The sequence below is a fragment of the Rhodobium orientis genome (assembly GCF_003258835.1).
Taxonomy (GTDB): domain Bacteria; phylum Pseudomonadota; class Alphaproteobacteria; order Rhizobiales; family Rhodobiaceae; genus Rhodobium; species Rhodobium orientis.
The window spans coordinates 54351-108894 of record NZ_NPEV01000011.1 but is presented as its reverse complement, the minus strand read 5'-3'; the positions used below and the strand labels follow the sequence as shown (position 1 = coordinate 108894).

At 65.5% G+C, this 54544-nt stretch carries 59 protein-coding genes (2 of these 59 only partly in view); 22 read left to right on the top strand and 37 right to left on the bottom strand.

Going from position 1 to position 54544, the window contains the following annotated elements; translation table 11 throughout:
- A protein-coding gene (locus tag CH339_RS07770; RefSeq protein WP_111433771.1) for an EAL domain-containing protein crosses the window boundary here: on the bottom strand, positions 1-1281 show its 5' portion. Its footprint begins 627 nt before the window's first position; 1281 of the gene's 1908 nt are visible here — the first part of the coding sequence; it begins with the start codon at positions 1279-1281; the stop codon falls past the left edge of the window.
- 421 nt (positions 1282-1702) lie between these two features.
- Between CH339_RS07770 and rpsD the strand changes: the two genes are divergently transcribed.
- Positions 1703-2320, top strand: a complete 618-nt coding sequence (gene rpsD / locus CH339_RS07765; protein WP_111433770.1) for a 30S ribosomal protein S4 — start codon at positions 1703-1705, stop codon at positions 2318-2320.
- A gap of 179 nt (positions 2321-2499) precedes the next feature.
- On the opposite strand, the gene grxD is transcribed toward rpsD, so the two are convergent.
- The 3 genes from grxD to purL all read right to left on the bottom strand — a co-directional run bounded on the left by grxD (position 2500) and on the right by purL (position 5490).
- Positions 2500-2841 (bottom strand): Grx4 family monothiol glutaredoxin, encoded by a 342-nt coding sequence (gene grxD, locus CH339_RS07760; protein ID WP_111433769.1) that lies wholly within the window; start codon positions 2839-2841, stop codon positions 2500-2502.
- A 170-nt stretch (positions 2842-3011) separates the two neighbouring features.
- Entirely contained in the window at positions 3012-3245 is a 234-nt protein-coding gene (locus CH339_RS07755; protein WP_111433768.1) for a BolA family protein, read from the bottom strand.
- Between the two features lie 46 nt (positions 3246-3291).
- A complete protein-coding gene (gene purL, locus CH339_RS07750) occupies positions 3292-5490 on the bottom strand; it encodes a phosphoribosylformylglycinamidine synthase subunit PurL (RefSeq protein WP_184443230.1) in 2199 nt (732 codons plus the stop codon).
- Between the two features lie 219 nt (positions 5491-5709).
- Between purL and CH339_RS07745 the strand changes: the two genes are divergently transcribed.
- Entirely contained in the window at positions 5710-8007 is a 2298-nt protein-coding gene (locus tag CH339_RS07745) for a mechanosensitive ion channel family protein (protein WP_146610136.1), read from the top strand.
- A gap of 12 nt (positions 8008-8019) precedes the next feature.
- On the opposite strand, the gene CH339_RS07740 is transcribed toward CH339_RS07745, so the two are convergent.
- The 3 genes from CH339_RS07740 to CH339_RS07730 form a co-directional block, all read right to left on the bottom strand.
- On the bottom strand, positions 8020-9525 hold the full coding sequence (locus CH339_RS07740; RefSeq protein WP_111433766.1) for a diguanylate cyclase domain-containing protein: 1506 nt from the start codon (positions 9523-9525) through the stop codon (positions 8020-8022).
- Positions 9526-9632: 107 nt separating this feature from the next.
- Entirely contained in the window at positions 9633-10325 is a 693-nt protein-coding gene (purQ, locus tag CH339_RS07735) for a phosphoribosylformylglycinamidine synthase subunit PurQ (RefSeq protein WP_111433765.1), read from the bottom strand.
- Between the two features lie 31 nt (positions 10326-10356).
- Positions 10357-11097: a DUF4336 domain-containing protein gene (locus CH339_RS07730; protein WP_111433764.1), complete on the bottom strand. Its 741-nt coding sequence runs from the start codon at positions 11095-11097 to the stop codon at positions 10357-10359.
- A 145-nt stretch (positions 11098-11242) separates the two neighbouring features.
- On the opposite strand from CH339_RS07730, the gene CH339_RS07725 reads away from it, so the two are divergent.
- Both CH339_RS07725 and CH339_RS07720 read left to right on the top strand, forming a co-directional pair.
- Entirely contained in the window at positions 11243-12583 is a 1341-nt protein-coding gene (locus tag CH339_RS07725; RefSeq protein ID WP_111433763.1) for a hypothetical protein, read from the top strand.
- The gene (locus tag CH339_RS07720) at positions 12580-13626 is read left to right on the top strand and encodes a DUF3592 domain-containing protein (RefSeq protein ID WP_111433762.1); all 1047 of its coding nucleotides are present in this window, start codon (positions 12580-12582) and stop codon (positions 13624-13626) included. Before CH339_RS07725 ends, CH339_RS07720 begins: the two co-directional genes overlap by 4 nt.
- 4 nt (positions 13627-13630) lie before the next feature.
- Here CH339_RS07720 and CH339_RS24630 read toward each other — a convergent pair whose 3' ends face one another.
- From CH339_RS24630 to purC, 3 genes are read right to left on the bottom strand one after another with little or no spacing between them, the layout of a single operon-like run.
- Positions 13631-13768: a phosphoribosylformylglycinamidine synthase-associated small membrane protein gene (locus CH339_RS24630; protein WP_170138442.1), complete on the bottom strand. Its 138-nt coding sequence runs from the start codon at positions 13766-13768 to the stop codon at positions 13631-13633.
- A 21-nt stretch (positions 13769-13789) separates the two neighbouring features.
- The gene (gene purS / locus CH339_RS07715; protein WP_111433761.1) at positions 13790-14029 is read right to left on the bottom strand and encodes a phosphoribosylformylglycinamidine synthase subunit PurS; all 240 of its coding nucleotides are present in this window, start codon (positions 14027-14029) and stop codon (positions 13790-13792) included.
- Between the two features lie 51 nt (positions 14030-14080).
- Positions 14081-14845: a phosphoribosylaminoimidazolesuccinocarboxamide synthase gene (purC, locus tag CH339_RS07710; protein WP_111433760.1), complete on the bottom strand. Its 765-nt coding sequence runs from the start codon at positions 14843-14845 to the stop codon at positions 14081-14083.
- A gap of 310 nt (positions 14846-15155) precedes the next feature.
- Between purC and CH339_RS07705 the strand changes: the two genes are divergently transcribed.
- From CH339_RS07705 to CH339_RS07695, 3 genes are all read left to right on the top strand, one after another.
- Positions 15156-15479, top strand: a complete 324-nt coding sequence (locus tag CH339_RS07705; protein ID WP_111433759.1) for a DUF1476 domain-containing protein — start codon at positions 15156-15158, stop codon at positions 15477-15479.
- 146 nt (positions 15480-15625) lie between these two features.
- A complete protein-coding gene (locus CH339_RS07700; RefSeq protein ID WP_111433758.1) occupies positions 15626-16402 on the top strand; it encodes an HpcH/HpaI aldolase family protein in 777 nt (258 codons plus the stop codon).
- A 136-nt stretch (positions 16403-16538) separates the two neighbouring features.
- Positions 16539-16754 (top strand): hypothetical protein, encoded by a 216-nt coding sequence (locus CH339_RS07695; RefSeq protein WP_111433757.1) that lies wholly within the window; start codon positions 16539-16541, stop codon positions 16752-16754.
- Positions 16755-16948: 194 nt separating this feature from the next.
- Here CH339_RS07695 and CH339_RS07690 read toward each other — a convergent pair whose 3' ends face one another.
- From CH339_RS07690 to CH339_RS07650, 11 genes are all read right to left on the bottom strand, one after another.
- Entirely contained in the window at positions 16949-17509 is a 561-nt protein-coding gene (locus CH339_RS07690) for an RBBP9/YdeN family alpha/beta hydrolase (protein ID WP_111433756.1), read from the bottom strand.
- A 306-nt stretch (positions 17510-17815) separates the two neighbouring features.
- Complete coding sequence (locus CH339_RS24625; RefSeq protein WP_170138441.1) at positions 17816-17989, bottom strand: hypothetical protein; 174 nt, start codon at positions 17987-17989, stop codon at positions 17816-17818.
- A 74-nt stretch (positions 17990-18063) separates the two neighbouring features.
- Positions 18064-19371: an adenylosuccinate lyase gene (purB, locus tag CH339_RS07685; protein ID WP_111433755.1), complete on the bottom strand. Its 1308-nt coding sequence runs from the start codon at positions 19369-19371 to the stop codon at positions 18064-18066.
- A 76-nt stretch (positions 19372-19447) separates the two neighbouring features.
- A complete protein-coding gene (locus tag CH339_RS07680; RefSeq protein WP_146610135.1) occupies positions 19448-20008 on the bottom strand; it encodes a hypothetical protein in 561 nt (186 codons plus the stop codon).
- A 63-nt stretch (positions 20009-20071) separates the two neighbouring features.
- Positions 20072-20965, bottom strand: coding sequence for a DUF2259 domain-containing protein (locus CH339_RS07675; protein ID WP_111433753.1), 894 nt, complete (start codon positions 20963-20965; stop codon positions 20072-20074).
- A gap of 104 nt (positions 20966-21069) precedes the next feature.
- On the bottom strand, positions 21070-22077 hold the full coding sequence (locus CH339_RS07670) for a P1 family peptidase (protein WP_111433752.1): 1008 nt from the start codon (positions 22075-22077) through the stop codon (positions 21070-21072).
- Positions 22078-22249: 172 nt separating this feature from the next.
- A complete protein-coding gene (locus tag CH339_RS24280; protein WP_146610134.1) occupies positions 22250-22795 on the bottom strand; it encodes a hypothetical protein in 546 nt (181 codons plus the stop codon).
- A gap of 83 nt (positions 22796-22878) precedes the next feature.
- Entirely contained in the window at positions 22879-24240 is a 1362-nt protein-coding gene (locus tag CH339_RS07665; protein WP_111433751.1) for a TrpB-like pyridoxal phosphate-dependent enzyme, read from the bottom strand.
- A 164-nt stretch (positions 24241-24404) separates the two neighbouring features.
- Entirely contained in the window at positions 24405-25808 is a 1404-nt protein-coding gene (locus tag CH339_RS07660; RefSeq protein ID WP_111433750.1) for a PucC family protein, read from the bottom strand.
- A gap of 278 nt (positions 25809-26086) precedes the next feature.
- Positions 26087-26323, bottom strand: a complete 237-nt coding sequence (locus CH339_RS07655; RefSeq protein ID WP_111433749.1) for a light-harvesting protein — start codon at positions 26321-26323, stop codon at positions 26087-26089.
- A 12-nt stretch (positions 26324-26335) separates the two neighbouring features.
- Positions 26336-26491 (bottom strand): light-harvesting protein, encoded by a 156-nt coding sequence (locus CH339_RS07650; protein ID WP_111433748.1) that lies wholly within the window; start codon positions 26489-26491, stop codon positions 26336-26338.
- A 483-nt stretch (positions 26492-26974) separates the two neighbouring features.
- Here CH339_RS07650 and CH339_RS07645 point away from each other — a divergent pair, with 483 nt between their 5' ends.
- The 7 genes from CH339_RS07645 to CH339_RS07615 all read left to right on the top strand — a co-directional run bounded on the left by CH339_RS07645 (position 26975) and on the right by CH339_RS07615 (position 31922).
- Positions 26975-27673 carry a hypothetical protein gene (locus CH339_RS07645; protein WP_111433747.1) on the top strand — a complete coding sequence of 233 codons (699 nt, stop codon included), beginning with the start codon at positions 26975-26977 and terminating at the stop codon, positions 27671-27673.
- A gap of 634 nt (positions 27674-28307) precedes the next feature.
- Positions 28308-29417 carry an S-(hydroxymethyl)glutathione dehydrogenase/class III alcohol dehydrogenase gene (locus CH339_RS07640; RefSeq protein WP_111433746.1) on the top strand — a complete coding sequence of 370 codons (1110 nt, stop codon included), beginning with the start codon at positions 28308-28310 and terminating at the stop codon, positions 29415-29417.
- An 81-nt stretch (positions 29418-29498) separates the two neighbouring features.
- The gene (locus CH339_RS07635; RefSeq protein ID WP_111433745.1) at positions 29499-29900 is read left to right on the top strand and encodes a hypothetical protein; all 402 of its coding nucleotides are present in this window, start codon (positions 29499-29501) and stop codon (positions 29898-29900) included.
- A 99-nt stretch (positions 29901-29999) separates the two neighbouring features.
- Positions 30000-30212: a FitA-like ribbon-helix-helix domain-containing protein gene (locus CH339_RS07630; protein ID WP_146610133.1), complete on the top strand. Its 213-nt coding sequence runs from the start codon at positions 30000-30002 to the stop codon at positions 30210-30212.
- The gene (locus tag CH339_RS07625; RefSeq protein WP_111433743.1) at positions 30209-30640 is read left to right on the top strand and encodes a type II toxin-antitoxin system VapC family toxin; all 432 of its coding nucleotides are present in this window, start codon (positions 30209-30211) and stop codon (positions 30638-30640) included. Before CH339_RS07630 ends, CH339_RS07625 begins: the two co-directional genes overlap by 4 nt.
- Positions 30641-30649: 9 nt before the next feature.
- Positions 30650-31495 carry an S-formylglutathione hydrolase gene (fghA, locus tag CH339_RS07620; protein ID WP_111433742.1) on the top strand — a complete coding sequence of 282 codons (846 nt, stop codon included), beginning with the start codon at positions 30650-30652 and terminating at the stop codon, positions 31493-31495.
- Positions 31496-31574: 79 nt separating this feature from the next.
- Complete coding sequence (locus CH339_RS07615) at positions 31575-31922, top strand: carboxymuconolactone decarboxylase family protein (protein ID WP_111433741.1); 348 nt, start codon at positions 31575-31577, stop codon at positions 31920-31922.
- 126 nt (positions 31923-32048) lie between these two features.
- Here the strand turns inward: CH339_RS07615 and CH339_RS07610 are convergent, their stop codons facing one another.
- The 6 genes from CH339_RS07610 to CH339_RS07585 form a co-directional block, all read right to left on the bottom strand.
- Positions 32049-33152 (bottom strand): branched-chain amino acid ABC transporter substrate-binding protein, encoded by a 1104-nt coding sequence (locus CH339_RS07610; protein WP_111433783.1) that lies wholly within the window; start codon positions 33150-33152, stop codon positions 32049-32051.
- Between the two features lie 147 nt (positions 33153-33299).
- Positions 33300-33662, bottom strand: a complete 363-nt coding sequence (locus CH339_RS07605) for a DUF6867 family protein (protein WP_111433740.1) — start codon at positions 33660-33662, stop codon at positions 33300-33302.
- Positions 33663-33767: 105 nt separating this feature from the next.
- Positions 33768-34499, bottom strand: coding sequence for an ABC transporter ATP-binding protein (locus CH339_RS07600; RefSeq protein WP_111433739.1), 732 nt, complete (start codon positions 34497-34499; stop codon positions 33768-33770).
- Positions 34496-35341, bottom strand: coding sequence for an ABC transporter ATP-binding protein (locus CH339_RS07595; RefSeq protein WP_111433738.1), 846 nt, complete (start codon positions 35339-35341; stop codon positions 34496-34498). Before CH339_RS07595 ends, CH339_RS07600 begins: the two co-directional genes overlap by 4 nt.
- Entirely contained in the window at positions 35341-36687 is a 1347-nt protein-coding gene (gene livM, locus CH339_RS07590) for a high-affinity branched-chain amino acid ABC transporter permease LivM (protein ID WP_111433737.1), read from the bottom strand. The genes CH339_RS07595 and livM overlap by 1 nt, the downstream gene beginning before the upstream one ends.
- Before the next feature lie 6 nt (positions 36688-36693).
- Positions 36694-37629: an ABC transporter permease subunit gene (locus tag CH339_RS07585; protein ID WP_111433736.1), complete on the bottom strand. Its 936-nt coding sequence runs from the start codon at positions 37627-37629 to the stop codon at positions 36694-36696.
- A 354-nt stretch (positions 37630-37983) separates the two neighbouring features.
- On the opposite strand from CH339_RS07585, the gene CH339_RS07580 reads away from it, so the two are divergent.
- On the top strand, positions 37984-38493 hold the full coding sequence (locus CH339_RS07580) for a flavin reductase (RefSeq protein WP_111433735.1): 510 nt from the start codon (positions 37984-37986) through the stop codon (positions 38491-38493).
- A gap of 150 nt (positions 38494-38643) precedes the next feature.
- Positions 38644-40353 (top strand): MJ1477/TM1410 family putative glycoside hydrolase, encoded by a 1710-nt coding sequence (locus CH339_RS07575; RefSeq protein ID WP_170138440.1) that lies wholly within the window; start codon positions 38644-38646, stop codon positions 40351-40353.
- 288 nt (positions 40354-40641) lie between these two features.
- Here the strand turns inward: CH339_RS07575 and CH339_RS07570 are convergent, their stop codons facing one another.
- Together CH339_RS07570 and CH339_RS07565 are read right to left on the bottom strand one after the other, a co-directional pair.
- Complete coding sequence (locus CH339_RS07570) at positions 40642-41913, bottom strand: vWA domain-containing protein (protein ID WP_111433733.1); 1272 nt, start codon at positions 41911-41913, stop codon at positions 40642-40644.
- Positions 41910-42857 (bottom strand): AAA family ATPase, encoded by a 948-nt coding sequence (locus CH339_RS07565; RefSeq protein ID WP_111433732.1) that lies wholly within the window; start codon positions 42855-42857, stop codon positions 41910-41912. Before CH339_RS07565 ends, CH339_RS07570 begins: the two co-directional genes overlap by 4 nt.
- A gap of 175 nt (positions 42858-43032) precedes the next feature.
- Between CH339_RS07565 and pcaD the strand changes: the two genes are divergently transcribed.
- The 6 genes from pcaD to cueR all read left to right on the top strand — a co-directional run bounded on the left by pcaD (position 43033) and on the right by cueR (position 46250).
- Positions 43033-43818: a 3-oxoadipate enol-lactonase gene (gene pcaD / locus CH339_RS07560; RefSeq protein WP_111433782.1), complete on the top strand. Its 786-nt coding sequence runs from the start codon at positions 43033-43035 to the stop codon at positions 43816-43818.
- A gap of 113 nt (positions 43819-43931) precedes the next feature.
- Complete coding sequence (locus tag CH339_RS07555) at positions 43932-44267, top strand: c-type cytochrome (protein ID WP_111433731.1); 336 nt, start codon at positions 43932-43934, stop codon at positions 44265-44267.
- A 90-nt stretch (positions 44268-44357) separates the two neighbouring features.
- On the top strand, positions 44358-44855 hold the full coding sequence (locus tag CH339_RS07550) for a class I SAM-dependent methyltransferase (RefSeq protein WP_111433730.1): 498 nt from the start codon (positions 44358-44360) through the stop codon (positions 44853-44855).
- The gene (locus tag CH339_RS07545; protein ID WP_111433729.1) at positions 44852-45229 is read left to right on the top strand and encodes a cyclophilin-like fold protein; all 378 of its coding nucleotides are present in this window, start codon (positions 44852-44854) and stop codon (positions 45227-45229) included. Before CH339_RS07550 ends, CH339_RS07545 begins: the two co-directional genes overlap by 4 nt.
- A 24-nt stretch (positions 45230-45253) precedes the next feature.
- Positions 45254-45748, top strand: coding sequence for a class I SAM-dependent methyltransferase (locus tag CH339_RS07540; RefSeq protein WP_111433728.1), 495 nt, complete (start codon positions 45254-45256; stop codon positions 45746-45748).
- 97 nt (positions 45749-45845) lie between these two features.
- A complete protein-coding gene (cueR, locus tag CH339_RS07535) occupies positions 45846-46250 on the top strand; it encodes a Cu(I)-responsive transcriptional regulator (RefSeq protein ID WP_111433727.1) in 405 nt (134 codons plus the stop codon).
- A gap of 34 nt (positions 46251-46284) precedes the next feature.
- On the opposite strand, the gene CH339_RS07530 is transcribed toward cueR, so the two are convergent.
- From CH339_RS07530 to CH339_RS07495, 8 genes are all read right to left on the bottom strand, one after another.
- Positions 46285-48579, bottom strand: a complete 2295-nt coding sequence (locus CH339_RS07530) for a bifunctional diguanylate cyclase/phosphodiesterase (RefSeq protein WP_146610132.1) — start codon at positions 48577-48579, stop codon at positions 46285-46287.
- 214 nt (positions 48580-48793) lie between these two features.
- A complete protein-coding gene (gene radC, locus CH339_RS07525) occupies positions 48794-49504 on the bottom strand; it encodes a RadC family protein (RefSeq protein ID WP_111433725.1) in 711 nt (236 codons plus the stop codon).
- A 21-nt stretch (positions 49505-49525) separates the two neighbouring features.
- Complete coding sequence (gene map, locus CH339_RS07520) at positions 49526-50356, bottom strand: type I methionyl aminopeptidase (RefSeq protein WP_111433724.1); 831 nt, start codon at positions 50354-50356, stop codon at positions 49526-49528.
- A gap of 136 nt (positions 50357-50492) precedes the next feature.
- On the bottom strand, positions 50493-51212 hold the full coding sequence (gene sfsA / locus CH339_RS07515; protein ID WP_111433723.1) for a DNA/RNA nuclease SfsA: 720 nt from the start codon (positions 51210-51212) through the stop codon (positions 50493-50495).
- Positions 51213-51220: 8 nt separating this feature from the next.
- Complete coding sequence (locus CH339_RS07510) at positions 51221-52015, bottom strand: ABC transporter ATP-binding protein (protein ID WP_111433722.1); 795 nt, start codon at positions 52013-52015, stop codon at positions 51221-51223.
- Entirely contained in the window at positions 52012-52890 is an 879-nt protein-coding gene (locus CH339_RS07505; RefSeq protein ID WP_111433721.1) for an ABC transporter permease, read from the bottom strand. Before CH339_RS07505 ends, CH339_RS07510 begins: the two co-directional genes overlap by 4 nt.
- A gap of 95 nt (positions 52891-52985) precedes the next feature.
- Positions 52986-53942, bottom strand: a complete 957-nt coding sequence (locus CH339_RS07500; protein WP_111433720.1) for an ABC transporter substrate-binding protein — start codon at positions 53940-53942, stop codon at positions 52986-52988.
- 203 nt (positions 53943-54145) lie between these two features.
- On the bottom strand, positions 54146-54544 hold the end of the coding sequence (locus CH339_RS07495) for a pirin family protein (protein WP_111433719.1). The gene runs 465 nt beyond the window's last position; 399 of the gene's 864 nt are visible here — the last part of the coding sequence; its start codon lies off the right edge, out of view; its stop codon occupies positions 54146-54148.

Here is a 54544-nt window from a genome sequence, read left to right as displayed (position 1 = left end):
GTCCTGGGCCTGGCGCAGGCGCTTTTCGTTGATCATCTTCAGCAGCGCGGTGTTGGTGAGGAACCCCACATAGCGGCTGCCGTCGACGATGGTGACGCCCATGGAATTGAGGACGCCGGCGAAGATGTCGAGGATCTGCTCCGGGTCGGCGTTGATGTCGGCGATCGGGCTCTTGGAGACGAACTGGCGCAGGTTGATGTCGAGGCCGGCATTGTTCAGAAGCGAAAAGCCGAAGCGGGAATAGGTGTAGGACTTCAGGCTGTTCTCGTGGATGATGCCGAGCGGCTCGCCGTTCTTGTTGATGACCGGGAAGTAGTCGAACTCCCGGTACATGCGGAACCGCGACAGCACGGTCTCCAGCGGCGTCTCGACCTCGATCGGCGGAATGCGCAGGATCTCGCCGCGCACCAGCAGATTGCGGTCGCTGTCGCTGTCGGCGCGCTGGTCGGACAGGAACGCATAGAACGGCCGGGCGCGCTGCGGGTCCGTGAACGGCCTTGCGACCAGGAAGCCTTGCAGGAAATCGCAGCTTATGTCGCGGCAGACGGCCAGTTCCCCCTTGGTCTCAACGCCCTCGGCGACGACGCGCGCGCCCATGACATGGGCAAGGTGGGTGATGGTGGAGACGAACAGGCGCTTTCTGTGGCTGGTGTCGACGCCCTGGACGAAGAACCGGTCGATCTTAACGAAATCCGGCTCGTATTCGTACATCAGGTGGTAGCCGGAGAAATCGCGGCCGAAGTCGTCGACGGCAATGCGCATGCCCTTGGCGCGGACCTTCTGGATGAACTCCTTGAAGGCCGGGCGCATGTAGCCCTTGTGGCTCTCGGCGATCTCGAAGCACAGGCACGAGGGCTCGATGCCGCGCTTGCGGGCCATGTCGAGGAGGGCGCCGCGCGGGTCGTCGGCGCCGACGATGTCGCGGCCGTCGAGATTGATGAACAGGTTGTGGTCGACGCCGGTCGGGAGCTGGATGAACTTGTCGAGCAGCTTTTCGAACAGCGCCGTCTCGAAGGCGGCGAGGAAGTCGTGCTGGTAGGCGAAGTCGAAGAGCTCGCCGATGGTCTCAAAGGCCAGCTTGTCGTGGTTCCTGAGGAGGCCTTCATAGGCGTAGACGACGCCGGAATTGATGTCGACGATCGGGTGGACGGCGTAGTCGACGATGGCAAGGATCGTCTCCAACCTGAGGGTTTCCAGGCGGGCGAGCCGTTCGGCCTCGCCCGGTGCCAAAAAGGTCTTTTCAGGAACGTCCGTGGTCCAGCCGAGGCGCAATTGTGCCATTTTCCCCCATCCCCGGTCCCGGCCGTTCCGGGATCCCGTCGGTCAATAAGCCCTTGTAAAAATTCCGGATATGCGCTGTTGATTTATACAGTGTCTATCAGGGGTCCGGTTTCGAATTGGTTGCCCCAGTATGAACATTCGATGACACTTGGCATCGGTCCCGGGGCCGGGAAGCGCCCGGCAAGGGGCCGCATCGGCCGCTGTTCCCCGTGCGGCGCCGTTTGACAGGCGTCCGCGGTTGCTGTAATCAACGCCTCGCCGAGCGGGTCCGTCAGGGCCCGTTCAGCTTTTTCACGCACCCGTGGAACCTTTGCCGCATGGCGGCTTCGGGCGAGCGCATCGCCGGGTTCCTGTCGGCCCTGGGAGACCAGGGCAGAGGAGGGCGTGTATCCTGACCCGAAACGTGATTTAAGGATCCGCGATGTCCAAGCGCCATTCCGCCAAGTACAAGATCGACCGCCGCCTTGGCGAGAACATCTGGGGCCGCCCGAAGAGCCCCGTCAACCGCCGCGAATACGGCCCCGGCCAGCACGGCCAGCGCCGCCGCGGCAAGCTCTCCGACTTCGGCGTGCAGCTGCGCGCCAAGCAGAAGCTGAAGGGCTATTACGGCAACATCTCCGAGAAGCAGTTCCGCCGCATCTACGACGAGGCGACCCGGCTGAAGGGCGATACCTCGGAGAACCTGATCGGCCTTCTGGAAAGCCGGCTCGACGCCATCGTCTACCGCGCCAAGTTCGTGCCGACGGTGTTCGCCGCGCGCCAGTTCATCAATCACGGCCACATCAAGGTCAACGGTCGCAAGGTCAACATCCCGAGCTACCGCTGCAAGCCGGGCGACACTATCGAGGTGCGCGACCGCTCCAAGCAGACGATCATGGTGCTGGAAGCCATGCAGCTCGCCGAGCGCGACGTGCCGGACTACATCGACGCCGACCACAACAAGGTCACGGCGACGTTCGTCAGCATTCCGCAGCTTGCCGACGTGCCCTATCAGGTGATGATGGAACCGAACCTCGTCATCGAGTTCTATTCGCGCTAAGCGCCGAATATATTTGCGAATTTAAAAACGGGCCGCGGTATCGCCGCGGCCCGTTTTCTGTTGCGCGCGCCATCGTCTTCGATGTGCCCGGCAGCAAAAAAGCCACGCGCTCCGGGCACGTGGCTTTTTCCGTCTTGTCCGTTTTTCCGGGCGGGCGGCCGGGATCCGTCAGGCGCGGATCAGGAGGCCTGGGTCTCGCGGACGTTGAGGCCCTTTTCCTTCATGTGGGCCTGCAGCTCGCCGGCCTGGAACATCTCGCGGACGATGTCGCAGCCGCCGACGAATTCGCCCTTCACATAGAGCTGCGGGATCGTCGGCCAGTTGGAATATTCCTTGATGCCGTTCCTGAGGTCGTCGGAGTCCAGCACGTTGATGCCCTTGTACTCGGCGCCGAGATACTCAAGGATCTGCACGACCTGACCGGAGAACCCGCATTGCGGGAAGGTCGGGGTGCCCTTCATGAACAGGACGACGTCATTGCTGTCGACCTCGTGCTTGATCCAGTCGGAAATGCCACTCATTCGATTTCTCCTCGTTGTCGCGGGTCAAGGCCGCGAAGCGTGGGGTTGGAATTCCAAGGGGTGCAATTGACCCGATGCTAGTCACATAGGGCGCGGCAGGCAAATTCCAGCCGGTCGTCCCTAGTCGTTGGCGGATTTGGCGTCGTCAGAGCCTTGAAAAAACGTCCGGCTCAATCGGGCGCGCTCGTCTGCAGGGCCAATGCGTGGAGCTGGCCGCCCATATTGCCCTGCAGCGCCTCATAGACCATCTGGTGCTGCTGGACACGGCTCTTGCCGCGGAACGCCTCGGAAACGACGACGGCGGCAAAGTGGTCGCCGTCTCCGGCGAGATCGCGAATCTCGATCCGGGCGTCGGGAAAGGCTTCCCGTATCATGTCTTCGATCGCACCCGCATCCATTGCCATGACTGTCGTTCTCCTTCTGGCGCCGTTCTTATTGTCATCGGCCGCGTTATTCGCCGGCCATATATTCCGGAAACCAATTCTCGTGGCGTTCCTTGAGTTTTGCAACGGAAATGGCGGCGCCGTCGCCAAGATCGATGTCGCTGCCGCCAACGGTGCCGAGTTCGGCGACCGGAATTCCGGCCGCCTCGGCATCGCGGATCAAGGCGATAGCGTCCGCCGCCTTGCAGGTGACGACGTAGCGCGCCTGGTCCTCGGCAAAGAGCGCGACATGGGCCGGGCCAGGGACGCTGACCGAGCAGCCGAGGCCGCCGGCCATCGCCATTTCGACGAGCGCAATGGCAAGGCCGCCGTCTGAGATGTCGTGGCAGGCCGTCAGCCGGCCGGCGCGGATCGCGGTGCGCACGAAGTCGCCGTTGCGCTTTTCCACGCCAAGATCGACCGGCGGCGGGGCGCCTTCCTCGCGGCCGTGGACGTCGCGCAGGAACACGGACTGGCCGAGATGGGTGCCGTGGCCGCCGATGAGGAGGATCGCGTCGTCCTCGTCCTTGAAGGCGAGGGTGGCCATCTTGTTGACGTCCGGCAGGAGGCCGACGCCGCCGATGGCCGGCGTCGGCAGGATCGCCTTGCCTTGGGTCTCGTTGTAGAGCGAGACGTTGCCTGAGACGACGGGGAAGGAAAGGGCCGTGCAGGCCTCGCCGATGCCCTTGATGCAGCCGACGAGCTGGCCCATCGTCTCGGGCCGCTCCGGATTACCGAAATTGAGGTTGTCGGTGACGGCGAGCGGCTCGCCGCCGACGGCTGTGATGTTGCGCCAGGCCTCGGCCACCGCCTGCTTACCGCCCTCGAAGGGGTCGGCCTCGCAATAGCGCGGGGTGACGTCGACGGACATGGCGAGGCCCTTGTCGGTGCCGGAAAGCTTGATGACGCCGGCATCGCCGCCGGGTTTCTGGACCGTGCCGCCGAGGATCAGGTGGTCGTACTGCTCCCAGACCCAGCGCCGGGACGACAGGTTCGGCGAGCCGATGAGATCGAGGAGGATACCGGCAAGGTCGTTCGGCGCAGGCACGCTCGACGGGTCGAGGGGGGCGGGTTTCGGCGTCTCCACCCACGGCCGGTCGTATTCCGGTGCCTCGTCGCCGAGCTCCTTGATCGGCAGGTCGGCCATGACGTCGCCCTGGTGCCTGACGACGAAGCGCTTGCTGTCGGTGGTCGATCCGACGACCGCGAAATCGAGGCCCCATTTGACGAAGATCGCCTCGGCTTCCTCGCGCATGTCCGGGCGCAGCACCATCAGCATGCGCTCCTGGCTTTCCGAGAGCATCATCTCATAGGCCGACATTTGCTCCTCGCGGCAGGGCACCGCGTCGAGGTCGAGATCGATGCCGAGGTCGCCCTTGGCACCCATTTCCACGGCCGAGCAGGTGAGGCCGGCCGCGCCCATGTCCTGGATCGCGATGACGGCGCCCGACGCCATCAGCTCCAGGCAGGCTTCCAGCAAGAGCTTTTCGGCGAACGGGTCGCCGACCTGGACGGTCGGGCGCTTCTCGTCGGAATTCTCGTCGAATTCGGCCGAGGCCATGGAGGCGCCGTGGATGCCGTCGCGGCCGGTCTTGGAGCCGAGATAGACCACCGGCATGCCGACGCCGGAGGCCTTGGAATAGAAGATCTTGTCCGCATCGGCGATGCCGACGGCCATGGCGTTGACGAGGTTGTTGCCGTTGTAGCGCGGGTGGAACTCGACCTCGCCGCCGACATTGGGCACGCCGAAGGAGTTGCCGTAGCCGCCGATGCCGGCAACGACGCCGGAGATCAGGTGCCGGGTCTTGGGGGTCTCGGGCGAGCCGAAGCGGATGGCATCGAGCGTCGCGACCGGCCGGGCGCCCATGGTGAAGACGTCGCGCAGGATGCCGCCGACGCCGGTGGTCGCGCCCTGGTATGGCTCGATGTAGCTCGGGTGGTTGTGGCTCTCCATCTTGAAGACCACGGCCTGACCGTCGCCGATATCGACGATGCCGGCGTTCTCGCCCGGGCCGCAGATGACGCGCTCACCCGCCGTCGGCAGGGTGCGCAGCCATTTCTTGGAGCTCTTGTAGGAGCAGTGCTCGTTCCACATCGCGGAAAAGATGCCGAGCTCGGTGATCGTCGGCTCGCGGCCGATGAGGTCGAGGATGCGCTGGTACTCGTCCGGCTTCAGGCCGTGCTCGGCGATCAGTTCGGGCGTGATGGCGGGTTCGTTGGGAATCATGGCCGTCGTCGATTGGAGGGAGAAGGACCCTTGTCGTTTACCACCGTTGCCGCCCCAAGCGCCACAGGGCCGGCGGCCGCCGGGCGGCTTTTTTCCGCGTTTGCGAAACGGAGCGGGGCCGGGGGCCGGCCGCGCTGAGAGGGCATGGGCGACAGTTCGATGCTATAACGGGCGGAATCACGACACCAGTTGCTGAGGGAAGCGGGGGGAGTCCGTCAGATGTCGTCATTGCAGCTCCTTGGGCGGCGCCCTGTGCAGCACGATTGGCCGCGCGCTGTGCGCCTTGCCGGGGCACTCGGTATCCTGGTCATCTGCCTTTTTACCGCCTTCCCGGCGCTTGCCGCGGAGGGCTCGTCCGATCTCGCCAAGGCGCTGGCGCCGGTGCTGGAAAAGGCACGCCAGAGCGGCGCCACCGTCATCGTCGTGGAGCCGAAGGCCGAGAGCGCCGCGGCGACCGCGGCAAAGGCCGAGCGGGCGGGACTGGCGACGCAATTCGAGGCGGCGCGGCGCGAAATGCAGCGCATCGTCGCCGAGACGGGCGGGCTTTCGGCAAGCATTGCGCGGACCGTGGAGCGGGCCGGTTCGACGGAGACAAGGCGATGGCTGCCGCACGCCCTTATCGTCGCGGCGATCGCCATTGCCGTCGGTGAGCTGTTGCGGCGGCTGCTCGACCGCTGGGGCCGGCGGCAGTTCCTGCGGCACTTTGCGGAGACGCCGCGCCGCCGGTCCGAACGGGTCGGCTACCTGCTCGCCCGGGCCGCCTGGATGGCCGTCGCCGTCGCCTTCTTCTTCGGTGTTGCCATCGTCATCGCCTCCTTTGCCGCAGGTGCCGACGAGGCGACGCGGGTGACGGCGGAGACCGCGGTGCTTGGCGCGACCGTCGTCCTGGTCGCCCATGTGGTCCTCTATAACCTCATCGTTCCGGACCGGCCGGCCTACCGCACGCCGCGGCTGACGGAGGCGGCGGCGCGCCGGCTCTACCGCGATGCCATGATCGCCACCGTGCTGGTCGTCGCCGCGGTTGCGTTCGGGCGCTGGGTCGCGGTGCTCGGCATCGACGCAAACGCCCTGAAGCTCGTCGTCATCGCAACCACGCTGGCCTCGGCCGTCGTCCTTTGCATCCTTGCCGTCGTCCACCGGCGCACCGTTGCCGGGGCGCTCTATCCGGCTGCGGTCGAGGGCGGTGGGGCCACGCTTCTGTCGGTGGTCGCCCGCCACTGGTACCTGATCGCCATCCTCTATATCGCGGTCGCATGGTTCGCCCGCTCGGTGCGCCTCCTGCTCGGCCTTCCGTCGGCCGACGGCCTGGTGGCGGCGCCGATCTATGCCGCGGTCGGGGCCGTCGCGCTCTATGCAGTGTTCCTGCTCATCATCGACCGCTTCCTGCCGGAGCGGCCCGAGGCCGCGCCTGCGCCGACGGAGGTCGGCGATGATGACGCTGTGCAGGACGACGCGGCCGAAATCCCGGATCTGCGCGCCGGCTTCAAGGGGTTGATCGAGCACGGCGCGATGATCCTCGTCGTGATCGGCGCCTTTGCCGTCGTCGCCGAGATCTGGGAGCTGGATTTCGTCGACGACAGCGGCTGGGGCAACCGGCTGGTGGAACTCTCCATCGCCGTCTTCGTCGCCTATCTGGTCTATCGGGCGGCGGCGATCTGGATCGACCACGAGATCGCCAAGGAGGAACCGGGAGTGGCGGCCGTCGCCGGCGAGATCGGCGGCCATGGCGGCTCGAGGCTGGCGACGCTGTTGCCGCTGTTTCGCAATTTCCTGCTGGTTTCCATCGTCGTCATTGCGGCGATGATCGTGCTGTCCGAACTCGGCGTCGACATCGGGCCGCTCTTTGCCGGCGCCGGCGTCGTCGGCCTTGCCGTCGGCTTCGGGGCGCAGACGCTGGTCCGGGACATCTTTTCCGGCGCCTTCTTCCTGATCGACGATGCGTTCCGCAAGGGCGAGTACATCGACATCGGGTCTGTGAAGGGGATCGTGGAGAAGATCTCGATCCGCTCGTTCCAGCTCCGCCACCACAACGGTCCGCTCAACACGGTGCCGTTCGGCGAGATCAAGCAGCTCACCAACTATTCCAGAGACTGGGTGCTGATGAAGCTGCCGCTCCGGGTGACCTACGACACCGACGTGGAAAAGGTCCGCAAGCTGATCAAGGAGCTCGGCCAGGAGCTCCTGAAAGACCCGGAGATCGGCCACTTCTTCCTGCAGCCGCTGAAGTCCCAGGGCGTCAACGTCATGGAGGACTCGGCAATGATCATCCGGGTCAAGTTCATGACCAAGCCGGGCGACCAGTTCCTGGTCAAGCGCAAGGTCTACTCGCGGATCCGCGAGGTTTTCGAGGAAAACGGCATCAAGTTCGCCCACCGCGAGGTGACGGTGCGGCTCGCCGACGACCGCGGCGAGGACGCCCACCCGCTGACGACGGAACAGAAGGAAGCCGTCGCCGGTGCCGTGCTACCGGCGATCGAGGGGGCCGGCAAGCCGCAAAGGCCTGCCGACGACCGGTGACGCTTTCCGGTTCTAAGCCAGACGGGTGGCGGGCGTCAGGACCTTTCGCGGACGGTTCGCCTCCTCGCGCAGTTCATCGGCGCAGACGGTGCGGCCGCGTCCGCGTTCCTTGGCCCGGTAGAGCGCCTCGTCGGCGTTGCGGATGACGGTCTTGGTGGTGCGGGCGTCGTCCGGCCACCAGGCAACGCCGATGCTGGCGCCGACGCTCGCCGTGCCACCCTCGAAGATGATGGGCTTGCAGACGCTGTCGATGAGGCTGTCGCAGAGCCACAGCACGTCGTCGCGGTCGAGCTTCTGGCGCAACAGGATGATGAACTCGTCGCCGCCGGTGCGGGCCGCCATGCCGTTGGCGCCGACGCAATCGGCGATACGCCGAGCAATGGCGATGATTACCGTGTCGCCGGCGTGGTGGCCGTAGGTGTCGTTGACGGCCTTGAAGCGATCGAGGTCGAGGCAAAGGATGGCGCAGCGGTCTTCCGCGCCCGCATCGACGATCTGCTCCAGCGCCTGGTCGAACTGCAGCCGGTTGGGCAGGCCCGTCAGGGCGTCGTGCAAGGCAAGGCGCCGGTTTTCCTCCTCGCTCGCCTGCAGGGCGCGCAAGGTGCGGGCATAACGCCAGACGATGATGAGGAGGATGAGCACGACGACGGCCATCAGGATCGTGGCGTGGGGCAGGGCGCGGTGCCAGATCGTCTTTGCGGGCGCGGCCGGCTGCCACACGGCCTCGAAGATCTGGCCGCCCTCGACGATCGGGATGGCCAGCCGGGTCCTCTCGCCCTCGATCGCGCCGAGGTCGGTGCCGGCCTCGACGATGCGGAAACCGGTCAGCCCGAGCTTTTGCTCGATCTCCGAAAACACCTTTTCGTTGAATGGCTTGAAGGTCAGCAGGATGTGCGGGTAGCCCTCGGGCAGGACGGCGTCGTCGTCCGGCACGATGGTCTGGGCGACGACCACGCCGATCATGCCATGGGCCTTGCGGAGGTCGGCGACATAGAGCGGCCGGTCGGACCGGACCGGATGGTCGACAACGAAATAGCCGTTGCCCCGCCGCTGCCGCGTCGCCATGTAGCGGGCGCGGGTGGTCTCGATGAGGTCCCGGTTGGCGGCAACGAGTTCCGCACCGGCGTCCGGGTGTACGCGCTGCTGGCGGATAACGGTGACCCGCGGCGTCCCGTCGACGGCAACGATGACCGTCGTATGGATGCCGAAATCGTCCCACAGCCAATCGGTGATCTCGTCCTCGACGAAACCGTTCATGTCGTCCGTGTCCAGCGCCTCGACGGTCTTGTCCCAATGGGAGATCTGAGACTGGTCGTGGGCGAGGAGTTCCAGTTGCCGGTGGATCTCGTTCTTGACGAGATTTTCCTCGGCCGTGCGCCGCAGGTCCTCGGCGATCGTTCCGGCCTGGTGCAGGACGAATATGTTGGAGGCCGCGAACAGCAGCACGATCAGCGCGCTGGCCGCATAGATCAGCCTTACGAGGTTGCGGTTTGGCGTTGCCGCCCCGGAAGTCGTCATTCAAGTCTCCCTGTCCGACGCAATCCTGACAGAGAGGGCTGAATTAACCGATAAATACTATGGTTTTCGCCCGGTTAATTGCGGTTTCTCGATAGTCGTATCGCGCCTCAGGCCGCAACCGCTTCCACGAGGCTGGCGAACAGCGCGCGGCCGTCGGTGCCGCCCTGATGCGGGGCGACGAGGTTCTCCGGATGGGGCATCATGCCGAGCACGTTGCCGGCCTCGTTGAGGATGCCGGCGATGTTGCGCTGGGAGCCGTTCGGGTTGGCCGCATCGGTGATGCCGCCGTCGGCGTCCGCGTAGCGAAAGACAATGCGGTTCTCGCCCTCAAGCCGGTCGAGGGTCTCCGTATCGGCGAAATAGTTGCCGTCGTGGTGGGCGACCGGGCAGCGGATGACCTGGCCGGGCTCGTAGGCGCGGGTGAACAGCGTCTCCGCGTTGTCGATCTTCAGGTTGACCTCGCGGCAGACGAAAGTGAGGCCGCGGTTGCGCATCAGGGCGCCGGGCAGCAGGCCGGCTTCGGTGAGGATCTGGAAGCCGTTGCAGACGCCGAGGACGGGCACGCCGGCATCGGCCTTGGCGATGATGTCCGGCATCACCGGCGCGCGCGCGGCGATCGCCCCGGAGCGCAGATAGTCGCCATAGGAAAAGCCGCCGGGAAGGACCACCAGGTCGACGTCGGGGACCTTGTCCTCGGCGTACCAGACCGAGACCGGCGGCGTGCCGGTGATCCAGGTCAGCGCGTCCATCATGTCGCGGTCGCGGTTGGAGCCGGGAAAGACGATGACGGCGGATTTCATGGGGCGGTCTCCGGGTTGGTCTCCGGCGCGCTCACAGCGCCCATTGGAAGGCACGGGCAAGTTCGGCGGCGCCGTTCTCGCGATACCATTTGCCGTGCGCAAGGACCACCTTTTCCGCCGGCCAGGCGAGAATCTTTTCCACCGCTATCCTGACCTCATCGCCCTGCAGCCGGAAGGTCTGGCGCAGGTCAGGCGGCACCCTGCCGTGCGGGTGGTGGATGCCGGCAAGGCGAATGAGCCAGCGCAGCCAGAAACAGGTGATGCGGTCGAGCTCGAAATTCTCGATGAGGTCGGTGAGGATGACGGTGCGTGAGGCGCGGTGGAAGAACACAGCCTCGGCCATGAAGGAGCCCGGCACCAGCACCTGCTCGATGCCGTCCCGCCAGGCGGCGGGCGCCTCTGGTCCCAGCTCGGCCTCGACCGCATTGATCCGGCCGCCGCTGTGCTCCTTGACCTTCGGCGCCACATGCACCTCCGCGGCCGGCCAGGCGGCCTTCCAGTCGGCGACCCACCAGTAGTGGATGCGGTTCGGGGCAATGAGGTAGGCGACCTCGCCGATGGCCTCGATCTCGGCCTTCAGGGCCGGCGTCAGCTCGGTCGGCGAGTGGACCCACAGCTTGTTCCCGGCAAGGCGGATGACGGTCATGCGGGTCGGGAAGGGGAGCTTCAGGCCGTAGAGCTTGAAGTCGATCTTCGGGCCGTCGACGATCCAGATATCGTCGCCGATGGCCTTCAGGGTGTTGATCGGCTCGTAGAGCTTCAGGCAGGACATGGGTCGGCGTCGTTCCTTTCGAAATACCGCAGTGCCGGAAAGAACTTGGCAACCACGTGTACAATCGGCGGCGGCAGGTTAATCCGGTGTTGCACGGGCCGGGGTAGGGTGGCGGCAAGGTCGTTCTCCCCGCGGATTTCCCAAGATGCGCCGAAGACTGTTCCGGTCCCTGCGATCGCTCTCCAACTCGCTGAACGTCGTTGGCGCCATCGTCGTCCTTGCGAGCCTCTTCATCGGCATCATGGAGACCTCCGACTGGCTGCGGCTGCCGACGGCCACCGCAACGGTTCAGGCTGTCACAGTCAAGTGCGCGATGTCCTACAAGGTCGGCAAATACGACCGCAAGAAGAGCGTCGTCGACTGCGGCGAGGTCGGCGCGATCAAGGCAAAGGCCCCGGATCTCAACTGGAAAGTCGGCAAGGTTTCTTTTGCAACGCTGGTCTACCGGCCCGGCGGCGGCAAGCTCGTCATCGACGATTTCGCGCTGACGGCGCTGCACCGCGACAGCGTTGCCGTCGGCGAGAAGCTGACGGTCTATTACCGGCCGGCGCGGCCCGACGTCGCCGTCGGCGGGCCGACCTGGAAATGGTTCCGCGGCCTTGCGGAGCTGACCGGCCTCGGCGCCCTCATCCTCGCCGGCGCCTGGCTGTTGCGGAAGGCCGCCTTCTGGTTCCTGACCGACGAGGAGAAGCTGGCGGTGGAGGCGGTGAAGAAGGCACGCTCGACAGACAGCCTCGGCTCCCGGCTCGGCAAGGCGCTGGTGGCGATGCCGCTCGCCTTCTTCGGCACGTTCGGCCTTTACGTCGGCGGGGCGCTGATGCTGGCCGCCGGCATCGGCTACGGCATCATCTCCTACGGCGAGAGCGCCTCCGTCTCGACCATGGCGACGGTGACGGGGATCCGCGAAGTCTGCGATATTTCCTACAAGAAGGGCACGTTTTCCTCGGTTGCCCGAACGGTCGACTGCGCCGATGCGGTGGCGGAAATGGCGAAGCTGCCGCAGGTTCGTTGGAAGACGACGCGGCGCACGGAGGTGGGTTTTGCCTATACGGCCGGCGACGGTGCCATGCGGACCGCCAAGAAGACGACCCGGCGCGACATCGAGAAATTTCCCGGCGTCGGCGGGCAGATCCGGGTGCAGTACCCCGAGAGCCGACCCGCTTCGGTCAGCATCGCGCCGGACGCCGGCCTGATGCGCTCGCTCTTGTGGTTCCTGGCGATCTCGACCGGCTTCTTCGTCGTCGGCCTGATCTGCCGGCCGGTCCTGAAGCGCTTTGAAAAGCGTCAGGCGGAGGCGTTCGAGGACAAGGCGACGAAAGTGTATCTGTCGCTGGCGATCACCAGGATGGCAAAGGATGCCGGCTTTGCCGACGTGCCGGAGGCGCCACGGCATGGCGATGGGGCACAACGACCCCCGCGCAATGCGGCGCCGCGCTCCCACGCGCCGGAGCCGGGCGGCGGCTTCGGGCGGAGGATGACCACATGATCCTGAACGTCCTGAGGCCGCTGATCGACGCCAGGGAGATCGAGGGCGCAGAAAGCCCGAAGAAGTCGCCTTTGGTGCGCATGCTCTCCTTCCTGATGCCGGTCCTGATCCTCGCCGATCTCATCCTTTTCTGGCGCGGCATGGTGAGCGGCGGCGTCGGCCTTGCGGTCGTCCTCTTCGTGCTGCGCTTCGTCCTCAACGCGGCCTTGAGGGACGTCGCCGAAGCGGAGCGGGATGCGGCCTCAGACCCCGAGGCGCGCACGCCTCCGGCGCCGCAACACGAGCACCCCTTCGACCGGCTGATGCACCGCTTCGGCCTTGTCGGCAAGTTCGGGCTTTCATCGGTGCTGGGTGTCGTCAGCGCGGTCTTCTTCATTGCCGGCGTCATGATCACGGTGGCGATCGTCACCAAGGGCGTGGAGGCGACGGGCCTGGCGTCCGACTGGCGATGGGCGGAAGCTGAAGTGCTCGCCAAGACGCGGCAGTGCCTGGTGAGGGGACGGAACGGCGCGCCGGACCGGCTGCTCGACGAGGCGGTCTGCGAGTTGCGGCGCGACAAGGTGGCGTCCCGGCAGGTCGTACCGGTGCTGACGATCCGATATCCGCTGGACGACGGCTCGTTCCAGGGCCTGGAGGTCCGGCAATACAAGGTGGCGCATGGCAGGGTCGCCATCGGCGACAAGTTGCCGATCGCTTACGACCCGGACAACCCGGAACGGTTCGTCAAGCGCCAGACCAACTACTGGCACGTTGCGTCTGGCTCGGTGATGGTGCCGCTGCTGCTGTTTGCCGTTGCCTATGGCGCCGGACGCTGGCGCCGGCGGCTCGTCGGCGCGCCGTCGCCGGCACGCGGCGTCGTCAAGCGCGCCCGCGATGTCCGGCAGTCCCCGCCGAAAGACGAACCACGGACGCGGCTTGCCGGCGATGCGGGGGCTATGAAAGGGCGGGCCGGCCAGGATCCGGTGGCGGCGTTCCGCGACCGCGTACGGAACGCTCCGCCGCGCAGCAGCGGTCCGGTCGAGCGGCGCAGAAGCTGGTTCTAGAACGCTAGAGCATCACCACGACGGCGATGACCGAGGCGACGATCGGGATGCCGATGAAGATCGCCGCCTTGATCGCCAGGAAGCGGATGGCGGCGCCGGCGTCCTGCGACGCGGTGCCGGCTTGCGGGGTCTCTTCGGTCATTCCGGGCCTCCCGGCTTCAGCCTAACGGATCTCGACGGCGTAGTTCTCGATCACCGTATTGGCGAGCAGCTTCTCGCACATCTCCGACAGCGCGGCCTCGGCCTTTTTCGGGTCGGTCTCGGCAAGCTCGATGTCGATCACCTTGCCCTGGCGGACCTCGTCGACGCCGGAGAAGTCGAGGGCGGCGAGCGCCTTTTCGATGGCTTTGCCCTGGGGATCGAGGACGCCGTTTTTCAGGGTGACGGTGATGCGCGCTTTCATGTCCGTTTCGCCGGCTTCATTGTTTCCTGGGAGAGCTGCTGAACGAGGCTTTTATTGAACCAAGCGGGGGCCGCCGTTCAGCGGCCGCTCGTTGTCGTTGAGGATGCCGAGGCGGCGGGCGACGTCCTGATAGGCCTCGAGCATGCCGCCAAGGTCGCGCCGGAAGCGGTCCTTGTCGAGCTTTTCCTCGGTCTCGATATCCCACAGGCGGCAGGAATCGGGGGAAATCTCGTCGGCGACGACGATCCGCATCATGTCGCCTTCCCACAGCCGGCCGCACTCGATCTTGAAGTCGACGAGGCGGATGCCGACGCCGAGGAAGAGGCCGGACAGGAAGTCGTTGACGCGGATGGCGAGCGCCATGATGTCGTCGATCTCCTGCGGGTTGGCCCAGCCGAAGGCGGTGATGTGCTCCTCGGTGACCATCGGGTCGTCGAGCTCGTCGTTCTTGTAATAGAACTCGATGATGGAGCGCGGGAGCTGCGTGCCTTCCTCGATGCCGAGGCGCTTGGACAGCGAGCCTGCGGCAACGTTCCGCACCACCACTTCCAGCGGAATGATCTCAACTTCGCGGATGAGTTGCTCGCGCATGTTGAGGCGACGCAGGAAGTGGGTCGGGATGCCCATCTCGTTCAAGTGATTGAAGACGAACTCCGAGATCCGGTTGTTGAGCACGCCCTTGCCGTCGATGATGTCATGCTTCTTCTTGTTGAAGGCGGTGGCGTCGTCCTTGAAATGCTGGATCAGCGTGCCCGGCTCCGGACCCTCATAAAGGATCTTGGCCTTGCCTTCGTATATGCGGCGGCGACGGTTCATGCGTTGTTACCAGAGTTGTCTTGGCCAGAGTTGTGTTGGATGTCCGTTCGGGCGGGCGACGGACCTTTTGCCCGGCGCGCCCTCCATTCGAGCGATACCGGCTGCTTTGGAATCGGTCGGCCCTTGCGAAACGAGGGCGGAACCTAACCGATCCTGAGGAAATGCACAATCACTGCGAATCGCCAATGGCAAAAAGCCGGGCGTTTCGGTCCTCAAGCGTTGATTTATGCGAATGTGATGGATATGCAAGAGGCATCGGCGACCGCAGTAGAACAACACGTAATAAGGCCGTTGAAGGGAGACGCCTCGGATGACGACTTTCGACAAACGCGAAGAAGCGTTCGAGAAGAAATTCGCCCATGACGAGGAATTACGCTTCCGGGCGATCGCCCGGCGGAACAAGCTGCTCGGCCTGTGGGCGGCCGAAAAGCTCGGCAAGAGTGGCGATGAGGCCGACGAATACGCTAAGGAAGTCGTCAGGGCCGATTTCGAGGAACCGGGCGAGGAAGACGTCTATCGCAAGATCCACGGCGATTTCGAGGCCGCCGGCGTCGCGCAGTCCGAGCACCAGATCCGCCGCACCATGAACGAACTCATGGTTGTCGCCATGCAGCAGATCAATTCGGAAGTCTGAATACCGCTTTTCGGCGCCCTCTGGCGGCCGTCCGGTGCCGGCCGGGCGCCGATGTCGCGCCGCGGCCGTCCCCTTTTTCCCGCCGCCCGTTCTATACTCGCGCCCCAAGGCGGGCCGATAGCCCGCATTTTTCGAAGGGTGGCACCATGACCGATATCATCTCCTCACTTGGCGAGACCCTGCGGGCGGGCGAAACGGTCATCACGGGATGGTCGTCGCTGCCGGAGCCGCTGGTGGCGGAAACCATGGCGCGAGCCGGCTACGATGCGGTCACCCTCGACATGCAGCACGGCTTCCACACCATGGAATCGGTGCATCGGGGGATCGCCGCGATCCGGCTCGCCGGCAAGCCGGCGATCGTCAGGGTGCCCGTCGGTGATTTTGCGGCGACCAGCCGGGCGCTCGATTTCGGCGCCGCGGCGGTTATCGCGCCGATGATCAATTCCTATGAGGACGCCCGAAAATTCGCCGACTTCATGAAGCTCGCCCCGGTCGGCAGCCGGAGCTGGGGGCCGCACCGGGCGATGGCGATCGCCGGCGGCTCCGACCCCGATGCCTATCTCGCCACGGCCAACCGGCAGACGCTGGCGCTTGCCATGATCGAGAGCCGGGAAGGCGTGGCGGAGCTTGAGGCCATCCTCGGCGTTGCCGGCATCGACGGCGTCTTCGTCGGCCCGTCGGACCTGTCCATCGCGCTTTCCGACGGTGCCGCGCTCGATCCGACCGGCGAGCGGGTGATGATGGTGACGGGCGAGATCGCCGAGCGGGTCCGCGACAGCGGCAAGATCGCCGGCATCTTCTGCTCCAATGTGGGCCATGCGGGCACGGCGATGGACCTCGGCTACCGGCTGATCGCGCTCGGCAGCGACGCCTCGATCCTGCGCGCCGGCAGCGAGGCATTGCTGGAAAAAATCGGCCGATAGAACTCCGCCATCTGCGGGAAAATGCTGCGACGGATCGTCCCGATGGCCGCCTCCCTTTGAGTTAGATCAAATCCAAAATCGTTTTTTTATTCAAAAGTCGTGATGACGGGGATATCCGGAGCGAACGGAGAGGGAAATGTTCAAGATCGCATTGATGTTATGGATTGTGATTGCGCCGACCCTGGCGGGCATCCTGTTCACCGCCGGCCTGGCGATCGGCAACGCCAACGAGCCGACGGACAACAGGATCATGCTTATCGGGCTGGCGATCGCCGGCTTCGTGATCGCCATTCCCGTGGCGTGGATCGTCGCCAAGAAGGTGGTCACGGCGTTCGGCCGTCGTTCGGCCTGATATCGACTATTCCCGGGGGGCTGAGATGGCAGAAGCGGTCGGCGGCGACGCCGGCCGTTTTTGGTGTTTGGTCGCTTGTTCGGTCGGGCATGCGCCACGCAGGCCTTACGGTGCATCGGCGCCGGCACCGGTTCGGGCTTGCGGCGCCTGACGGCGTTGGTCGGCTGGAAAACCCGCTTTCCGGCGCGTGATAATTATGCCCGGCGGATGCTGGACAGGAACCTGGCGAAGGTCAGCGAGCCTTCCGGCCAGGGGCCATGGCCGCTCTTGCTGTCGAGATGGCCGGCATCGCCGGCGTCGATGACAAAGGAGCCCCAGGCGTGGCCGAGTTCGTCGGCGGCCTCGAAGCTGCAGGCCGGATCGGTGCGGCTGGCGACCAGCATCGACGGGAAGGGCAGGGGATCGCGCGACAGCGGCGCCAGCGCCGGGTCGGCGGTCTCCGGCATCAGGCCGTCCTCCACATCGACAGGGGCGACGAGGAAGCCCGCAGCGACCTTTTCCGGCGAGAGCCGCGGCGCGGCGTGGACCATGGCGGCGATGCCGAGCCCGTGGGCGAGGAACACCACCGGCTTGCCGGCCGCTTCGACGGCTTCGACGATGCGCTCGACCCAGGCGGTCTTGTTGCGGCAGTTCCAGTCGTCCTGCACCACCCGGCGCGCGGTGGAGAGCTTGCGCTCCCAGCGCGACTGCCAGTGGTCGTCATCGGCATTGCCGCAATCGGGCAGGATCAGGAGGTTGGCCTCGGCGGCTTTCATGGGGATACTCGTGTGGTTTTCGTCGGGAGGGCTGATGTCGGAGCGCGTTGGATTTGCCAAGGCTGATGCACCCTGTTCCAGGGCGTGTCTCCCATGAGCGGGACCCGATGTCGGGACAACGATGCGCGCACAGACAAATAGATAGAGAACGTCGGATGACTCCGTCCTAAGAGCCGCCCTACAGGAAAAACCCCGAAAGGCGGAAAAATGCAAGGGTCGACAGGTAACCGCAGGTCCGGACACGAAAAAGCCGGCTTGCAGCCGGCTTCCTCGCTCGGAAATGTCGTAGACGGGACCCTAGGTCCCCTACTGCCCGAGCTTCGGGACCTCGACAGACAGGTTGATGTCTGCCTCCTGCTTGTCGAAGACGCCGCCATAGTAGAGCGCGCCGGCGCCAACTATGAGGACGACGAGCATTCCGGCAATGAACCAGCCGGCTCCGCTGCTGCGTTCGGTCCGAATGATTTCACGATCGGCCATTGTGTCGTTCTCCCATCTTGCAATGGGCAGACAACGCGGTGCGGCTGGAAAGGGTTCCCGGCCGCGTCGGCCGTTCAGGTGTCTCCGAACACCCGCCGGAAGATCGTGTCGACATGCTTGGTGTGGTAGCCCATGTCGAATTTTTCCTCGATCTGGGCCTCGGTGAGGGCGGCGGTGACGTCCTTGTCGGCCTTCAGCTCGGTCAGAAAATCCTTGCCCTCTTCCCAGACCTTCATGGCGTTGCGCTGGACCAGGCGATAGGCGTCCTCGCGGGAAACGCCGGCCTGGGTCAGCGCCAAAAGCACGCGCTGGGAATGGACGAGGCCGCCGAGGCGGTCGAGATTGCCTTGCATGTTCTCCGGGTAGACCACCAGCTTGTCGACGACGCCGGTGAGGCGGGAAAGCGCGAAGTCGAGGGTCACGGTGGCGTCCGGACCGATCATGCGCTCAACGGACGAGTGAGAGATGTCCCGCTCATGCCACAGGGCGACGTTCTCCATCGCCGGCATTGCATAGGCGCGGACCATGCGGGCAAGGCCGGTGAGGTTTTCCGTCAGCACCGGGTTGCGCTTGTGCGGCATGGCGCTGGAGCCCTTCTGGCCCGGCGAGAAGTACTCCTCCGCTTCCAGCACCTCGGTGCGCTGCAGGTGGCGGATCTCGGTCGCCAGCCGCTCGATGGAGGAGGCGACGACGCCGAGGACGGCAAAGAACATGGCGTGGCGGTCGCGCGGAATGACCTGGGTGGAAACCGGCTCGGCGACGAGCCCCATCTTTTCCGCCACGTGCTCCTCGACGCTCGGATCGATGTTGGCGAAGGTGCCGACGGCGCCGGAGATGGCGCAGGTGGCGACCTCGGCGCGGGCGGCCTCAAGCCTCGCGCGGCAGCGGGCGAACTCGGCATAGGCCTGGGCGAGCTTCAGGCCGAAGGTGGTCGGCTCGGCGTGGATGCCGTGGGAGCGGCCGATGGTGAGCGTGTCCTTGTGCTCCAGCGCCCGGCGCTTCAGGGCCTCAAGCAAGCCATCCATGTCTTTGAGAAGCAGGTCCGCGGCCCGCACGAGCTGGACATTGAAGCAGGTGTCGAGCACGTCGGACGACGTCATGCCCTGGTGGACGAAGCGCGCCTCGGGGCCGACGATCTCGGCAAGGTGGGTGAGGAAGGCGATGACGTCGTGCTTGACCTCGCGCTCGATGGCGTCGATGCGCTCGACATCGAAGGTGGCCGGGCCGCCCTTTTCCCAGATGATCTTCGCCGCGTCCTTGGGGATGACGCCGAGCTCGGCCTGTGCGTCGGCGGCGTGGGCCTCGATCTCGAACCAGATACGGAACTTGGTCTCGGGCGACCAGATCGACGCCATCTCGGGGCGCGAATAGCGCGGGATCATCGCGTGTCCTCAAACTGAATGGATGATGAGAAGGCTGCGGTCTAGCAGATGATCCGGACGGCGACAATGCGCCCGGCTACCGCCCTTTGCGCCGGGCAAAGACCCAGGCGGCGGCAAAGAGCACCGGCAAGCCGAAGGGCAGGATCAGCTTCAGTCCGCTGGACATGAAGATGTAGACCGCCGTCGCCCCTGTGTAGGCCATCTGCATCAGCCAGAGCCGGCCGAAATGGTCGCTGTGCCACTGGGCGTAATAGACCCGGAACTGCAGGAAGAAGAGGAAGGCGGTGACGCCGGCCGTGATCGCCATGAGCGCCACGGCGATGGCGGCCAGGCGGGCGGAGAACGGCCGGGCGCCGGCAACGGTCGCTGCCAGCACATAGGCGAGGAAGCCGCCGAGGAGCGCACCAAGGGCAAAGAGGATGAGGATCGCGCCGGTACGGGTGTTGAAGGCCGTCTCGCGCCAGTAGAGGTGGAGGGCGACGGCGACGACCACTCCGCCGGCATAGGCGGGCGCGAAGGCAAGGGCCGGAAGGAGCGCGGTACGGGCGCGCGTGAGCGCCGCACGAAGCAGGCCGGCGGGCGCGCCGCCGGACTTCGTCGCGGGTGCCGTATCCGCATCCCGTCGGTCCATCGCCATGTCCATCGTCTTTGGTCTTACTCTAAAGAGGTTGCCGTTCCGTATCCGGCGAAGACAATAGGGTCAGCGCTGCTCGGCGCCGCGGCGAAGGCGCAGGGCCGGAGCCGTCGGCACGTCGGTGACGGTATCGGTCGGCGCCGCAGCGGGCTCGGGTGCCGGTGCGGCGTCGTCGGGCGCGGCCTCTGCCGGTTCGGAACTAAGGCCGGCGGTCGGGTTGGCGTCGAAGGCGGTGCCGATGGCGATGAAGCGCCGGTCGAGGCCTTCAAAGCCGTAGCGGTAGATGGAGACGATGACGATGAGGGCCGGGCCCTCGCCGCTGCGCGGCAGCACGACCACGTCGGAAATGCCGTAATGGATCGGGCATTTGCGCGAGCGCGGGATTTCGGTGTCCTCTTCCAGGATGCGCACCGGCTGGCCGGCGGCGTCTTCCAGCACCAGGACGAAGCCCTTGGTCGGCTCGTCGATGGTGGCGCAGCCCTCCGCCGGCAGGGCGAATTCGGTCAATCTCAGCCGGACACTGCCGAGCCCCGCGCCGTCGTCGGAATCCGGCACCGTCAGCGGCACGAAGCGGGCGGCGGCCTCGGCCGTTTCCGACGGGTCGGCGAGCACGTGGTTGCCCTTGGTGCCGACGTTCAGCCGCCAGAGGAACGGTTCGGCGCGCAGACGCGAGGCCTCGCGCACCTTTTCCAGGTCGGTGCCGGCGCGGCGCACGAGCTGCTGGATGGGCGTTCCCTTCACCCAGACGTCCTTTTCCACGTCGATGAGGAAGATATCGGAATAGGGAAAGCCGGTGCCGTCCTCGACGCCGTATTGCTCGAAGCCGAAATACTTGCCGTCCGGCGAAAAGCCGAAAATGTGCCGCTTGGCGGCATCCGCCGCCCGGGCCGCAGGCGCAATCGTGCCGAGCGCGGCGAGAAGCATCGCGCAGACAACGATCGCGTAGCGGGAACGGCTCATGCGGTTTCCATCACCTGTCTTCGTTAGCGGGTCAAGTTCCGGGGCGGCGGGTCAAGCACCGGCGCCTGATCCGCCACCAAACATCCCGGCGTGGCGAAACTGGGTCAAGCCTTGCCGAAGCGGGACTGCCAGGTCGGCAGCGTATCGCCGGGCCCGGCCGTTGCTGCATGGACGCCGCGGGCGATTGCCCGGGCGAGCGTTGCTGCGGCCGCAGCGCCGAGCAGGATGGAATCGCCGACCGGGTCGGCGAGCGGCCTCTTGCCGGTGGAGGCGGCAAAGACGAGGTCGCCGTCGAGCGGCGTGTGGGCCGGCCAGAGGGCGCGGGCGATGCCGTCATGGGCGGCGGTGGCGAGGCGCTTGGCCTCGGCCTTGGTCAGGATCGCGTCGGTGGCAACGACGGCGATGGTCGTGCTGGTGCCGGGCTTTGCGCCCGATTTGGTGCGGATGGCGCGGGCGGTCTCCGGGGTCGGCCGCGGCCAGCCGAGGCCGCCGAATTCGCCGTCCTCCTCGAAGGCAGCGGCCCAGAAGTGGCCGGTGTCGCCGATTGTCGCCGAGCCGAGGGCGTTGACGGCAACGAGCGCGCCGACCGTATGGCCGGAGGCGAGCACCGTGGAGGCCGAGCCGAGGCCGCCCTTCAGGGTCGCCGTCGTCGCGCCGAAGCCGGCCCCGGCCGTGCCGAGGGCGAAGTCGTCCGAGACCGCGTCGAGGGCGGTGATGCCGAGGTCGCGAAAGGGCGGGGTCATGCCCCAGTCCTTGTCGCCGCCATTCATGAGATCGAAGAGAATCGCCTCCGGCACGATCGGCACCCGGGCGTTGCCGACGGCAAAGCCGCGGCCCCTTTCGGCGAGCCGCGCCATGACGCCGCCGGCCGCATCGAGGCCGAAAGCCGAGCCGCCGGACAGCACCAGCGCGTCGATGGCGCCCACCGTCTGCTCCGGCTCCAGCAGCGCCGCCTCCCGCGTCCCCGGCGCGCCGCCCAGAACCTTGACGGAAGCGACGGCCGGCTCGTCGAAGAGGACGACTGTTGTGCCGGTCTTGGCGCGCGCGTTTTCGGCATTGCCGACGGCAAGGCCGGGAACGTCGGTGATCAGATTGCGCGGGCCGGGGGGCATGGGAGCCTTTGTTACGGAATCACTGGCAGGATTGGACTGAATTTAGCGGCAGGCAGAACTGAACGAGTTTCAATTGTGTTGATATTCGCAGATCAATCGAATTCTGCCCAGATGAATCCTAAATCCATGCATCAATAGCCATTGTTCACTTACATTTGGGAACAAAACAAATTCAATGAAATAATACTGTTATCCAAAAAACGACAAAATACCCAACAAATGAAATATCTGATTTTATGTCTTTTTCCTCCTTTTCAAGCCGCTCATCCACTTCAAACGTTCTGTCATGTAAATACAATATCACTATTGAATAAATTAATGCTATAATATTTCTAAATGACGCGGCAAAATAGCGTGTCGGTATTTCCAAATTGCTTGTATCAAAAAAATGCTCTGCAAAAATGATAGTTTGCCAAGCTGAGAGAAATAAACTCAGTATAAAAATTGGAGTAATTATAGTAATTAGTTTGCTTTTTTCGAGGAACATTCTAGTAAGAATTCTAGCTAGAAAAACGATCAGAATGGCAAATCCAATTGCGAAAAAACCCTCGCATATAATCCAAATTATGGATCTCCAGAAAAAGGAGTAAATAGAGAGATCTGGTATTCGTAAGTCTATATAATTTTGGATATTTAGGCTGTAAATAAATCCGAAAATCGTAATTAAGCCAGACAAAAGCCCTATGATACGCTCGGGATATTGGAAAATTCTCGCCACCTTAGATTTTCCGTCTCGGTTCGGTGTGCGTCGATTTTTTTTGGCCAGGATTCAATCCTGGCCAAAGTGCTTTATCTTACTGACTATTCCGCCGCCGGCAGCTCGGCCAGCGAGCGCTTGAGTTCCGCCTCGTCGTAGTCGCGGTCTTCCAGCTTGCCGGCGAAGTAGTCCATATACGCCTGCATGTCGAAATGGCCGTGGCCGGAGAGGTTGAAGAGGATGGTCTTGGCCTCGCCCGCCTCTTTCGCGGCCAGCGCCTCGTCGATGGCGACGCGCACGGCGTGGGTCGATTCCGGCGCCGGGACGATGCCCTCGGAGCGGGCGAACTGGATGCCGGCCTCGAAGCAGCCGAGCTGCTGGACGGCGCGGGCCTCGATCTCGCCGAGCTCCATCAACTGGCTGACCAGCGGCGACATGCCGTGGTAGCGCAGTCCCCCGGCGTGGAAGCCCGGCGGGATGAAGCCGGCGCCGAGGGTGTACATCTTCATCAGCGGCGTCAGGTGGGCGGTGTCGCCGAAATCATAGGCGTAGCTGCCGCGCGACAGGGTCGGGCAGGCGGCCGGCTCCACGGCGACGATCTTCGGGGCCGGGCCGCCGCGCAGCTTGGCGCCGATATAGGGGAACGCAAGGCCGGCGAAGTTCGAGCCGCCGCCGGCGCAGCCGATGATGACGTCCGGCTCGTCGCCGGCCATCTCCATCTGCTCCATCGCCTCCTGGCCGATCACCGACTGGTGCAGCAGCACGTGGTTCAGCACGGAGCCGAGCGAGTAGTTGGTGTCGGCGTTCTGGGCGGCGACCTCCACGGCCTCGGAGATGGCGATGCCGAGGGAGCCGGGGCTGTCCGGGTGCTCGGCGAGGATGGCGCGGCCACACTCCGTCTCCTCGCTCGGGCTCGGAATGCAGGTGGCGCCGTAGGTCTCCATCAGGGCGCGCCGGTAGGGCTTCTGGTTGAAGCTGACGCGGACCATGTAGACCTTGACCTCAAGGCCGAACAGCGAGCCGGCAAAGGCGAGCGAGGAGCCCCACTGGCCGGCGCCGGTCTCGGTGGAGAGCTTCGTGATGCCGGCCTCCTTGTTGTAGAAGGCCTGGGCGACGGCGGTGTTCGGCTTGTGGCTGCCGGCCGGGCTGACGCCCTCATATTTGAAATAGATCTTTGCAGGCGTATCGAGGGCGGCTTCCAGCCGGCGGGCGCGGATCAGCGGCGAGGGGCGCCAGAGCTTGTAGATGTCGCGGACCGGGTCCGGGATCTCGATCTCGCGCTCCGTCGAGACCTCCTGGGCGATCAGCGACATCGGGAAGATGGCGGCAAGATCCTCCGGCCCGATCGGCTGTTTCGTGCCGGGATTGAGCACCGGCGCCGGCGGCTCCGGCAGGTCGGCGATGATGTTGTACCAGGTGCGCGGAATGCGTTCCTCGGGCAGGAAATATTTCACCGAGTCCGTCATTTTTGTTGCCTAGCCTCCCCGTCACTGAAACCGGATTTTTTGCCGCCGCGGCGGATGCGCGGGGCGGATGGGACGCAACCGTAGTTGATTGCCCGTTTGATGGAAACCGTCAGGGATGCCGCAATCGTGCGGCTCTTGGCGCGTTTTCGGGCCGCGCGCCTACGTCATTCGGCGGGCTGGCGGCCGGCAACGGCGATGCCGCGGGAAATCAGCGGCTGCATCACGGCAAGGGCGAGGATCAAGAGGACGATCTCGATGGCAAAGACCGGATAGTAGGGCGTCGCCGCGCCGTATTCGGCGGAGATCGGCATGGCGAGGATAATGTCGCGGATGGCGCCGCCGATGGTGACGGCAACGCCGGCGCAGGTCGCCTGCACCGCGCCCCAGGCACCAAGCGCCAGGCCGATGTGCTGCTTCGGTGCGGCGCGCATGGTCTCCGTCAGGGTGCCGTGGCCGAAGAGGCCGGCGCCGAAGCCGGTGAGCGTCGTTCCGGCGACCAGCAGGGCGAGCGAATCCATCGGCGCGGCCATGATGATCGCGACGAAGCCTGGAATGCCGGCAACGGCGCCGATGCGGGCAAGGCGCAAGGGGCTGTAGCCGTTGGTCAGCACCTTGGAGGCAAGGGCGAAGCCGACGAGGCCGCCGGCGGCGAGCGCGGCCGTCAGCTTGGTGGTGCCTGAAACCGTCATGTCGAGCACCTGGCCGCCGAATGGCTCCAGGATGACGTCGGCCATGCCGAAGCCGGTGGTGCCGAGGCCGATGGCGACGAGGCGCGTGCGGGTGCCGATGCCGCGCACGAAGTCGCGCCAGGATTCGTTGAAGTCGGGCTTGACCGTCGGCGTCATGGCGCGCTTGCGGTCGCGCGCCTCCTGCTTCCACAGGGCGAGGATGTTGAGGGCGGCGGTGACGACGGCGGCGCCCTGGATGACCTGGACGAGGCGGGCCGGCGTGTAGGGGTCGAGCAGCCAGCCGAAGACCAAGGCGCTGGCGCCCATGCCGAGCAACATCATGACGTACATGAGGCCGACGACCTTCGGCTGATCTTCCGGCGGGGCAAGGTCCGTGGCGAGGGCGAGGCCGACGGTCTGCACCATATGGGCGCCAGCGCCGACGAGCAGGAAGGCAAGCGCGGCGCCGGAAATGCCGATCCAGGCCGGCGCGTCGTGCGCCTCCGCAAAGCCGGACAGCACCAGCAGCGCGAACGGCATGATGGCGAAGCCGCCGAACTGCAGCAGCGTGCCCTTCCATATATAGGGGACGCGGCGCCAGCCGAGCGCGGAGGTGTGGATGTCGGACTTGAAGCCGATCAGGGCGCGGAACGGGGCAAAGACCAGCGGCAGGGAGACCATGACGCCGACGATGGTCGCCGGCACGGCCAGTTCGACGATCATGACCCGGTTGAGCGTGCCGACCAGGAGCACCAGCGCCATGCCGACCGTCACCTGAAAGAGGGACAGGCGCAACAGGCGGCCGAGCGGCAACTCCTCCGTTGCCGCATCGGCGAACGGCAGGTAGCGCGGCCCGAGATTCGCGAGCTTCCTGAGGGCAATGTCTCTGAATCGACTCATGACCGAAGCATCCGAAGGCAGTATCGGGAATTCGGTAAAACGGTGACGCCCGAGCCGCGCCGGCCGCGTCCCGAAGAGGGTCCGAAACCGTGCCGCCCGGACGCCCCGTATACCATCGCTTGGAACGACGATATTTGCGTACCGCTAAACGGGAGCCCGCTTGACAGCGCTTTGGGAAGGACGAAGCCGAAAATGACTTTGACCTTCCCGCAAGGCGCTCTCACGAGGAGAAGACATCCTCCTGCAGCGGGACTCCCGATGCAGTTTCGACCGCAACCTTAGAAGGTCAGGGTCGCCTGTTCGCCGGTCGGCAGCGTCAGCGACGCCGGCTCGGCAGCAACCGGGGCAACCACGGTCTGGGCAGCGGTCGGACCGCCATTCCAGTACGCGGGATACCAATCAGTCGCGGCCAGGACGGCGACGTGGATGCCAAGAGCGGTCAGGGCAACGCCACCAAGGAAGAGGGGAAGGCCAACGGTCGGTTTCACCACCAGCCAAATCCGTGCATTATTCATAACTTTCCTCCCTTACCCGAGCCACGGGGTGGCGACGGCGGTCAGAAAATGGGCCACGAGGGCCATGAAGCCGAACACACGAGTGCCGTCGATGACGTACTTGTGCAGTTCTTCCGCTTCGGGAAGGGTCAAGCCAGACGGCCAGACCTTCTCAGGATCGATTTCCATTTGTCGACTCCTATCTGCTTCGATCGACGCTGTTTTCCGAAAGGCTCCGGAACGTTGCCGCTCCGGGGGGCAACCTGTCGGCCAGCACGCACCACAGCGTCCTTTCGACATGAAGCTTGGTCGGCGCGGCCACTGTCGAAAGTGTCATGATTATTTGACATTTGCAAACGTAAAGATCATTTGACACATAGCCGTTTGAGGAGCACTCACTGATAATTACACTGGTCGTGACGACGGTCGCGATGTGTCGTTTGAGGATGGCTGTGGCGCCTTTGGCTGGCAAAAAACGGGCGATTTCAAGCTACTGTGGACTTGAAAACGGGGCGTTTGCGTAGGTTTGAAGATGCCGGGCAACATTCTCATGACAGCAAGGAACCCGCGTCGAAAGGGCGCTGATTGAGTAATATGCTACCGGCCTGACATCCGTTTGCCGCCAAAGCGACATAAGGCCGCGCCGCCAAGCGAAGAAGGAAGGACTGCAGGATGACGACCATACTCACGAGGCTCTACGAGAAGAAGAAGGACGCCGAATCCGTGTGTTCGGCCCTTGAAGAGAGCGGCTTCTCGAATAACGACATGGACATCGTCGGTCCGCCCCGGAGTTCCAAGAAGGACGCCGAGGATGTGTCAACAAAAGATGACACTCGGCGCGCCAAGACCGATACCCGGCGCGCCCTGGTGAAGGCCGGCCTGTGGGATGCGGCGGCCGACGCCTATGCCGGTCCCGTCTCGGAAGGGAACTACCTGCTGATTGTCCGTGTTCCTTATGGACGTGTTCTGGAGGCCCGGGCGGCGGCCGACGAGGTCAAGTCGATTCCCGTCAAGATCGCCGATCCGGAATCCTACACTTTCACCCAGGAAGTCTCACGGCTCCTGGGGAAACGGCGTTATTCGCCGATGATGCCACCCAGCGATATGCTGATTTTCACCAATGAAGGGATGCCTGCCGTGTTAAAGACCCAACATCCGTTTTCCTCGTGGCTGAATCTGCCGCTGCTGTCGACGCCCAATCCGCGCGCCAAGCTCTGGGAGCCGAAGACCTCCGCGCCGGTGTCTGCGGCGATCGGCATGGCGCCGCTGAGCGACCGCAAGCCGAAGGTCAAGCTGCTTGAGTATGAGACGCCGCTGTCGACCTTCATGAACTTCCCGCTGTTGACCAAGCGGAAGACCATGATTCAGTAACGTCCGAGCACCTTCGGGGCGCCGGCCGCGCCGGCATTGCCGGTTCGCGTCTCTTTTCGCGGTTCCGGCCGGCTCCTCGCTCGGCGGTGATCACCTCGGCCCGACAGACGCCTTGGCCGGGCGGCAGGGTGTTTGACCGGGCCGTGGTGATCCTTATCTCCCGGCCGTCGCCGGCAGCCGCAGGCGCCTCAACGGTTCGCCCGTTCGAGCCGCGCGGTGCCGAGTGGCTGCGCGTCCCGTCCCGGCCGGAGATGCCGGTATCGCCTTTACCTGCCGCGCGTGCGCGGGGGAGGTGTCTTGGTTCACGCCTGTCGACCGGGCCGGAATTCGCCATCGTTCCGGCCGGCTGTTTTTCCACGCCAATCCATTTTCCTCATTCTGCAATGTCGTCCTGACGGGCTCGCGCCGCCGGCAATCCGCCTGCCGGCGGGCGGGCCGCGACTGCGTTTCCTTATCCGCTCCCACCCTCCGCCGGTGCGTTGTCCGGGTGTCCCATGCCCGGTTTCCCGGCGTTTTCCGCCCGCCCTTCGCCTGCCTTCGGATTTTCCCCCGGCGGCCCGATTTCGGTTTGCACGTCCGGTCGTCTTGATCGAAACTGCGCGCCAATGACGCAGACACGAAGGGACATATCGCCATGGACGTCAAAGCCGCCGTTGCCTTTGAGGCCGGAAAGCCGCTGGAAATCGCCACCGTACAGCTCGAGGGGCCGCGCGAGGGCGAGGTTCTGGTCGAGATCATGGCGACGGGCATCTGCCACACCGACGAGTTCACCCGCTCCGGCGACGATCCGGAGGGCCTGTTTCCGGCGATTCTCGGCCATGAGGGCGCCGGCATCGTGCGCGACGTCGGGCCGGGCGTGAAATCGGTCCAGCCGGGCGACCACGTCATCCCGCTCTACACCCCGGAATGCCGGGAGTGCGAATACTGTCTCAACCCCAAGACCAATCTCTGCCAGGCGATTCGGACGACGCAGGGCAAGGGCCTGATGCCGGACGGCACCTCCCGGTTCTCGCTCGACGGCAAGATGCTGCACCACTACATGGGCACCTCGACCTTCGCCAACTTCACCGTGCTGCCGGAGATCGCGGTTGCCAAGGTGCGCAAGGACGCGCCGTTCGAGAAGATCTGCTATGTCGGTTGCGGCGTTACCACGGGCGTCGGCGCCGTCATCAACACGGCCAAGGCCGAGCCCGGCTGCAACGCGGTCGTCTTCGGCCTCGGCGGCATCGGCCTCAACGTCATCCAGGGCCTCAGGCTCGTCGGCGCCAACATGATCGTCGGCGTCGACCTCAACAACGACCGCAAGCAATGGGGCGAGCGCTTCGGGATGACCCATTTCGTCAACCCCAAGGAGATCGACGGCGACGTCGTCTCGCACCTCGTCGAGCTGACCGGCGGTGGCGCCGACTATTCCTTCGAGTGCATCGGCAACGTCAATACCATGCGCCAGGCTCTGGAATGCTGCCACAAGGGCTGGGGCGAGAGCATCATCATCGGCGTCGCCGGCGCCGGCAAGGAGATCTCCACCCGGCCGTTCCAGCTCGTTACCGGCCGGTCCTGGCGCGGCACGGCCTTCGGCGGCGCGCGCGGGCGCACGGACGTGCCGAAGATCGTCGACTGGTACATGAACGGCAAGATCGAGATTGACCCGATGATCACCCACGTCATGCCGGTGGAGCAGATCAATGAGGCGTTCGAGCTGATGCACCACGGCGAGTCGATCCGCTCGGTGGTGACGTTCTAGGCTGTCCGACGCGGGCAAGGGTGCGACGCGCCGCAGTGCGCGTCGCAAACGGCCGCGGAGGCCAGGGAGGGAAAAACGAACATGCTGAAACACATGACGGCGGCAGCGGCGGCCTTCCTGTTCCTTTGCGGTGCGGCGCTTGCCGATCCGACGGGCAGCTACGACGTCGTCGGCGAGAACCCCAATACGGGCGGCGAATACCAGGGCACCGTCAGCGTCTCGCGGACCGGTCAGACCTACCGGGTCGTCTGGTCGATCGCGGGGCAGAATTATGTCGGCACCGGGCTCGGCGCCGTGTTCGAGAACGACACGTTCCGGATCGGCGGGGCGACGCCGAACGACGCCGCGCTGTCGGTCGGCTACATCTCCGGGCAGAGCTTCGGCATGGCCTTCTACATCGAGCAGGACGACGGCTCATTCGAGGGCGTGTGGACCTACGCCGGCAGCAACAAGGTCGCCCGCGAGACCTGGTATCCGCGCTGAGTCCCGCTCGGAGCAGGGCCGGGGTTCCTTGCCGCAGGTTCCTCGACGCGCTATGATAGCAGTGTGCTATCATCGGAGGATGCTTTGGCGCAGGTAATCGTGCGAAACCTTGACGACGACGTGGTTGGCCGACTGAAGCGGCTCGCTGCTGCGGAACGGAAGTCGCTGGAACAAAAGCTCAGGGAAATCCTCAATGAGGCCGGGCGGCCAAGCCCGGCCGACCTACAGGCGCGCGCCCGGGCGCTGGCCGAAAAGGCTCAGCCGACAGATCTCGATGCCGTCGATCTCATCCGTGAGGACCGCGAGCGGTGAGTGTCTGCGTCGTCGACGCCAATGTGGCTCTGAAATGGTTTGTGCCGCAGCCCGACTCGGAGCGGGCGCTCGCCAGCCTGCAACGGTTCTCCTTCCTTGCCCCGGACTTGATCCTTGCCGAAGTCGCCAACGGTCTCTGGAAATACGTCCGGGCCGGGATTTTGACCGGGTCCCTCGCCCAAGACATCCTCGGTGCGCTCAAGGACGGCTATTTCCTTGCCGAACCCGTGGACGATGCGCTCGCGGCGGACGCGCTCGCCCTTGCCGTCGACGCGGGACATCCGGTCTACGACTGCCTTTATGTGGCGCTGGCACGGCGCCGGAAAATCCCGTTTCTCACCGCCGATCGCCGGCTCGTTGCGCGGATCGCTCCGCTCGGCCTCGTCGAGGCGATCGACCTTCACACGATCGAACCAGAGGGGACGTAACGTCGGACCATGGGATTTGAAAAAAAATCGGAAAACAAATGCTTCGGCGGGCGCCAGCTCGTGCTCGCCCACGACAGCGCCGAGACCGGGACGCCGATGGAGCTGGCGGTCTATCTGCCGCCGCAAGCGGAGACCGGCAAGGTGCCGATGCTGTGGTATCTTTCGGGGCTCACCTGCACCTGGGAGAACGTGACGGCCAAGGCCGGCGCCCAGCGCTGGTGCGCCGAGCACGGCCTCGCCTTCGTTGCGCCCGACACCAGCCCGCGCGGCGAGGGAGTGCCGGACGATCCGGACGGCGCCTACGACTTCGGCCTTGCCGCCGGCTTCTATGTCGACGCGACCGAGGAGCCGTTCGCAAAGAACTACCGGATGTACAGCTACCTGACGAAGGAACTGCCGGGGCTCCTTGCCGGCGAACTGCCGCTCGACATGGAGCGTCAGGGCATCACCGGCCATTCCATGGGCGGCCATGGGGCGCTGACGATCGGCATGCGCCACCCCGACCGGTTCCGCTCGCTGTCGGCCTTTGCTCCGATCGTGGCGCCGAGCCAGGTGCCGTGGGGCGAGAAGGCGCTCGGCGGCTATCTCGGCGACGACCAGGCGACCTGGGCCGAGCACGACGCGACTGCGCTGGTCGCCAGCCGCGGCTGGCACGGTGACATCCTCATCGACCAGGGGGACGCGGACAACTTCCTTGTCGAGCAGTTGCGCCCGGAAATTTTCGAGGCCGCCTGCAAGGAGGCCGGCGTGCCGCTGAGCCTTCGCATGCAGCCCGGCTACGACCACTCCTACTATTTCATTTCCAGCTTCATCGGCGATCACGTCGCATGGCATGCGGAGCGCCTGAGGGGTTAAAATAGCGGTGCCTCAAATGCCTGTTACTCCCGACAGGCGATCTCCCAAGATCAGAGCCCGAGAATGAAAGGAGCCAGTCATGGCTGACAGTTTCAAGAGCCAGAACAAGTCGCTGGTCGACAACAACAAGACGCTCAGCGAGTTCATCCCCGACACGATGAAGGCGTTCGGCTCGGTCGGCGCGGTGGCCTACAAGGACGGGGCCATGTCGCGCAAGCACAAGGAGCTGATCGCGATGGCGATCGGTATCGCCATCCGCTGCGACGGCTGCATTGCCTGGCATGTGCAGGAAGCGCGCAAGGCCGGCGCGACCCGCGAGGAGGTGGCCGAGGTCATCGGCCTCGCGATCCAGATGGGCGGTGGCCCGTCGATGGTCTATGGCGGCAGAGCGTTTGCCGGTTATGACGAGTTCAACGATATGGATTGAGACGATGTGCGTTCCGGTCCGGGGGTGACACGCACCTCCTGACCGCCGCAGATCACGATCCTGCCGACAAAAAAGGCCCGGCAAAACGCCGGGCCTTTCCTGTTTCCGGATGGCGTTGCCGCCGGACTACTTCAGATAGTCGTACTTGCCGTCTTTCCACTCATAGAAGACGTAACCAGGCAGGGTGACGTCGCCCTTGTCGTCGAAGGACAGCTCGCCGAGCACGGTCTTGAAGGTGCCTTCGTTCAGCGCCTTGACGACCGCGTCATAGTCGGTCGAGCCGGCGGCCTCGGCGGCCTGGGCCCAGGCCTGCATGGCGGCGTAGGTGTACAGGACATAGCCTTCCGGCTCGATGCCCTTGGCGCGGAACTTCTCGACCAGCGGCGCCGCGTCGGGGTTCTTGCGCGGGTCGGGCGAGAAGGTCATCAGGGTGCCGGAGCCGGCATCGCCGGTGATCGACCAGTACTCGTCGGTGACCAGCGCGTCGCCGGAGATCAGCACGGTGTCCATGCCCTGGTCGCGCATCTGGCGGACCATCAGGCCGGCTTCGGTGTGGTAGCCGCCGACATAGAGGACGCCGATGCCCTCGGACTTCAGCTTGGAGACCAGCGCGGTGTAGTCCTTTTCGCCGGCCGTGTAGGCCTCGTACATGTCGGCCTTCTTGCCGGCCTCTTCCATGAACTTCATGGTCTGGTCGGCAAGGCCCTTACCGTAGGCGGTCTTGTCGTGGATGATCGCGACCTTGGTGTCGGCGAACTTGTCGGCCAGGAACTTGCCGGCGACCTCGCCCTGCTGGTCGTCACGGCCGCAGACGCGGTAGATGCCGGGGCCCGGACGCTCGTCGGTGAATTTCGGGTTGGTCGAGGCCGGCGAGATCTGGACGATGCCCTCTTCGGAATAGACCGAGGAGGCCGGGATCGACGAGCCGGAGCAGAAGTGACCGGCCATGAAGACGACGCCGTTGCCGGCCATCTGGTTGGCGACCGCCACGGCCTGCTTCGGGTCGCAGGCGTCGTCGCCGATCTCCAGGTTGAGCTGCTCGCCGAGCACGCCGCCGGCAGCATTGAGGTCTTCCACGGCCTGCTCGGCACCGGCCTTCATCTGGGCACCGAAGGTTGCGTACTGACCGGTCATCGGACCGGCGGTCGCAATGGAAATGTCCGCCCAGGCCGCGCCCGACATCAACATGCCGGCCGACAATGCGACGCCTGCCAAAAGTGTCTTTTTCATCATGAACTCCCTCGCAATCCTGTTGCGCGTCTCTGAAGGTTCGCGGCTTTTGCCGCAAGGGGCTTTGCCCTTGGCGGGCATTGTGCCCCGTTTCGAACGGAAATGATACGGGTTTTCCCGCCATTCCCGTCCCGGCTGGCAGCGGCCTCAATGGCCGCCGGCAGCGGTCTCGGCCCGGTCACGCCAGGTGAACGGGGTGGTCTTCTCGTAAAGCCAGGGGTACTGGCGGACCATCTGGCTGGTCCTGGTCAGGCGCCATCCGAGGAGCCCGACGGCGGCCAGATAGACGAATGTGACGATGAAGTAGTGCAGCGACGTCAGGGCGCCCTCAAAGAGACCGAAATGCAGGAAGCGCACGGCACATGAGAGCAAAAACATGAACCAGACGAGCATGAAGATCGGCCGCCAGGTGATGGCGACGGCACGCCCGGTCATCCAGGCGGCGCCGCCGCCGATGACCAGCGTCAGAAAGAAGAACGGCAGAAAGGTGTCTTCCCAGAAAAGGCCCATGGTCGCTCCGTTGCGGGGTCCCTCAGCGCGGGACCGTCACCGCCAGTCCTTGTGTCTTCGCGCATGGTCCTGCGGCATTGCGGACGCCGCCAGACGGACCATGCATCAGTGCCTGCCGCCTTCCAGGTAGGCCGCCTGTACCTCCTCGCGGGCGAGGAGCTCGGCGCCGGTCCCGGTCATGGTGATCTCGCCGTTGACCATGACGTAGCCGCGATGGGCAAGGCGCAGGGCGTGGTAGGCGTTCTGCTCGACGAGGAACACGGTCAGTCCCTCGCTCTCGTTGAGTTCGCGGATGACGTCGAAGATCTGCTTGACGATCATCGGCGCAAGGCCGAGCGACGGCTCGTCGAGCAGCAACAGCTTCGGCCGGCTCATCAGCGCGCGGGCGATCGCCAGCATCTGCTGTTCGCCGCCGGACAGGGTTCCCCCGCGCTGGCCCTTGCGGTTCTTGAGGATCGGGAACAGCTCGAAGACCCGGCCCAGATCGTCGTCGAAATGCTCCATGTCGGTGACCGCGGCGCCCATCTGCAGGTTTTCCAGCACCGTCATGCGCGGGAAGATGCGCCGGCCTTCCGGCGACTGCGCGATCGACATGTGCATGATCTCGTGGGTCGGCGCGTTGGTGATGTCGATGCCCTCGTAGGTGATTGTGCCGGCATGGGCCTTGGGATCGCCGCAGATCGTCATCATCAGCGTCGACTTGCCGGCGCCGTTGGCGCCGATCATGGTGACGATCTCGCCCTTGTAGACGTCGACGTCGACGCCGCGCAGCGCGACGATCTTGCCGTACCAGGTTTCCACGCCGCGGATCGACAGGAGAGGGGGCTTGCCGTTCATACGCCGACCTCCTGTTCCACCGTTTCCACTTCCTCGTCGTCGACGCCGAGATAGGCGGCAATCACCGCCGGGTCGTTCTTGACCTTTTCCGGATTGCCGTCGGAGATCTTCTCGCCGTAGTCGAGGACGACGACGTGGTCGGAGATCTCCATCACCACCGACATGTCGTGTTCGATCAACAGGATCGAGGTCTCGTGGTTGGCGCCGATATAGCGCAGCAGCTTGTTGAGCTCGGCGCTTTCGCGCGGGTTGAGGCCGGCGGCCGGCTCGTCGAGGCACAGGAGCTCCGGTCCGGTGCACATGGCGCGGGCGATCTCAAGCCGCCGCTGGGCGCCATAGGGCAGGTCGGAGGCCGGGTCGTCGGCGCGGTCGATCAGGTTGACGTGCTCCAGCCAGTAGGTGGCGCGCTCCACCGCCTTGGCCTCCGCATTGCGGAAGCGCGGCAGGGAGAAGATGCCGGCGAAACTGAACGCGGAGGCGTGCATCAGCGGATTGTGCTGGGCGACCATCAGGTTTTCCAGCACGGTCATGCCGCCGAACAGGCGGATGTTCTGGAAGGTGCGGGCGACCTTGGCATGGCGGGCGATCTTGAAATCCGGCATGCGCTCCAGAAGGAAGGTGTCGCCGTCGTGGTGGCGCAGCTTGAGGCGCCCCTCGGTCGGCTTGTAGAAGCCGGTGATGCAGTTGAACACCGTGGTCTTGCCGGCGCCGTTGGGGCCGATGAGGGCGGTGATGTCGCCGCGGCCGACGTCGAAGGACAGGTCGTCGATGGCGACCAGGCCGCCGAAGCGCATGGTCAGGTGCTCGACCTTGAGGATCGGGTTTTCGGACCAGGACGCCATCAGCCTTGTCCCTGCGCAACGTTCTCTGCACCGATCGCCTTGCGACTGTGCAGCCCGATGGAGGGCTTACGCGAGGAGATCAGGCCGCGCGGGCGCCAGACCATGATGAAGACCATCAAGAGGCCGAAGATCAGCATGCGGAACTCTTCGGCCTGACGGAAGATCTCGAAGCCGCCGATCATGACGACGGCGGCAATGACGACGCCGATCTGGCTGCCGAGGCCGCCGAGGACGACGATGGCAAGGATCACCGCGGACTCGATGAAGGTGAAGCTTTCCGGCGAGATGAAGCCCTGGCGGGTGGCGAAGAAGGAGCCGGCGAAACCGCCGAACATGGCGCCGATGGCAAAGGCCGTGAGCTTGGTGTTGGTGGTGTTGATGCCGAGCGAGCGGCAGGCGATCTCGTCCTCGCGCAGCGCCTCCCAGGCGCGGCCGATCGGCAGCCGGCGCAGGCGCAGGGTGACCAGGTTGGTCAAAAGGGCAAGCGCCAGAATCAGATAGTAGAAGAAGACGATCCTCTGCATCGACGAATAGTCGAGGTTGAAGGTGTCGGCAAAGCCGCCTTCGCCGCGCGAGAACGGAATGCCGAAGAAGGACGGCCGCGGGATCCGCGAGATGCCGTCCGGGCCACCGGTGAACCAGTACCAGTTGAGAAGCACGATGCGGACGATCTCGCCGAAGGCGAGCGTGACGATGGCGAGGTAGTCGCCGCGCAGGCGCAGCACCGGAAAGCCGAGGATGATGCCCCAGAAGGCGGCGAGGATGCCGGCCAGCGGCAGGCAGATCCAGAACGCCCAGTCCATGATGCCGCCGCCGACATAGCCCATCTCGACGAGCATCGGGAAGAACTTGGTGGAGAGCAGCGCGTAGGAATAGGCGCCGACCGCATAGAAGGCGACGTAGCCGAGGTCGAGCAGGCCGGCGAGGCCGACGACGATGTTGAGGCCCCAGCCGAGCATCACATAGGTCAGCACCAGCACCGAGAGGTCGAGAATGTAGCGGTCGGTGATCGGCAGGAACGGAAAGATCAGCGCAAAGAGCAGGGCCACCGGGGCGACGAACTTGCCAAAGCCGCCGAGCGAGGTCTGTGCCGGTATCAGGCCGGAAAGGCCGCGCGTGATCGGCCGGTCCGCCTTCCAGACCAGGAGATTGAGGAGCAAACGGCCGACAAAGACGATGGCGACGATGACGCCGACGGTGCCGAAATGTGCGGACAGCGCCAGGCCGCCCGGCTCGGTTTCCGTCTTCAGGCCGACGATCGGCCCGAACAGGGCAAAGGCGATGACTGCGGAGATGAGCGAGTCCTTCAGGGACGCGATCACCCGGTTCTCGGTTGTTGCTGCCATGTCCGGTCAGACCTTCTCGACTTCGGGTTTGCCGAGCAGCCCGGAGGGCATGAAGATGAGCACGATCGCAAGGATCGAGAACGCCGCCACGTCCTTGTATTCAACCGTGAAATAACCGGACCAGAAGGTCTCGATGAGGCCGATGAGGAGGCCGCCGAGCATGGCACCGGGCAGCGAACCGATGCCGCCGAGGACGGCCGCGGTGAACGCCTTCACGCCGGCGACGAAGCCGATATAGAAGTCGATGACGCCGTAATAGAGCAGGAACATCAGGCCGGCGACGGCGGCGAGCGCGGCGCCGACCACGAAGGTCAACGAGATCGTGCGGTCGACATTGACGCCGAGGAGAGCCGCCATCTTGCGGTCCTGCTCGCAGGCGCGCTGGGAGCGGCCGAGCGAGGTCTTGGCGATCAGCAGCGAGAACAACGTCATCAGGATCACGGTGGTGACGATGATGAGGATCTGGATGTTGGAGAGCTGGACCGCGAACAGCCCGTTCTCGGTCATCGTCTCGGTGATCGTGTAGCCGCCGGTGATGATCGGCTGCAGCGGCTTGACGCGGGCACCCTGGGCAATCTGCACGTAGTTCTGCAGCGCGATCGACATGCCGATGGCGGTGATCAGCGGGGCAAGGCGGAACGAGCCGCGCAAGGGCCGGTAGGCGAGCCGCTCGACGGTCCAGCCATAGACCGCGGCAAAGAGCATCGAGATCACCAGCACCAGCATCAGGGCGAGGATGATCAGACCGATCCCGGTGGAAGCGACGAAGCCGAGGGCGGTGATGGCGATCAGGGCGATGAACGCGCCGACCATGAAAATGTCGCCATGGGCGAAATTGATCATGCCGATGATGCCGTACACCATCGTGTAGCCGATGGCGATCAGGCCATAGATCGAGCCGAGAGTCAGCCCGTTGATGAGCTGCTGCAGAAAATACTCCATATCCCCTCTCGCCCTTTGCGGGCTTTTTTGGATTGCTCTGAACGCGTTTTTTGGTGCGTTTATTTCAAAGGCTTAGCGTCGATAGAACTGGTGAATGGCGCGTTTGTCAATGCATACTGACACGCCACGCCTGCAATTTGTGCAGTGCAGCGTGCGTTGGCCTAGCGAGGTGTCGCGCTAAATCTCCCGGCGAGCGGGCATCGCGGTACGGCCTCCCACGGACCGCGGCTTTTGCGACACCTGCCCGCGCCGTGCAGACGACCGCCCGACGATGTGTTAGGGGTGGCGCGGTTGGCCGGGATGCGGCGGCGCATGGGTGCCGTGCGGGCTCAGAAAACGACGGTGGCTGGTGCGATGACGAATGTGGACGATTTGTCCCGGATGGTGACGGGTGCGGAGTTTCGCGAGGCGATGAGCCGGATCGCGAGCGCCGTCCATGTGGTGACCACGGACGGGCCGGCGGGCCGATTCGGGATCACCGTGTCGGCAATGGCCTCCATCAGCGACGCGCCGCCGACGCTGCTCGCCTGCCTCAACCGCAAGAGCCCGATCAACGAGGCGGTGACGAAGAACGGCGTCTTCTGCGTCAACGCGCTGTCCGGCGAGGCCGCCGCGATCGCCGATACCTTTGCCGGGCGCGGGGAGGCCGAAACCATGGAGGCGCGGTTTGCCATTGGCGACTGGCTGACGTTGCAGACCGGGGCGCCGGTGCTTGCCGATGCGCTTGCCGCCTTCGACTGCCGCGTCGTCGACGTTGCCGAGGCCTCGACCCACAGCGTCTTCTTCGGCGAGGTCGTCGGCCTGATGATCGCGCCGCCGAACAGCGCGCTGGTCTATGCCAACCGGTCCTACCGCAGCGTCTGACCTTCCGGCATCGGTCGCCGGGGCATCCCGGATCTTGGCGATTTGTTACCGATGACCGGACCGACGCCGGCGAGCATGGCTCTGCCGTAATCTGTTGTTATGGATTCGGGGATAGGCCCGACCGGCAACGAACGGTTTTCAGAGCACGCCATGGTGACCTTCAATACCCAACACGGCCGCGTCGCCGTCGACGACTGGGGCTATCGCCTGCAGGGCCACAACGGCGGTGAGCTCGGCGCCGGCGGCCTCGCCAAGGCGCCGCACGACCTCATCATCATGGACTTCTCGCGCAACGGCCTCGACGGCGGCCAGTACAGCACGGCGCAGATCGACCGCATCCAGGACGGACCGGGCGGGCCGGCGGTTGCCGCGGCCTACATTTCCATCGGTGAGGCGAGCGGGTTCCGGTCCTATTGGGACGATAGCTGGACCAGGGTCGGCGGCAGCAAGCCGAAGGCCTCCTATCCGCTGTCATCGAGCGCGCCGGACTGGCTCGGGCCGGTCAATCCCGACTGGCCGGAATCGCGCAAGGTGCGCTACTGGGACGACGACTGGCAGGACATCCTGTTCAACGACGCCAAGACCGGCTGGCTCGACAAGATCGTCGCGCAGGGCTTCGATGCGGCCTATCTCGACATCGTCGACGCCTATTACTACTGGGCCGAGGAGGCCCCGGCCTGGGCCAAGCGGGCGGGCGATCCGAACAGCGGCGAAATCGCCGCCAAGCGCATGGTGCAGCTCATCGTCGACCTCGTGGAGCATGCCCGCCAGACCAACCCGGATTTCTTCGTCATCCAGCAGAACGGCGAGTTCCTGATCAACGATCTCGGGCCGGGCTACAAGGCGCTGAAGGCAAAGTACTACGACGCCGTCGGCGCGATTGCGGTGGAAGACACCTATTTCACCGGCGAGCGGGACGAGAACAACGGCTACGACCCGGACCGGGAGAAGATCGAGGTCCTGAAGTCGGACTACCTGAAGAAGGGCCTGCCGGTCTTTGCCGTCGACTACGTCAACCAGAACGACAAGGTCGAGGCGTTCTTCGACGAGGCGACCGGCGACGGCTTCATTCCCTATGCGGCCTTCTCGCGCGAGCTCGACGTGATGTCGAAGCCGTTCGGCTCCACCCACAAGGCGACCATCGGCTCGGACTTCCTGCGCGACGGCGATGATGGCGGCACCATAAAGGCCTTCGCCGGCGACGACACCGTCTTCGGGGCAGGTGGCAACGACAGCCTGAAGGGCCAAAAGGGTGACGACCTGCTGGCCGGCGGCAAGGGTGACGACCAGCTCTTCGGCGGCGAGGGTCACGACAAGCTCGTCGGCGGCTCCGGTGACGACAAGCTCCTTGGCCATGCCGGCAAGGACCGGCTTTTCGGCGATGGCGGTGATGACCGGCTCTACGGGAACAAGCACGACGACCGGCTGGACGGCGGCAGCGGCGCGGACACGCTCTCCGGCGGCACCGGCAGCGACACGCTGACCGGCGGCAAGGACCAGGACCTGGTGATCGGCGGCAGCGGCGACGACCTCCTGTTCGGCGGCCGCCACGACGACACGGTCACGGGCGGGCCCGGCGCCGACACGCTGGTGGGCGGACCGGGCGACGATCTTCTCGTCGGCGGGCGCGGGCAGGACGATTTCCGCATCGCCCCGCGCCAGGGCGACGACCGGATCGAGGATTTCCGTGCCGGCACCGACGATCTCGACCTCAGGGCCTTCGACTACGGCTCGGTCGCCGAGGCCAAGTCCCATTTCCGCACGGTGAACGGCAATGCGGTGTTCTCCGACGGCGGCACCACGGTCGTCATCGAGGACATAAGGGCAAGCCAGATCGACGCCGACGATCTCTTGGTGTGAGGCCGGGCGGCACGATCGGGGGAATGGCCGTGGAGACACCAGATCGGGTGCGATTTGCGCGCTTTTCGTTCCGCCCCCTCAGGCGTCATTACCGGGCTTGACCCGGTAATCCATAGGGCCTTTCATTTCAAACAGTTAGGCTGAAATGTGCCGCACGTCATCATGGACCACCGGGTCACGCCCGGTGGTGACGCGGAGTGGGTCGAAACGGCTGAGTAGGAGCCACCAACGGAAGCGTAGCGGGACGGTTCGGGAGGCGGGCAAAACTGCTTGTCGTTACGCGCCTGACTACCCTGCCGCTTTCCGATCGGCCCTTGAGAGCCACGCCCTCGGCTCCGTCTCCTCGCGGCCGGCGCGGCCGGAGAGCGCGGCGCAGAGGTCGGCGATGGCGCCGAGCGAATGGACGGCGCGGAATTCGTCGACATGGGGCAGCATCGCCCGGACGCCGCGGGCGCGTGGCTCGAAGCCCTCAAAGCGCAGCAGCGGATTGAGCCAGACGAGGCGGCGGCAGGAGCGGTGCAGCCGGTCCATCTCGCGCGCCAGGTCCTCGTCGGAATCGCGCTCCAGCCCATCCGTTATCAGAAGGACGATGGGGCCGCCGGAGAGCACCCGGCGCGACCACAGCCGGTTGAAGTCGTGGAGTGCTGTGGCGATGCGGGTGCCGCCGGACCAGTCCTCCACCTGGTCGGTGCAGGCATCGAGCGCCTGGTCCGGGTCCTTCATGCGCAATTGCCGCGTGACGTTCGAAAGCCTGGTGCCGAAGAGGAAGGTGTGGACGCGGCGCCGGTGCTCCGTCAGGGCGTGCAGGAAATGCAGGAAGATGCGGCTGTACTGGCTCATGGAGCCGGAGATGTCGCAGATAGCGACGATCGGCGGCGGCTGCTCGTCCGGATCGCGGCGGCGCAGCGCGATGATGTCGCCGCCGGCCCGCATGCTGGACCTCAGCGACCGGCGCGGATCGATGCGGCGACCGCGCGAGGTCGGCACCAGCCGGCGGGTGCGGACCCGGTCGAGCGGCAGGACGAGGTCGGCGAGCGCCCGCTTGGCGTCGGCGATCTCGTCGGCCGACATCTGCGCGAAATCCTTTTTCTGCAGCACCTCGCGGCCGGAGACGGTCAGCGTCGCGTCGATCTCAATTTCCGGCTTTTTCACTTCTGTCGGGTTTTGCAGCCCCTCGAACAGGGCCTTGGCGACGCGGGCCGCACCGGCCTTGGCCTTTTCCCGCGAGGGCTGGGGCGGGGCGGTCGGCGAGAAGAGGGCGATCAGCTTTTCGATCAGGCCGCGCGAGCGCCAGAACATGCGGAACGCCTCGTCATAGACGGGACGGTGCTCGCGCTTCTTCACGAAGATGGAATGGAGCGTCCAGTAGAAGTCCTCGCGGCTCTGGATGCCGGCGACCTCCACGGCGCGGATGGCATCGACCACGGCGGCCGGGCCGACCGGCAGGCCGGCATTGCGCAGCACGCGGGCGAAATAGACGATGTTGTCGGCGAGCCGGCCGCTCGGGTCCGCCTCGGCCGGAGGCGTCTTGCTGCCTGTCGTGTCGGTCCCGGCCGTCATGCGCCGGCCGCCACCTCGCGGCGCAGATCGTCGATCATCTGTCGGGTCCGGCTGCCTTTGATGCGGTCGATGTCGTCCTGGTATTTCAACAGCACGCCGAGGGTGTCGGAGACGGTTTCCGGGTCGAGGGCGAGCTGGTCCAACTCGGTCAGCGCCGTCGCCCAGTCCAGCGTTTCGGCGACGCCCGGCTGCTTGAACAGGTCCTCCTCGGCGCGCAGCATCTGCACGAAGGCGACGATCTCGCGCGACAGCCGGTCGTCGACGCCGGGCACCTTGGTGGTGACGATTTCCAGCTCGCGTTCGGCCGTCGGATAGTCGACCCAGTGGTAGAGGCAGCGCCGCTTCAGGGCGTCGTGGATCTCGCGGGTGCGGTTGGTGGTGATGACGACGATGGGCGGCTGGGAGGCATGGATGGTGCCGATTTCCGGGATCGTCACCTGGTGGTCGGAGAGCACCTCCAAAAGGAACGCCTCGAACGCTTCGTCGGCGCGGTCCAGTTCGTCGATGAGGAAGATCGGTGCGCCGCCGAGATCGGGTTCCAGGGCCTGCAGGACCGGCCGCTTGATCAGGAAGCGTTCGGAAAAGACGTCCTTGCCGAGCATTTCGCGGTCGGTCTCTCCCGCCGCTTCGGCGATGCGGATCTCGACCATCTGGGCGGCGTAGTTCCACTCGTAGACGGCGGTGGAGACGTCGAGGCCCTCATAGCATTGCAGGCGGATCAGCGAGCGGCCGAGCGTCGCCGACAGCACCTTGGCAATCTCGGTCTTGCCGACGCCGGCCTCGCCTTCCAGGAACAGCGGCCGGTTCATCTTCAAGGAGAGATAGAGCACGGTCGCCAGCGAGCGGTCGGCGATATAGCCGGCCGAGCGCAAGAGCGTCTCGGTCTCGTCGATGGATGCGGGAAGGGTGGGCGATCCGGCAGGGGCGGGCGCTTCGACCGTCATGCGTTCTCCTCTCCGTCAGGTTCTTTTCTTATCGCGCGCACTATAGGCGATTTGGCCGCATTGTCGCCGGTCGATTGCGGCGAAAATGCCGGTGCCGGCGGCGGGGCCTTTGCCCGCGGCCCCAAGGTTTGCCAAACTCCGGCGCAAATGCAACGCACCGATGAAGGATGCTCCCATGCCGACGATCGACACGGACGACGGAACGACGCTCTACTACGAATGGGCCGGCAAGGAGGACGGGCCGGTGCTGGTGCTCTCCAACTCGCTCGGCGCCAGCCTCGGCATGTGGGACGACCAGGTCGCGGCCTTCGGCGAAAGGTTCCACCTCCTGCGCTACGACGACCGCGGTCACGGCAAGTCGGCGGCGCCGGAGGGCCCCTATTCGCTCGATCGCCTCGGCAAGGACGTGGTCGCCCTCCTCGATGCGCTCGGTCTCGATAAGGTGTCGTGGTGCGGGCTTTCCAAGGGCGGCATGCTCGGCATGTGGCTCGGCTCAAAGCATCCGGAGCGGATCGACAAGCTGGTGCTGGCCGACACTGCGGCATACATGCCGCCGCCGGAGCTCTGGAACGAACGGGCCGCCACCGCGCGCGACAAGGGCCTTCAGGCGATGGCGCCGGCGATCCTGGAGCGCTGGTTCACGGCCGCGTTCCGCGAAGCCTCGCCGGAGGCCGTCGAAAAGGTCCGCGAGATGATCGTGGCCACGCCCGGCGAGGGCTACGCGGCGACCTGCGAGGCGCTGCGCGACATGGACCAGAGGACCGCGATCCGCAGCATCGAAGCGCCGACCCTCGTCGTCGTCGGGGCGGACGACCCCGCAACGCCGCCGGATCAGGCGCGCGCCATCCACCAGGCGATCCCCGGCGCGCGCCTCGCCATCCTCGACAATGCGGCGCATCTGTCCAACATCGAGCAGGCGAACATCTTCAACGAGGTGGTGCTCGGGTTCCTCGGCGGGTAGCGAGGTCCGGAAGCACCGCCATTCCCCCGCGGCCACGGCGCGGCGGCGAGACATTTCGCCGGTTGTGGAATCGCCGACGCCCGGCGAATGATGGCCAAAACGGGGGAGGAACGATGGCACATAAAAAGGTATGGGCTGCCGCGCTGGCGGCGCTTCTGGGCGGCATGCCTGCCGCCTGCGACGAGCCTCCGTCGCCCGAGGAGCGCGGCCTTGCCATCGCCAGGGAGCACTGCGCGTCCTGCCATGCCATCGCCGCCGACGACGAGAATGCCCTGCCGGAGGCGCCGGCGTTCCGCGACCTCGGCGCGCGCTACGATGTGGGCCTGCTGGAGGAGGCGCTCGCCGAGGGCATCATCACCGGCCATCCCGACATGCCGGAGGTCGAGCTCGACCCCGAGGACATCGATGCCTTCATCGCCTATCTGCGGTCGATCCAGGCGCCGCGCTGAGGCGCTTTTGCCGACAAACCGTTTGACCCTGCTCGATCCCTGCGGCAAGGGTGCGGGCCTGTGTCACCCGAACTTGCCTTTCGCAGACCCATGAGCCGACTTGAAGCCTTCATTGACCGCATGGTCGCGCAGAAACGCCTCCTGGAGCACACGGCGCGCCTGATCGCCGACGTTCCGGGACCGGTGCTGGAACTCGGCCTCGGCAACGGACGATCGTTCGACCATTTGCGCGAGATCCTGCCGGGGCGAGAGATCTTCGCCTTCGACCGGTCGATCACGGCGCATCCGAGCTGCGTGCCCGATGGCGAGCACATGATCGTCGGGGAAATCCGCGAGACGCTGAAATTCTGCGGGCCGCGGGTGAGGCGGCCGGCGGCGCTCGTCAATATCGATCTCGGCACCGCCGACGAGACGGCCGAACTGGCGATCGTCCACTGGCTGTCGCCGCTGATCGCGGAGCGGGTGGCGCCGGGCGGATATGTCCTCTCCGACCTTGCCCTCGACCTGCCGGCCTTCGACGTCGTCGCCAAGCCGGAGGGCACCGAGGCCTGCCAGCACCAGCTCTTTCAAAAGAGGGGGATGCCATGAGCCGCAAGATCGTTTTCGAGTTTCCCGGCGTGACGCTGACGGCGACGCTGCGCGACACGCCGATGGCCGACGCCGTCTGGGCGATGCTGCCGGAGGATGCGCCGGTGCTGACCTGGGGCGATGAGGTCTATTTCTCCATGCCGACCGACGCCGACCTGGAGCCGGACGCCAAGGAGGTGGTCGAGGCCGGCGAGATCGCGTTCTGGCCGGAGGGCCGGATCATCGCCATCGGCTTCGGGCCGACGCCGCTGTCGCTTGAGGACGAAATCCGGCTGGCCGCGCCGGTCAACGTCTTTGCCGATGCCGACGGCGACGTGCGCGACCTTGCCACCGTCGTTGCCGGCGACCGCGTCGTCGTGCGCCGGGCCGACTGACGCGGTGATGGCCGGACCCAGCGCATGAGCCGCCTCGACAGCTTCATCCGGCGGATGTCGGCGCAGCGCGACCTGCTCGACCATGCCGCCGGACTGGTCGACGGCGTCGCCGGGCCGGTGATCGAACTGGGGCTCGGGTCCGGCCGGACCTACGATCACCTGAAGGCGCGGCTGCCGGGGCGGGAGGTCTTCGTCTTCGACACGCTGTTTTCCACCGTCGCCATCGACCAGTTGCCGGACCGCGAGCACATGGTGCTCGGCGATATCCGCGACACGCTGCCGTTCTGCCTGCCGCGGATCAAGCTTCCTGCCGCGCTCCTGCACAACGATATCGGCGCCGGCGACGACACGGTGAATGCGGCGACCGAGGCCTGGCTGGCGCCGATTGTGCCGGGCCTGATGGCGCCGGGCGGCCTCGTCGTCACCAGCTTCACCATGGACCTGCCGGGCTATGAATTGCTCGACGTTCCGGCGTCGATCCCGGCCGGGCGCTACTATCTCTACCGGGCACCCGTCTGACCGCGCGCCTTGACCTTCCAGTGATTGGAACGATCTAGTTGGGTATCGGCCGCCGCGATATGGATCGGATGTGGCGGCGAGACCCGGAGAGACTGCCATGAATATCGGCCAGGCGGCACGCCGGTCGGCGCTGCCGGCAAAGACCATCCGCTACTATGAGGAGATCGGCCTTGTCGCGCCCGGGCGGCGGGACAACGGTTATCGCGACTACGACGCCAGCGATGTGCACAAGCTGCAGTTCCTGAAGCGCGCGCGCGGGCTCGGCTTTTCCATCGACGACTGCCGGCACCTGTTGTCGCTCTATGAGGACAAGCACCGGGCGAGCGCCGACGTCAAGGCCCTGGCGCGGGCGCGGATCGAGGACATCGACGCGCGCATGGCGGAACTCCAAAGCCTTCGCACGACGCTGGCAAAGCTGGTGGAGTGCTGTCACGGGGATGACCGGCCGGACTGTCCGATCCTCGACGACCTGGCCGGCCACGCCGATCATGCGGACGGCTGAAGACGCGGCGGGGGGCGATCACGCCCCTTTTTGCTCACGCTCCTTGCGCGACGCGGAGGAACTCCAGGTCCCGGTTGACGGCCTGCTCCATCATCATGCGGCGCATGATCTGCGGCGCGGTCACCGGCTTTGAGAACAGGAAGCCCTGCAGCTCGTTGCAGCCGGCGGCCTGCAGGAACCGGCAATGGGCCTCGGTCTCCACGCCCTCGGCGACGATGGTCGTGTTGAGGGTGTTGCCGAGGCCGATGATGGTGTGGACGATGGCGGCGGCTTCCGGAGAGGTTTCCAGGTTGCGCAGGAACGAGCGGTCGATCTTCAGCTTGTCGAAGCGGAACTCTTCCAGATAGCTGAGGCTCGAATAGCCGGTGCCGAAATCGTCGAGGGCGATCTTGATGCCGACGGAGCGGAGCTGGTCGAAGACCCGGCGTGCCGCATCGGCGTATTCCAGCATGATGCCTTCCGTCACCTCGATCACCAGGCGTTTGGGATCGAAGCCGGTGCGGGCGGTGATGTCGATGACCTGGTCGACGAAGTCCGGCTGGCTCAGGTGCATCGGCGAGATGTTGACGGCGACCGACAGGTCGTTCCAGTGGCGGGCCTCGCGGCAGGAGGTCTCCAGCACCCAGCGGCCGATCTCGTCGATCATGCCGAATTCCTCGGCGATCGGAATGAACAGGGCAGGGGTGATCTCGCCGCGGGTCGGATGGCGCCAGCGCAGGAGCGACTCGACGCTGACCATGGACAGCTCGTCGGCGCTGACGAGCGGCTGGTAGCAGACATAAAGCTCGCCGTTGGTCAGCGCTTCGCGCAAATCGTGGACGAGGCGCTGGCGCTCGTGCACGTGGTCCTCGATGGCGGCGAAATATTGGACGATGCGGTTGTCGTGCTTCTTCTTGGCGGCGTGCAGCGCCATGTCGGCGCGGCGCAGGATCTCTTCCGCCGACGTGCCGTGATCGGGCGCGACGGCAAAGCCGATACTACCAATGGCGACCAGCCGGTTGCCATCGATGGCAAAGGGCTCGCGCACCGCCTCCATGATCTTCTCGCAGATCGTCATCATGTCGTCGGTGTCGCCGATGCCCATCACCAGGATGGCGAACTCGTCGCCGCCGGCGCGGGACAGGAAGGCCTGCGGCCCGATGGCCGTGCGCAGGCGCCTCGAAATGCCGACAATGAGCTGGTCGCCTGCCTTGTGGCCGTAGATGTCGTTGATCTCGGTGAAGCCGTCCAGATCGAGCCGGACGCAGCCGATCTGGAGATTGCCCGGGATCGCCACCTTCAGCGTGTCGGCGAGCTGCAGCGCCAGGTAGCTGCGGTTCGGCAGCCCGGTGAGCTGGTCGTGCATGGCGTCGTGGCGGGCCTTGGCCTCGCTGGCCTCGACCTCGCGGGCGGCCCGGCGCGCGGTGTTGAGGATGAAGATCGTCAGCGCGACGAGGGTCAGGATCGCCAGTATGACGAGCGGGCTCGCCTTGGCGGCGAGCACGGTGCCGGGCAATTCGGAGAACCAGTGCAGGACGCCGAGGTGCCGGCCGCTGTTGTCGATCAGCGGGATCTCGCCGGGACCTTCGTGGAAGCGGGCCTTGATCTGCGGCGGCGTCTCCTCGTTGACCGAATGGATGTGGAGCGAATTGACCACGGCGCCGGAGCCGATCTGGTCGAGCACGGGCCGGGACAGGAACTTGACGCTGATGACCATCGAGGTCGGGCGCAGATCGAGGATCTTCGGCGTGATCGTCGGCGTCACCGCCATGACGCTGGCGACCCCGACCCGGCCGTCGATGAGGACCAGGTCGACGGCGTGGAGCTTGTTGACGAGCTTGCTCGGGCCGACACCGCGCAACGGTGCGCCGTCGTCATGGGTGGCGATGCTCTGGATCAGGAAATTGCGGTTGGTCTTCTGGACCTCGGTGACCAGATGGGCGAGCTCGCCGCGGTAGCGCTCGTATTCCGTTTCCGGCAGCTTGCGGCCGTCCGCCATCAGGTAGAGGGGCCGCTGGTGGGCGGAGACGACGGCAATGACGTCATGGCCGTGGATGCGGTAGAGCTGCTGGCCGATGTTGCGGTGGGTCCAGAGCTGGTCGAAGTCGAGGACGATCTTCTTGTAGGCCTCGTCGCCGGAAAAGACGCTCTGCTGTTCCTGGGGGAGCCGTTCGATGAGGGCGTTGAGGGCGTTGCTGACGGCGACGGTGTCGCGCTGGATCGTCGCCTGGTCCGACTGGCGTGCCCAGAACGCGATCGCAACGACCGCAACGATGACGACGCTTGCGACCAGCAAGGATATCGGAAGGACGATCCGGGCACTGATGAGACGCGTTGCGCGCTTCTTCACTGCAGGGCCGGATCCATCCAGGGTTGCACTCGTCACACTCTTTGCCCCTTGGTCCCGCGACACCCGCGGCGGGATCGGGATGGAATTGGTTTCGAATTACAAAATCCTTTTAACTGACAAGGGTTAACACAACATGCTTAGAGAACCCCCAAGAAACAGGGGGGCAAAAACATCCGGTGTATACAATGGTATGAGAGCGGATGCGGTAGCCGGTTCAGATCAGTTGCAGGCCGCGAAAGCTCGTATGGCCGTTGCGCGCGACGATGATGTGATCGTGGACGGCGATGCCGAGCGACTTGGCGATCTCGACGATCTGCTTGGTCATCTGGATGTCGGCACGCGACGGGGTCGGATCGCCCGAGGGGTGGTTGTGGACGAGGATGATGGCGGTCGCGGAGACCTCCAGCGCCCGTTTGACGATCTCGCGCGGATAGACCGGCGTGTGGTCGACCGTGCCGCTCTGCTGCAGTTCGTCGGCGATCAGCGCGTTCTTCTTGTCGAGGAACAGGATGCGGAACTCCTCGCGTTCGGAAAACGCCATGGTTCCGCGGCAGTATTCGATGACTTCCGACCAGGAGGTGAGGAGCTGCTTGTTGCGGACCTGGCCGCGCAGGATGCGCTCCGACGCGGCCTGGACGACCTTGAGGTCGGTGATCGTAGCCTCGCCGATGCCCTCGACCTCGGCAAGGCGTGCGGCCGGCGCCGTCAGCACTTCGGCGAAGGAGCCGAAGCGGGCGATCAGGGCCTTGGCGATCGGCTTGGTGTCGCGGCGGGGGATGGTGCGAAACAGCACCAGTTCCAGCATCTCGTAGTCGGCGAGGGCTTCCGGCCCGGAGTCGCGGAAACGCTGCTTCAGGCGCTGGCGGTGGCCATGGAAATGCGGCCTGGCGCTTGCTTCTGAAAAGCCGTCGCCATCCTTTGCCATGGGCGAGCCCCTTTTGCGGGCCTAGTCCGCGGTGTAGGGCGGGCGGTCGAGGCCGGCCGGCGACAGGGTGAAGATCTCGCAGCCGGTCTCCGTCACCCCGACGGTGTGCTCGAACTGGGCCGACAGCGAGCGGTCGCGGGTCACCGCGGTCCAGCCGTCGGCCAGCACCTTCACATGGGCACGGCCGAGATTGACCATCGGCTCGATGGTGAAGATCATGCCGGGCTTCAGTTCCAGCCCGTCGCCGCGATTGCCGTAGTGCAGCACGTTCGGCGCGTCGTGGAACAGTTGCCCGACGCCGTGGCCGCAGAAGTCACGCACCACCGAGCAGCGCTGGGCCTCGACGAAATCCTGGATAGCCGCGCCGATGTCGCCGAGGCGGGCGCCGGGCCGGACCTCGGCGATGCCGAGCATCATGGATTCGTAGGTGATGTCGATCAGCCGTTCGGCGGCGCGCTTGATGGTGCCGACCGGGTACATGCGGCTGGAATCGCCGTGCCAGCCGTCGACGATGAAGGTGACGTCGATGTTGACGATGTCGCCCTCCTTCAGCGGCTTGTCGTTGGGGATGCCGTGGCAGACGACGTGGTTGATGGAGGTGCAGGAGGCCTTGTTGTAGCCGCGGTAATTCAGCGTCGCGGGCAGGGCGCCGCGCTCCACGCCGAACGCGAAGATGAAGTCGTCGAGGGTCTTGGTCGTCACCCCCGGCTCGACCATGGCGGCAAGGGCGTCGAGGCATTCGGCGGCGATGCGGCCGGCTCGGCGCATGCCCTCAAAGCCGTCGTCGCTGTAAAGGCGTATCTGACCGGTGTTTTTAAGCGGAGCCGTCGCCGCCTCGATATAGCTGACCATCTGTCCAGAATTCCGTCGTCTGATGCCGCGCCGCCGGGCTCGATGGGCCACCGGCCGGGCGCAGCCTGAAGTGTCTCTCCCACTCATATAACGATGAAGGGCGGTTGTGCCAGTTCCTTCGACGCTGTGTCGCGCGTCAGGCGATGGTCGGAGCGAGGTCGAGCACCGGCACGGGGGCCACGACGGTGATCTCCTCGGTGGTGATCTCGCAGCGCCAGGACAGCGCTTCGACGCCGGCGGCGATGGCCGCATCGAAGGCAAGGCCGTAGGCCGGGTCGATGTCGCGGGCGAGCGATATCCGGTCCGTGTCCGGCCGCTGGATCAGGAACATCATCACCGCGCGGTGGCCAGCGGCCACCATGTCGGAGAGTTCGCGCAGATGCTTGGCGCCGCGCGTCGTCACGCTGTCCGGGAACTCCGACAGCATCGGTTCGCGCAGCAGGTGGACGTTCTTGACCTCCACATAGCAGGGCGGGCGGCCCTCGCTTTCCAGGAGGATGTCGACGCGCGAGTTGACGCCGTAGCGGACCTCGCGGCGCAGGGTCTCGTAGCCGGCAAGTTCCGGGATGGTGCCGGCCGCGATTGCCTCGGCGACGAGGGTGTTGGGGTTGTTGGTGTTGATGCCGACGAGGACGCCGTCGGCCTCCACCAGCTCCAACGTGTGGGCGAGCTTCCTCTTGGGGTTCGCCGATCTCGACAGCCAGACGCGGCTTCCCGGCGCCTTCAGCCCGGTCATGGAGCCGGGGTTCGGACAGTGGGCGGTGACGATCTCGCCGTCCGCCAACTCCACATCGGCGAGGAAGCGCTTGTAGCGCTGGACGAGACGGCCTTCCGTCAGGGGCAAGGGCAGGCGCATTATCGGGGCTATTCGATCAGCAGGGAATCGTCTTCCAGGTCCTGGCCGCGGACCTTGCGGAACATGGCGACGAGGTCGTCGGTGGTGAGCCCGGCGCGCATGTCACCGGCAACGTCGAGGACGATGCGGCCCTCGTGCAGCATGATGGTGCGGGTGCCGACGTCGAGCGCCTGGCGCATGGAGTGGGTCACCATCATGGTCGTCAGCTTGCGCTCCGCGACCAGCCGCTCTGTGAGGTCCAGCACGAACTCGGCCATGCCGGGGTCCAGGGCGGCGGTGTGCTCGTCGAGGAGCATCACTTCGGAGGGCGACAGGGTCGCCATGATCAGGGCGAGCGACTGGCGCTGGCCGCCGGAGAGGAGGTTCATCAGGTCGTTGAGGCGGTTTTCCAGCCCGAGCCCGAGTTCCGAGACGCGCTCGTGGAAGATTTCGCGGCGCTCGGCCGAGAGCGCCGGCCCGAGGCCGCGGCGGTGGCCTCTTGCTGCGGCAAGGGCGAGGTTCTCCTCGATCGAAAGGTTGCCGCAGGAGCCGGCGAGCGGATCCTGGAAGACGCGGGCGACGAGGCCGGCGCGGCGCGCGGTCGACCACTTCGTGACGTCGCGCTCGCCGATCAGGATGCGGCCGTCGGAGACCGGCGTGTCGCCGGCGACGGCGGACAAGAGCGTCGATTTGCCGGCGCCGTTGGAGCCGATGACGGTGACGAACTCGCCGGAGGAGATGGTGAGGTCGATGCCGCGCAACGCCCTGGTCTCCAGCGGCGTGCCGCGCGAGAAGGTGACGCCGAGGTTCTCGATGCGGATCATGTCCGGCCTCCCTTCCTCAGCCGCGGCAGGATCAGCGCGACGGCGACCAGCACTGCGGTGGCAAGGTTGAGGTCCGAGGCCTTGAGGCCGATGACGTCGGCGGACAGCGCGAGCTGGATGGCGATGCGGTAGAGCACCGAGCCAATGACGCAGCCGATGAGGGCGAGCGCGATGCGCCGGCTCGGCAGCAGCGTCTCGCCGACGATGACGGCGGCAAGGCCGACGACGATGGTGCCGACGCCGGCGGTCACGTCGGCAAAGCCGTTGGTCTGGGCAAAGAGCGCGCCGGCAAGGCCGACAAGGGCGTTGGAGAGCGCGATGCCGGCATAGATGTGGAACTGGGTGCGGATGCCCTGCGCCCGCGCCATGCGGGCGTTGGCGCCGGTGGCGCGCATGGCAAGGCCGAAATTGCTGCCGAGGAAGGCGGTCAAAAGCACCACGGCGATGGCGACGAAGACGAAGAGCACGGCGGGCCGGACGAGATAGTCGGAGAGGCCCAGGCCGTAGAACGGGGTGAGCACCGTCGGCTCGTTGATGATGGCGACGTTCGGCCGGCCCATGACGCGCAGATTGATGGAAAAGAGCGCGATCATGGTCAGGATCGAGGCAAGCAGGTGCAGGATCTTGAACTTGACGTTGAGGGTCGCTGTGACGAGCCCGGCGCAGCCGGCGGCGACCATGGCGGCGAGCGTTGCCGGCCAGGGCGCGACGCCGGCAAGGATCAGCACGGCGGCGACGGCGGCCCCCAGCGGCAGCGAGCCATCGACGGTCAGGTCCGGGAAGTCGAGGATGCGGAAGGAGAGATAGACGCCAAGCCCGACGAAGGCGTAGACGAGGCCGAGTTCGACGGCTCCCCAGAAAGCGATTTCGCTCAACGCTGCCCCACAGTCAAAACAAGGCCCCGGAAACCGGCGGACCGCTCATGAGCGGCCCGGGCGTCCGGGGACTTTTCGTTGCAATTCCAGGCGACTTATTCGACCACGGTGTTGGCGCGGTCGATGACGGCCTTCGGGATCGTGACGCCCATGCGCTCGGCGGCGCCGGGATTGACGATCAAATTGGTGCCGGCGGCCACCTTCACCGCGATGTCGCCGGGCTTTTCGCCCTTCAGGACGCGGGCGACGATCTGGCCGGTCTGCACGCCGATGTCGTGGTAGTTGAAGCCGACGGCGGCGAGCGCGCCGCGCGACACGGAATCGGTGTCGCCTGAGTAAAGCGGGATGTCGTTCTCCTCGGCGACCTTCACTGCGGCTTCGAGCGCGGAGACGATGGTGTTGTCAGTCGGGATGTAGATGACGTCGGCCTTGCCGATCAGCGCGCGGGTGGCGCCCTGGACCTCGGCGGACTTGGTGGCGACGGATTCCACCAGTTCCATGCCGGCGGCCTCGACGCGCGAACGCATGCCTTCAAGCAGGGCGACCGAGTTGGCCTCGCCGGAATTGTAGACGATGCCGATGGTCTTGGCGTCCGGCGAGATCTCGCGGATCAGCGCCAGGTGGTCGTCGAGCGGCGAGAAGTCGGAAAGGCCGGTGACGTTGCCGCCCGGCTTTTCGGTGTTGGAGATCAGCTTGGCGCCGACCGGGTCGGTGACGGCGGTGAAGACGACCGGGATGTCCCTGGTGCCGGCGACCACGGCCTGTGCCGAGGGCGTGGAAATCGGCACGATGACGTCCGGCGCCTCGCCGATGAACTGGCGGGCGATCTGGGCGGCCGTTGCCGGATTTCCTTGCGCGGACTCGTAGACGAAGGTGAGGTTCTCGCCGTCCTTGTACCCCGCCTCGGCAAGGGCATCCTTGACGCCGTCGCGGCAGGCATCGAGGGCCGGATGCTCGACGATGGCGGTGACGGCGACCGTGACAGTGTCGGCGGCAAGCGCCGGGCTGGCGATTGCGCTCGCAGCGGCGAGCGCCAACAGAAGCTTACGCATGGCGTGACGTCCTCCGAAAAATCCTTGTGAACGCCGATCGTTGGCGGCGAACCCTGCGGAGAGACGATTTTTTGACGGGCGAGTCAATGGTTGCCCGGCCGACCTTCACGCGAAAAAAGGGCGCTTTACGGCGGGGATACGGGCGGCGAATGGGCGCGCCCGTAGTTTACCCAAGGCCCGCCGGGTGGCGGGCCCGTGTCGGCTCAGAACCGACCGTTCTGGAAGTCTGCAAAGGCCTGGTGGAGCTCGGCTTCCGTGTTCATGACGAAGGGGCCGGCGCGGGCCACCGGCTCGCCGAGCGGGCGGGCGGCAATGAGAAGGAATTTCGCGCCGTCCTCGCCGGCGGTGGCCGAGACCACGTCGCCGGTGCCGAGGACGGCAAGGTTGCCGATGCCGAGGGTCTGCGGTCCGTCGGTGCCGGCAAGGGTGAGGGTGCCGTCATGGACGAGGACGAAGGCGTTGCGATCGCCGCCGATGGCTTCAAGGAGCGTTGCGCCGGCATCGAGGTGGATGTCGGCAAAGAACGGGTCGGTCGGCCGGTCGACGACGGGGCCGGAAACGCCCCCCGACGTGGTGCCGGTGACGACGCGCAGGCTGGCACC

What these genes read in the sequence shown, in the direction of transcription:
- rpsD (WP_111433770.1), top strand. Translation starts at nt 1,703, where the DNA reads ATGTCCAAGCGCCATTCCGCCAAGTACAAGATCGACCGCCGCCTTGGC.
- grxD (WP_111433769.1), bottom strand. Translation starts at nt 2,841, where the DNA reads ATGAGTGGCATTTCCGACTGGATCAAGCACGAGGTCGACAGCAATGAC.
- CH339_RS07755 (WP_111433768.1), bottom strand. Translation starts at nt 3,245, where the DNA reads ATGGCAATGGATGCGGGTGCGATCGAAGACATGATACGGGAAGCCTTT.
- purL (WP_184443230.1), bottom strand. Translation starts at nt 5,490, where the DNA reads ATGATTCCCAACGAACCCGCCATCACGCCCGAACTGATCGCCGAGCAC.
- CH339_RS07745 (WP_146610136.1), top strand. Translation starts at nt 5,710, where the DNA reads ATGTCGTCATTGCAGCTCCTTGGGCGGCGCCCTGTGCAGCACGATTGG.
- CH339_RS07740 (WP_111433766.1), bottom strand. Translation starts at nt 9,525, where the DNA reads ATGACGACTTCCGGGGCGGCAACGCCAAACCGCAACCTCGTAAGGCTG.
- purQ (WP_111433765.1), bottom strand. Translation starts at nt 10,325, where the DNA reads ATGAAATCCGCCGTCATCGTCTTTCCCGGCTCCAACCGCGACCGCGAC.
- CH339_RS07730 (WP_111433764.1), bottom strand. Translation starts at nt 11,097, where the DNA reads ATGTCCTGCCTGAAGCTCTACGAGCCGATCAACACCCTGAAGGCCATC.
- CH339_RS07725 (WP_111433763.1), top strand. Translation starts at nt 11,243, where the DNA reads ATGCGCCGAAGACTGTTCCGGTCCCTGCGATCGCTCTCCAACTCGCTG.
- CH339_RS07720 (WP_111433762.1), top strand. Translation starts at nt 12,580, where the DNA reads ATGATCCTGAACGTCCTGAGGCCGCTGATCGACGCCAGGGAGATCGAG.
- CH339_RS24630 (WP_170138442.1), bottom strand. Translation starts at nt 13,768, where the DNA reads ATGACCGAAGAGACCCCGCAAGCCGGCACCGCGTCGCAGGACGCCGGC.
- purS (WP_111433761.1), bottom strand. Translation starts at nt 14,029, where the DNA reads ATGAAAGCGCGCATCACCGTCACCCTGAAAAACGGCGTCCTCGATCCC.
- purC (WP_111433760.1), bottom strand. Translation starts at nt 14,845, where the DNA reads ATGAACCGTCGCCGCCGCATATACGAAGGCAAGGCCAAGATCCTTTAT.
- CH339_RS07705 (WP_111433759.1), top strand. Translation starts at nt 15,156, where the DNA reads ATGACGACTTTCGACAAACGCGAAGAAGCGTTCGAGAAGAAATTCGCC.
- CH339_RS07700 (WP_111433758.1), top strand. Translation starts at nt 15,626, where the DNA reads ATGACCGATATCATCTCCTCACTTGGCGAGACCCTGCGGGCGGGCGAA.
- CH339_RS07695 (WP_111433757.1), top strand. Translation starts at nt 16,539, where the DNA reads ATGTTCAAGATCGCATTGATGTTATGGATTGTGATTGCGCCGACCCTG.
- CH339_RS07690 (WP_111433756.1), bottom strand. Translation starts at nt 17,509, where the DNA reads ATGAAAGCCGCCGAGGCCAACCTCCTGATCCTGCCCGATTGCGGCAAT.
- CH339_RS24625 (WP_170138441.1), bottom strand. Translation starts at nt 17,989, where the DNA reads ATGGCCGATCGTGAAATCATTCGGACCGAACGCAGCAGCGGAGCCGGC.
- purB (WP_111433755.1), bottom strand. Translation starts at nt 19,371, where the DNA reads ATGATCCCGCGCTATTCGCGCCCCGAGATGGCGTCGATCTGGTCGCCC.
- CH339_RS07680 (WP_146610135.1), bottom strand. Translation starts at nt 20,008, where the DNA reads ATGGCGATGGACCGACGGGATGCGGATACGGCACCCGCGACGAAGTCC.
- CH339_RS07675 (WP_111433753.1), bottom strand. Translation starts at nt 20,965, where the DNA reads ATGAGCCGTTCCCGCTACGCGATCGTTGTCTGCGCGATGCTTCTCGCC.
- CH339_RS07670 (WP_111433752.1), bottom strand. Translation starts at nt 22,077, where the DNA reads ATGCCCCCCGGCCCGCGCAATCTGATCACCGACGTTCCCGGCCTTGCC.
- CH339_RS07665 (WP_111433751.1), bottom strand. Translation starts at nt 24,240, where the DNA reads ATGACGGACTCGGTGAAATATTTCCTGCCCGAGGAACGCATTCCGCGC.
- CH339_RS07660 (WP_111433750.1), bottom strand. Translation starts at nt 25,808, where the DNA reads ATGAGTCGATTCAGAGACATTGCCCTCAGGAAGCTCGCGAATCTCGGG.
- CH339_RS07655 (WP_111433749.1), bottom strand. Translation starts at nt 26,323, where the DNA reads ATGAATAATGCACGGATTTGGCTGGTGGTGAAACCGACCGTTGGCCTT.
- CH339_RS07650 (WP_111433748.1), bottom strand. Translation starts at nt 26,491, where the DNA reads ATGGAAATCGATCCTGAGAAGGTCTGGCCGTCTGGCTTGACCCTTCCC.
- CH339_RS07645 (WP_111433747.1), top strand. Translation starts at nt 26,975, where the DNA reads ATGACGACCATACTCACGAGGCTCTACGAGAAGAAGAAGGACGCCGAA.
- CH339_RS07640 (WP_111433746.1), top strand. Translation starts at nt 28,308, where the DNA reads ATGGACGTCAAAGCCGCCGTTGCCTTTGAGGCCGGAAAGCCGCTGGAA.
- CH339_RS07635 (WP_111433745.1), top strand. Translation starts at nt 29,499, where the DNA reads ATGCTGAAACACATGACGGCGGCAGCGGCGGCCTTCCTGTTCCTTTGC.
- fghA (WP_111433742.1), top strand. Translation starts at nt 30,650, where the DNA reads ATGGGATTTGAAAAAAAATCGGAAAACAAATGCTTCGGCGGGCGCCAG.
- CH339_RS07615 (WP_111433741.1), top strand. Translation starts at nt 31,575, where the DNA reads ATGGCTGACAGTTTCAAGAGCCAGAACAAGTCGCTGGTCGACAACAAC.
- CH339_RS07610 (WP_111433783.1), bottom strand. Translation starts at nt 33,152, where the DNA reads ATGAAAAAGACACTTTTGGCAGGCGTCGCATTGTCGGCCGGCATGTTG.
- CH339_RS07605 (WP_111433740.1), bottom strand. Translation starts at nt 33,662, where the DNA reads ATGGGCCTTTTCTGGGAAGACACCTTTCTGCCGTTCTTCTTTCTGACG.
- CH339_RS07600 (WP_111433739.1), bottom strand. Translation starts at nt 34,499, where the DNA reads ATGAACGGCAAGCCCCCTCTCCTGTCGATCCGCGGCGTGGAAACCTGG.
- CH339_RS07595 (WP_111433738.1), bottom strand. Translation starts at nt 35,341, where the DNA reads ATGGCGTCCTGGTCCGAAAACCCGATCCTCAAGGTCGAGCACCTGACC.
- livM (WP_111433737.1), bottom strand. Translation starts at nt 36,687, where the DNA reads ATGGCAGCAACAACCGAGAACCGGGTGATCGCGTCCCTGAAGGACTCG.
- CH339_RS07585 (WP_111433736.1), bottom strand. Translation starts at nt 37,629, where the DNA reads ATGGAGTATTTTCTGCAGCAGCTCATCAACGGGCTGACTCTCGGCTCG.
- CH339_RS07580 (WP_111433735.1), top strand. Translation starts at nt 37,984, where the DNA reads ATGACGAATGTGGACGATTTGTCCCGGATGGTGACGGGTGCGGAGTTT.
- CH339_RS07575 (WP_170138440.1), top strand. Translation starts at nt 38,644, where the DNA reads ATGGTGACCTTCAATACCCAACACGGCCGCGTCGCCGTCGACGACTGG.
- CH339_RS07570 (WP_111433733.1), bottom strand. Translation starts at nt 41,913, where the DNA reads ATGACGGCCGGGACCGACACGACAGGCAGCAAGACGCCTCCGGCCGAG.
- CH339_RS07565 (WP_111433732.1), bottom strand. Translation starts at nt 42,857, where the DNA reads ATGACGGTCGAAGCGCCCGCCCCTGCCGGATCGCCCACCCTTCCCGCA.
- pcaD (WP_111433782.1), top strand. Translation starts at nt 43,033, where the DNA reads ATGCCGACGATCGACACGGACGACGGAACGACGCTCTACTACGAATGG.
- CH339_RS07555 (WP_111433731.1), top strand. Translation starts at nt 43,932, where the DNA reads ATGGCACATAAAAAGGTATGGGCTGCCGCGCTGGCGGCGCTTCTGGGC.
- CH339_RS07550 (WP_111433730.1), top strand. Translation starts at nt 44,358, where the DNA reads ATGAGCCGACTTGAAGCCTTCATTGACCGCATGGTCGCGCAGAAACGC.
- CH339_RS07545 (WP_111433729.1), top strand. Translation starts at nt 44,852, where the DNA reads ATGAGCCGCAAGATCGTTTTCGAGTTTCCCGGCGTGACGCTGACGGCG.
- CH339_RS07540 (WP_111433728.1), top strand. Translation starts at nt 45,254, where the DNA reads ATGAGCCGCCTCGACAGCTTCATCCGGCGGATGTCGGCGCAGCGCGAC.
- cueR (WP_111433727.1), top strand. Translation starts at nt 45,846, where the DNA reads ATGAATATCGGCCAGGCGGCACGCCGGTCGGCGCTGCCGGCAAAGACC.
- radC (WP_111433725.1), bottom strand. Translation starts at nt 49,504, where the DNA reads ATGGCAAAGGATGGCGACGGCTTTTCAGAAGCAAGCGCCAGGCCGCAT.
- map (WP_111433724.1), bottom strand. Translation starts at nt 50,356, where the DNA reads ATGGTCAGCTATATCGAGGCGGCGACGGCTCCGCTTAAAAACACCGGT.
- sfsA (WP_111433723.1), bottom strand. Translation starts at nt 51,212, where the DNA reads ATGCGCCTGCCCTTGCCCCTGACGGAAGGCCGTCTCGTCCAGCGCTAC.
- CH339_RS07510 (WP_111433722.1), bottom strand. Translation starts at nt 52,015, where the DNA reads ATGATCCGCATCGAGAACCTCGGCGTCACCTTCTCGCGCGGCACGCCG.
- CH339_RS07500 (WP_111433720.1), bottom strand. Translation starts at nt 53,942, where the DNA reads ATGCGTAAGCTTCTGTTGGCGCTCGCCGCTGCGAGCGCAATCGCCAGC.